We start from the raw sequence: 44,030 nt of genomic DNA, 5'->3' as shown, positions 1-44,030 counted from the left end.
TCGACCTCAATGCAAGCCAACGATAGGATGGCAAACTGTTCGCGATGTCCTCGCACAGCTGTTCGCGATGTCCCCGGTCCAAACAGGGGGGAGATTGGACCTCATTTCGGATTTCGCCAATTACTGACGTGGCAAGGCGCGTGCCCCGGTTGAAGCTGCCGATCTCCCCCCTTGAGGGGGAGATGTCCGGCAGGACAGAGGGGAGTGCGGCTTGATACCAGCCTCTGGTCCTTATCATCTTGCAAACGTTCGTGTTCATCAGTCGCTGACGCCAGGACTGGCCGCAGCATTCGATGCCGACGGCTTTGCGCTTACGGATATCGCCGTCGCCAACGGAAAAATCTCCAGCATTGCAGCACATCAGCGATCCAATGCACCGGCAGGCGCCATCGACCTCGGCGGCCGGATCGTCTTGCCCTGCTTCGTCGACTGCCACACCCATATCGACAAGGGCCATATTTGGCCTCGAACGCCCAACCCGGACGGCACCTTCATGGGCGCGCTGAACGCAACGGGCGCCGACCGGGCGGCGCGCTGGAGCGCCGACGACGTTGCCCGCCGCATGGATTTTTCGCTGCGCTCGGCCTATGCGCATGGTACCAGGGCGCTGCGCACGCATCTCGACAGCGTTGCGCCGCAGGAAGAGATCTCCTGGCCGGTGTTCGAGACGATGCGGGATAAATGGCGCGGCCGCATCGAGCTGCAGGCGGCCTGCCTGCTCGGCATCGAGGGCGTGCGCGACAGGAAATGGTTCGAGAGGCTGGCCAAGCGAGTGGCTGCGGCCAACGGCGTGCTCGGCGTCGTCACCTATATGGTGCCGGATCTCGAAGAACTACTTGACCAGGTATTTGCGCAGGCGATCGAGCACGGCCTCGATCTCGATTTCCATGCGGACGAGACCGACGATATCGCGGCGATCTCGCTGAAGAAAATCGCCGAAGCCGCCCTTTGGAACGGTTTCGAGGGGAACATCCTGGTCGGCCATTGCTGCTCGCTGGCGCGCCAGCCCGATCTTGACGTGCTCGACACGCTAGACAAGGTCGCCAAGGCCGGCCTGGCGGTGGTGTCGCTGCCGATGTGCAATCTCTATCTGCAGGACCGGCGCGGCGACAACACCACGCCGCGCTGGCGCGGGGTGACGTTGCTGCACGAGATGAAGGCGCGCGGCATTGCCGTGGCCGTCGCTTCCGACAATACGCGCGACCCGTTCTACGCCTATGGCGATCTCGACATGCTTGAGGTTTACCGGATGGCGACGCGCATCCTGCATCTCGACCATCCCGTCGCCGACTGGCCGCAAGCGGTGACTTCGACGCCGGCCAAGGTGATGCGGCTCGACGGTTTCGGCACGCTTGCCGCCGGAGCGCCGGCCGATTTCGTCGTCTTCAAGGGGCGGAGCTGGACGGAATTGCTGTCACGGCCCGAATCGGATCGCATCGTTGTACGCGACGGCCTGGCGATCGAGCGTCAGTTGCCCGATTATGCCGAACTCGATGATCTGATGGTGGAATGATGGATATTGCGGCGCTCAAGCGCGACCTGTACGGTTTGAAGATCGACGACCATCCGGCGATCGTCCAGCAGAAGAGCCGCGACTTCTACTGGTACAGCCCGGTGCTGAAGCAGCAGCTCGATCACGTCACCGGCGACCTGATCGTGACGCCGAAAACCGAAGACGAGGTCGTCCGCATTCTCGCCGCCTGTCACCGGCATGGCGTGCCGGTGACGCCGCGCGGCAGCGGCACTGGGAACTACGGCCAAGCGATGCCCTTGTCCGGCGGCGTCGTGCTCAATCTCGCCGAGATGAACGCGGTCAAGACGATCGCCCCCGGCCGTGTCGTCACCGACCCCGGCGCCGTGCTCGCCGACATGGACAGAGCGACGCGGGCGCATTCCGGCCAGGAGCTCCGCATGTCGCCGTCGACCTACAACACGGCGTCGATCGGCGGCTTCGTCGCCGGCGGCTCCGGCGGTATCGGCTCGATCCGCTGGGGCGGACTGCGCGACCTCGGCAATGTCATCCGGCTGAGGACCGTGACGATGGAGGCTGAGCCGCGTGTCATGGAGCTCACCGGCGAGGACGTGCTGAAGGTGATGCATGCCTACGGCACCAACGGCATCATCACCGAAGTCGAGATGCCGCTGACCGCCAGCTATGACTGGATCGACGTCATCGTCGGCTTCGACGATTTCATGGATGCGGCCGGGTTCGGCAACGACCTCGCCATCCAGGACGGCATACTGGCGAAACTGATCACGCCGATCGCAGCACCGATCCCCTACGATTATTTCAAGCGCCACCAGCGGTTTTTCCGGCGCGGCCAAAGCATCGTCGTCCTGATGATCGCACCGCATGCGATGGATGCCTTCCTTGCCTTCACGGCGCGCAGCAAGGGCGAGATTGTCTTCCGGGCCGACAAGGAGGCCGATCTCAAAGGGTTGCCGCCGGCCTATGAGCTGACCTGGAACCACACGACGCTGCGTGCCATCCGGGTCGATCCGACGATCACCTACCTGCAGACCCGCTACCCTTCGCCGGACCACCTCGGCCACGTCAAGGCGATGGTCGATCGCTTCGGCGACGAGGTGCCGGCGCATCTCGAATTCATCCGCTTCGACGGCGCCATCGGCATCGCAGGGCTGCCGCTGGTGCGTTTCACCACGGCGGAGCGGCTCGACGAGATCATCCGCATCCACGAGGACAATGGCTGCTGGATCTTCAACCCGCACCGCTACACGCTGGAAGAAGGCGGCATGAAGCGCACCGACGAGGTGCAGCTCGCCTTCAAGCGCGAAACCGACCCGCAAGGGCTGCTCAATCCGGGCAAGATGATCGCCTGGGAAAATCCGGACTATGATTATCGCTCGGGCAAGTCGTTTCTGTTCAAGGGGCTGGAGAACGCGGGTTGAACATCCTCGTCCTCTACGCTCATCCGGTGGAGACCAGCTTCAATGCCGGCCTGCACCGGACCATCGTCGAGCGCCTGAAGGCGGCCGGCCATGTGGTAGACGACTGTGACCTCTATGCCGAGAATTTCGATCCCAGGCTGACGCGCGCCGAACGGATGTCCTATCACGACGAACGCAGCGACGGCGATCCGGCGTCGCCTTATGTCGAGCGCTTGCTGCGGGCCGAGGCGCTGGTGCTGTCGTTTCCGGTGTGGAACTTCGGCTATCCGGCCATTCTGAAAGGCTTTTTCGATCGCGTCTTCCTGCCCGGTGTGTCGTTCAAGCTGGTCGCCGGCAAGGTGCAGCCGTCACTGCACAATATTCGCAAGGTGGTCGCCGTCACAACCTATGGCGGCAGCCGGTTCCGAGCCATGCTGATGGGTGACCCGCCGCGCAAGCTGGTCAATCGGGTGCTGCGCGCGACGATCCAGCCCGGCGGGTCGGTTTCCTACCTTGCGCATTACTCGATGAACCAGTCGACCGAGGGCAGTCGGACCAGGTTCGTGGCGAAGGTCGCGGCCAGGATGGACGCGCTCTGAGGTGCGCTACATCCGCACCCGTGCCGCCTTCGGATCGTACATCGGCTTAAGCGACGCCTCCGCCGCAAAGCGCTCGCCGGCGATCTCGATCTCGTAGGACGACGACAGGACATCCGCCTCGCTCTCGCCCTTGCAAGGCACGTAACCAAGCCCGATAGCGCCGCCGAGATGATGGCCGTAATTGCCCGAGGTGATCGGACCGACGATCCTGCCGTCGCGCAGGATCGCCTCGTTGTGGAAGAGCAGCGGCTCGGTGTCGTTCAGGCGGAACTGCACCAGCCGACGTGATAGGCCGGTTTCTTTCTTCTTCAGCACCGCATCGCGGCCGAGGAAGTCTCCCTTGGCCGTCTTCACGGCAAAGCCAAGGCCGGCCTCCAGCACATTGTCTTCGTCGGTGATGTCGTGGCCGAAATGCCTGAAGGCCTTTTCGATGCGGCAGGAATCCAGTGTGTGCAGGCCGCATAGCTTCAGGCCGACGTCGGCGCCGGCTTCTTCTATAGCCTCGAAGACGTGGGCGGCCTGATCGGTCGAGACATAAAGCTCCCAGCCGAGCTCGCCGACATAGGTGACGCGGTGGGCGCGGGCCAGCCCCATGCCGATTTCGATCTCCTGAAACGTCCCGAACGGGTTGTTTTCGTTTGAAAAATCGTTGGGGCTCACCCTTTGAATCAGCTTTCTCGCATCCGGGCCCATCAGGCAGAGCACGGCTTCGGCAGCGGTCACATCGGTGATGACGACGAACTCGTCGGCAAGGTGTTTTCGCAGCCAGGCTAAATCGCGCTGCAGCGTCGCACCGGGCACGACGAGGAAGAAGGCTGTTTCAGACAGCCGCGAGACGGTGAGGTCGCTCTCGATGCCACCGCGCTGGTTGAGCATCTGGGTATAGACGATCTTGCCCGGCGCCACATCCATGTCGTTGGCGCAGAGCCTTTGCAGGAAGGCGCAGGCGTCGCGGCCTTCGACGCGGATCTTGCCGAACGAGGTCATGTCGAACAGGCCGACGCCGTTCCTGACCGCCAGATGCTCCTCACGCTGGTTGTCGAACCAGTTCTGCCGTTTCCAGGAATAGCGGTATTCGCGCTCCTGGCCGGGCCTGGCGAACCAGTTGGCGCGCTCCCAGCCGGCGACCTCGCCGAACACCGCACCGCGCGCCTTCAGATGCTCATGCAGCGGCGAGCGCCTTATGTTCCGCGAAGTCGCCATCTGCCGGTAGGGGAAATGATCGGCGTAGAGCAGGCCGAGCGTTTCGGAAACGCGCTCCTTGAGATAACGGCGGTTCTTCTGGAACGGCTGAGCGCGGCGGATGTCGACCTCCCAGAGATCGAAAGGCGCCTCGCCGTCATTGATCCATTGCGCCAGCGCCATGCCGGCGCCACCGGAGGAGACGATGCCGATCGAATTGTAGCCGGTCGCCATCCAGTAGCCGGAAAGCTCCGGCGCCTCGCCGAGATAGTAGCGATCGTCGGGCGTGAAGCTTTCGGGGCCGTTGAAGAAGGTGTGGATGCCGGCGGTGCCCAGCATCGGCATGCGGTTGACGCCCATTTCGAGGATCGGCTCGAAGTGATCCATGTCCGCGGGCAACTGGTCGAAGCAGAAATCCTCGCTTATGCCGTTCATGCCCCACGGCTTGGCTACCGGTTCGAAAGCGCCGAGCATCATCTTGCCGGCATCTTCCTTGTAGTAGGCGCACTCGTCCGGGACGCGCAGCACCGGCAGGCGGGAAAGCCCGGCGATCGGTTCGGTGACGAGATAGAAATGTTCGCAGGCGTGCAACGGGATGGTGACGCCATTCTGGGCGCCAAGCTCGCGTGCCCACATGCCGGCGCAGTTGACGACGATGTCGGTATCGATCGTGCCTTGCTCGTCGCCCTGCGCCCAAGACACTCCGGTGACGCGGCCGGCCCTGGTATGGACCTTGGTCACCTTCACATTCTCGACGATCGTCGCACCACGCTGGCGCGCGCCCTTGGCCAAGGCCATGGCGATGTTGGCGGGGTCGCACTGGCCGTCGAGCGGCAGATGCACGGCGCCGACCACATCGGATACATTGAGATGCGGGTACATCTGCTTGACTTCACGTGGCGAAATCTCGCGCACGTCGACATCGAAGGCGCGGGCGAGAGACGCCTGCCGATAGATCTCGTGCTTGCGCTCCTCGGTCAGCGCCACGGTGATCGAGCCGACCTGGCGCATGCCGGTGCCGACATCGGTCTCGGCCTCGAGCTTGACGTAGAGGTCGGCCGAATATTTCGCCAGCCGCGTCATGTTCTGCGAGCCGCGCAATTGGCCGATCAGGCCGGCAGCGTGCCATGTTGTGCCTGACGTCAGCTGCTTGCGCTCGAGCAGCACGATATCGGTCCAGCCGAGTTTGGCCAGATGATAGGCGACCGAACAACCGGAGACGCCGCCGCCGATGATGACCGCCCTTGCTTTGGGAGGAATGGCCTTAGTCGGAATGGCTTTGGTGGGCGGGGCGCTCATGCGGCCTCGCGGCGATAGCTGGATGCGAAGCGGCGCAGGCGTGTGGCAGCCTCCATCAGCACCGGCTCAGGCTGGCAGAGGCTGAAGCGGATGTGGCCTGCTGCGGCCGCGCCGAAGCTCGAGCCGGGCATAACGCCGACCTTCTCCTGGTCGAGGAAAGCCCAGGCGAATTTTTCGTCGTCCGGCTCGATCGCCGATATGTCGAGCATCACATACATGCCGCCTTCGGAGCCGCGCACGGTGACGTTGTTCATACCGCGCATGGCATCGAGAACGACGGCGCGCCTCGCGGCATAGCGCTCGGCGATCTCCTCGACGCCGTAGCCGTTTTCGAGCGCCTCGGCGCAGGCGAGGCTGATGAAGGCCGGCAGGCCGTAGGTCATCACCAGATTGAGGTCGGTCAGCAGCGAGATCATCTCCTCGGGCCCGGTCAGCCAGCCCATGCGCCAGCCGGTCATGCCGTGGCTCTTGGACATCGAATTGATGACTAGCGTGCGTTCCGTCATGCCAGGCAGTGAGCGTGGTGAGACGTGCTCGCCGCGGCCCAGCGTCCAGTAGACCTCGTCCGACAGGAGCCAAAGGTCATGCTCGCGGGAGATCTGCGCCAGCTCTTCCAGGCGCTCGCGCGAATAGACGGCGCCCGTGGGATTGTTCGGCGTGTTGATCAGGATGGCGCGGGTGTTCGGCCGAAGGGCGGCGCGGATGTCGGCGGCGCGCGGCTGAAAGCTGTCTTCGGCGGGGGTCTCGACGACGCTGAACTCGGCGCCCGCCGCACTGAAGGTATTCGGATAGGTGGCGTAATAGGGCGCTACGACGATGGCATGGTCGCCCTGGTCGAGAACCGCTTGAATGGCCGCGTAAAGCGCGGCCTGCCCGCCCGGCGTGGCGATGACCTGGTCGGGGCTGGTCGCAACCCCGGTGCACCGCGTCGACGCCGCCGCCATCGCCTTGCGCAGGCGTGGAACGCCGGCAAGCGGCGTATAGTGGTGATTGCTGGCGCGGACGGCCGTCACGCAGGCTTCGATCGTCTCGCCCGGCGTGTCGAAATCATGGTCGCCGACCGACAGCATGATGATGTCCTCGCCAGCCTGCTTGCGCGCCCAGGCAGCGGAATGAACCTCCCAGCCATCCTTGCCCGAAGGCACGATGCCGGAAATGCGCGATGATGGTCTGGGCATTATGCTACTCCCGAAATTTCGTAGCCGGCTTGTTCGAGCCGGTCGCGCAGCGCGGCGATGTGGGCCGGTCCGACTTCGCAGCAGCCGCCGACGATGCCGGCGCCAGCCTCGACCCAGCCGATCGCCTGGCCGGCATAGGCATCCGGATCGAGGTCGTGGCGGGCGTGCAGCACTTCCACGGTGCCGCCATGCTTGAGTGCCTCGACCGAAGTGAAGCCGTTGGCATAGGCGCCGACCGGCCCGCCGAGGGCGATCAGTTCGGGGAGCGCTGCAGCGATCGCCTCGGGCCGGCAGCAATTGATCAGCCGGGCCGCGACGGGCAGGCCGTCGAGAGCGCTTGCCGCCGCCGCAATGGCTTCGCCGCTGCGCAGGCGCGGCGCGCCGCGGTCGGCGAGCGTCCACGACACCCATACAGGCTTGCCGCTTTCCGATGCCGCGGTGACGGCGGCGCGCGCCTCTTCGGCCGACGCCATGGTTTCGCACAGAAACAGATCGACGCCGTCCGCCTGCTCGGCAACGATACGGCGATAGACGTCGAGCGTATCCTGGAAGGATATCGTCAGCGCTGGCGCATAGCTGCCGAACAGCGGCGACAGGCAGCCGGCGATCGCCGCGTCGCCGGCCTGGTCGCGTGCTTGCCTTGCCAGTTCGATGCCGCGCTTCTGCAACGGCTTGAACAGCTCTTCCGCGCCTTCGCGCGCCAGCCGCTCCGGCGTTGCGGAATAAGTGTTGACGGTGATGACGCGGGCGCCGGCGCGGATAAATTCGGCATGCAGGTCGCGCACCAGATCCGGTTCGTCGATGAGCACCCTGGCCGACCACAGCGGCGTCGGCTCGGAGCTGCTGCGGCGGACCAGCTCTTGGCCCATGCCGCCATCGGTGAGGATCACTTTCTTCATGCTCTGAGCCTCTCGTTCTTTGGATCCCATAACGGCTCATCCTCCTGCACGACCGCCCGAAAACGTTCGCCGAAGATCTCGACCTCGACCGCCGTTCCCGGCTCGGTCAGGTCGGCGCGCAGCATGCCGAGCGCGATTGACTTGTCGATACGATGACCCCAGCCGCCGGACGTCGTCTCGCCGACGATCCGGCCGTCATGCCACAGCGTCGACATATAAGGCGCATCGCAGTCACCGGGGTTTTCGACGACAAGCGTGACGAAGCGTTTCTTGACGCCCTGCTGCTTCTCGTTCTGCAGCGCTGCCTTGCCGCGGAAGTCAGGCTTGTCCCATCTGACGAAGCGCTCCAGCCCGCCCTGCAGGATCGAATAGGCGGTCGACAGGTCGCCCTTCCAGGTGCGGTAACCTTTTTCGAGCCGCAGCGAATCCAGCGCGTACATGCCGAACGGTTTCAGGCCGTGCTTCTGGCCAGCTGCCCAGACGGTGTCGAAGATCGCTGCAGTATCATCGATCTTGCTGTGGATTTCCCAGCCGAGCTCGCCCGCGAAGGACACGCGCACCAGCTTTGCCCAACGTCCGGCGATACTGGTCTCCTGATGCGTCAGCCAGGGCAGGGTGAGGTCGGCCGCGCAGAGTTCGGCCAGGATTTTTCGCGAGTTGGGGCCGGCGAGGATCTGGGTAGAGTATTCCTCCGTCCTGTCGATCAGCTTGAATGTGGCGTCCTTCGGGATGCGCGATTTCAGCCATTCGAGATCATGCCACTGAGCCACAGCGGCGGTGATCAGCGTCATCAGGTTCTCGTCGTGGCGGACCACCGACATCTCGGTGACGATGCGGCCCTTGTCGTCGGCAAAATAGACGAGGCCGATGCGGCCGGGTTTCGGCACCAGGCCTGTGACCTGGAGGCTGAGCCATTCGGCCGCACCTGGACCATCGAGATTGAAACGGGAAAAGCCCGGCAGGTCCAGAATGCCGGCGGCATCGCGGACGGCGAGGCATTCTTGGCGCACACGATGCTGCCACGGCCCGTCGCGGCGGAAAGTCAGCGTGGCTTGTTCGGAGACGTCGTCACCGGGCTGCGCATACCAGGTGGCGCGTTCCCAGCCATTATAGGCATCGAACTGGGCGCCGAGTGCCTTGATGCGGCCGTGGAGCGGCGACAGCTTGCGGTCGCGTCCGGCCGGCCAGGCATGGCGCGGGAACTGGATGGCGTATTCGTTGCCGTAGATTTCCATGCCCTTGGCAACGCAATAATCCGGAGCCGAGGCGAAGGCGGTGAAACGGCGCGGATCGCAGGACCACATATCCCATTCGGCCTGGCCCTCGGTCACCCATTCGGCCAGCACCTTGCCGGCGCCGCCGCCCTGGGCGATGCCGAAGGTGAAGACGCAGGCCTCGAAGGCGCTGGGCACGCCGGGCATCGGCCCGATCAGCGGGTTGCCGTCCGGCGCATAGGGGATCGGCCCGTTGATGACCTTGGATAGGCCGGCGGTGCCGAGGATCGGCACGCGGGCGACAGCATCGGCCAGGTAATCTTCCAGCCGATCGAGATCGTCGGGAAACAGCTGGAACGAAAAGTCGTCGGGCATCGGGTCGTTGTGGCCGACCCAGTGGGCGCGGCAATTGCGCTCATAAGGGCCGAGATTCATGCCGTTCTTTTCCTGGCGCAGATAATAGGACGTATCGACGTCGCGCAGCAGCGGCAGCTTCTTGCCCTGTTCCTTCGACCAGGCCGCCAGTTCGGGGATTTCCTCGAACAGGATATATTGATGGCTCATCACCATCATCGGCACCTCGCGGCCGAACATCCTGCCGATCTCGGCGGCGCGGTATCCGGCGGCGTTGACGACGATCTCGCAGCGGATCTCGCCTTGCGCCGTCTCGACCACCCACTCGTCGTTTTCTCGGCGCACGCCGGTGACCGGGCAGAAGCGGATGATCTTCGCGCCCATGTCGCGGGCACCTTTAGCCAGCGCCTGGGTCAATTGCGCCGGGTCGATGTCGCCGTCATTCGGATCGTAGAGCGCGCCTTTCAGCTCATGCGTCTCGATGAAGGGGTAACGACGCTTGATCTCGTCGAGCCCGACGACATCGATGTCCATGCCCTGGTAGCGGCCCATGCCCTTGGCGCGCTGGAATTCCTGCATGCGCTCCGCGCTATGGGCTAGCCTGAGCGAGCCGGTGACGTGGTAGTTCATGGGATAGCCGACCTCGTCGCCCAGCCGGCGATAGAGTTCGGTCGAATATCGCTGCATGTTCATCAGCGACCATGACGACGAGAAAGTCGGCACGTTGCCGGCGGCATGCCAGGTCGAGCCGGAAGTCAGCTCGTTCTTCTCCAGAAGCACGCAGTCGATCCAGCCCGCTTTGGCGAGATGATAGAGCGAGGAGGCGCCGACGACACCGCCTCCGATGATCACAACGCGTGCCGTGGTCGGCAAACCGGCCATGTTCTTCTCCGACTATTTGTTTTGATGCATGTCATTGTCCCAAACCGCCACGCACTTTTGGGCGACATGCATTCGTTCAGTAGACAGGCGGCGAAACCACCCAGATGACGACAGCCGGCTCGGCTCCAGGATTGCGCCAGCGGAACGGCTTGCCGTCGAAGCGGAAGGAGTCGCCTTCGCCAAGCCGGTGCCAGACGCCAGCAATTTCGATGTCGAAGCTGCCGGAAGCGACGTAGCCGGCTTCCTCGGTCGGCCGGCGCGCCTCGGTCTTCAGCTCGGCACCCGGGGCGAAGGCCGAACGCAGCATCTCGAAGCTACCGCCGAGATCGGGCGACAGCAGCTCCTCCACCAGGCCAGAATCGCTTGTGCCAAGCACGCGTCGGCTGCCGGCGCGCACGACCACGCCGCGCTCGGTCTCGACAGGCACGTCATGGCTGAAGAACAGGCTGACCGGCACGCCGAACAATTCGGCGAAGGCTCTGAGGTCGCCGAGCGACGGGATCGACAGGCCGCGCTCGACCTGGCTGACCCAGCCGACGGAGCGGCCGAGCTTGAGGCCGGTCTCGGCAAGCGTCAGTCCGCGCGCCTTGCGCAAGGCGCGGATGTCGCCGGCCAGCAGCCGTTCGCCGCTGTCTTGTTCCGATCTGGCCGCGGTTGAGGGCAAAGCTGTCCCTGTTTCGGTGAAAAATTCCCAGCAAATTTCATGTGACGGCACGTTTGTGAAAAAATCAAGAGGATTTTCATGCGCCCACAAGATTTACTTGCGCCATTTTGACGGTTCGGGCAAAGGCTCGGCGCACGAGCGGCGAGTGGGGCGTCCGGTCGAGGCGGATAGGCTTATCGGGCGTTCAAAAAGACGCGCAAGGATGCTCCATCACTTCTAGTCGGCGCATGATCCTTCCGGAGAATCGGGTTCGGGATCATACGCAAAGGGACGGCCATGCTGGAAAACAACTCCCGGATTGCGGCGGCGATCGTCGATGACGCGATCACCTCGCGCCGATCGGTACGCGCCTTCTTGCCCGATATGATCGACGACGAGACCATCCGCGATATTCTCGCCGTTGCCGCGCGCGCGCCGTCAGGCACCAACATGCAGCCCTGGAAGGTCTATGTGACCAAGGGCGAGGTCAAGCAGCGCATCAGCGATGCCATCCTCAGCTCGGGCATCCGCGCCGAAAAGGCGGAATGGGACGAATATCGCTATTATCCCGACCAGTTCTTCGAACCCTATCTGACGCGGCGGCGGGCCAACGGCTTCGGTCTCTACGGCGTGCTCGGCATCGGCCGGCGCGAGGTCGACAGGATGCGCGCGCAGCACGACCGCAACTTCATCTTCTTCGATGCGCCGGTCGGCATGATCTTCACCGTCGACCGGCGGCTGAACAAAGGGTCGTGGATCGACTACGGCATGTTCCTGCAAAACATCATGGTCGCGGCGCGGGGCAGGGGCCTGCACACCTGTCCGCAAGCTGCCTTCGCGCCCTATCACCGGCAGATCAGGCCGGTGCTCAACATTCCCGACGAGGAGATCGTTGTCTGCGGCATGGCGCTCGGCCATGAGGACACGTCCAAGCCCGAAAACGCATTCCGCACCGACCGCGCGCCGCTGGAAGAGTGGGTGACGTTCGCCAGCTAACGTGGCGACGCGCCGGCTGAGTTATTGCACGTCGTAGCCGACTTCCTCGCTGGCGTGGCAGAGTGCCTTCCAGAACGAGCGTGCGAACGAGCGGAACACGTAGATGTCGAACTGATCGGCCGCGGTGCGCTGGATCTGCGCGAAGACGTCGTGATGCATGGTCGAGCGGCCGGCGCCGATCGGGAAGGCCGGGAGCGCGAAGTCGATGGCGAAGAATTTCGCCAGCACCCACTCGGCCTTCGGCCCGGCGATACGGATCGCGGTGCGGCCGTGCGAAAGGTCGGTGACCGTACCGATGGCCGGGGTGACGACATCGGCAAAGGCCGTCGCCAATCCCTCGGCTTCATCGACAACCGTAAATTTTCCCGGCGCAAAGCCGAACACCGACCTGGCGCCGTTCGTCACACCGCCGCCGGCGCCGTCGGGCAAAGTCAGGCCGGTGACCGTATGGATGCCGGCCATCAACGTCTTCTCCTCGCCGGGCCAGGCGGCGAGCTGCAGAATCGACCCCGGCCTAGTTTCGGAGAGGATGATTTCGACGCCGTGCTCGAAATCGCCATGCGAGCCCGGATGCAGCACCGGCTCAAGCGGTGATTGGCGTTCAACCATGCATGCGGCTCCCGTCCGGATCGAAGAAATGGTTGGAGACGATCTCGACCGGCCCGAACCGGTTGCGCAACGGGTCGGAAACGTAGGCACGCGAGCCGCGCCGCGCCTTGCCGCCCTTGACCAGGGCAAGCGCGATATATTTGCCGAGCGCCGGCGAATAGCAGCAGGCGGTGATGTGGCCAAGCGAGCCGTGGGGATTGGCTTCGTCAAGCTGCTCGACGATGTGTGCGCCCCCATTGAGCGGCTGGTTGTCGAGCGAAACAATACCGACGAGTTCCAGGCGGTCGGGTGCGATCAGCCCCTCGCGATCCATCATCGCCGAGCCGATGAACGGCTTCTTCTTCGACAGCATCCAGTCGAGATGCAGGTCGCGTGCCGTGGTACGGCCGTCGATCTCGGCACCGGTGACGTGGCCTTTCTCGATGCGCATGGTGCCCAGCGCCTCCAGCCCGTAGGTCACCAGCCCGAACGGCTTGCCGGCTTCGATGAGCGCCTCCCAGACATAGGTGCCGTAACCGGCGCCGGAATAGACCTCGAAGGCCATTTCGCCGGAGAAGGACAGCCGGCAGATCATCACCGGCACGCCGGCGATTTCGCCGTGGACGATGGCCATGAAGGGCAGTGCGGCATTGTCGACGGCGGTGCCGCTGACGCAAGCAGCCAATATCTGCCTTGCCTTCGGCCCGCCGATGGCGGCACCGGCCCATTGATCGGTTACCGAGGTGACGTGGACCTTCAGCTCCGGCCAGATCACGTCGAGGAAATACTCCAGATGCTGCATCACCTTGCCGGCATTGGCGGTGGTGGTGGTCATCAGGAAATCCTGCTCGCCGAGCCGCCATGTTGTGCCGTCGTCGAAGGCGAGACCGTCCTCGCGCAGCATCAGCCCGTAGCGCGCCTTGCCAACGGCCAGCGTCGAAAACATGTTGGTGTAGACGCGGTCAAGGAATTCCGCCGCGTCCGGGCCTTGCACGGCGATCTTGCCCAGTGTCGAGACGTCGACGATGCCGGCGCTCTCGCGCGTGGCTCTCGCTTCGCGCACATAGGCCTGCTCGATCGTCTCGCCGGGATGGCCATAGATCATCGGCCGGTACCAGAGGCCGGCCGAATACATGGTGGCGCCGTTGGCGACGTGCCAGTCATGCATCGGCGTCAGTCGCTCGGGTTTCAGATCGCCGAAGCGTTCGGCGGCAAGCGAGCCGATCGATACCGCCGAAAAGGGCGGGCGAAAGCGCGTCGTGCCGACCTGCGGGATCGGCTTGCCCAGCGCCTCGGCCATTATGGCCAGGCCTGGTATGTTGGAACTCTTGCCCTGGTCGGTCGCCATGCCGAGCGTGGTGTAGCGCTTCAGATGCTCGACCGAGACGAAGCCTTCCCGATGCGCCAGCCGCACGTCGTCGGCCGTCACATCATGCTGGAAATCGACGAAGCTCTTTCCACTGGCCCTGATCTCGAACACCGGCGCCGGATCGGGATCGCCGGGAGCGGCTTCGACAACCGGCAAGGCCGCCGGCGTGCCGGTTCCGCCCGTCGCGGAAAAACCGGCGGCGCGACCTTCGGCGATCGCCTCGGCGGTGGAGAAACTGCCGGTGAAGGCGCCGGCGCCGATCCATTGCCGTGTTGTAGGTTTCGGCGGCAGGAACGCTTGCAACGTTTCGTTCCATTCCGCCTTGGCGCCGGCCTGGCTGGCCAGATGGATGGTCGGCGACCAGCCGCCCGACATCAGCAGGCAATCGGCGTGGATGCTGCGCGCATCGCCGGAAAGCGCGCCACTCGCCATATCGAAGCGCTGCACCTTGAAGCCGGACAGCGCCTTGCCGCCCTCGGTGGCGATCACCGCGTGGCCAGAAAAGATCTCGGCCTCGGTTTCGCCGGCCAGCTTGCGCATCTCGCTCGAAAGCTCAGGGCGTACGTCGACGATGGCGACGACCACGGCGCCGGCCTTCTTCAGCGCCAGGGCTGCGCGATAGGCGCTGTCATTGTTGGTGAACAGCCCGATCCTGTCGCCGGGCAGCACCCCATATTCATTGGCAAAACGCTCGGCCGCATGCGCCAGGATCACGCCTGGTCGATCATTGCCCGGAAAGACCAGCGGACGCTCCAGCGAGCCGGTGGCCAGCACCACCGACTTGGCGCGGATTGTCCAGTAGCGATGGCGGGGTTCGCCCTTGCCGGGCGTTTCCTTGTGGTCGGTGACGCGTTCGAGCGCAGCGAGCGTGTTGCCGTCATAATAGCCCCAGACCGTGGTGCGCGGCAGCAGGCGGACATTGTCACGGCCTTCGAGCTGGCCAGCGGCGCGCGCCGCCCAGTCGGCGGCCGGCATGCCATCGATCGTCTCGCCCGACCAACTGGCCGAGCCGCCGAAATGCGGCTCGAGCTCGGCCAGGATGACGCGTGCACCCTGATCGGAAGCAGCCCTGGCGGCCATCAGCCCGGCCGGGCCGGAGCCGACTACCAACACATCGCAAAACGCATTCATGCGTTCGTAGCGCGCCGTATCGGGAGCCGTGCCTGCCTTGCCCAGGCCGGCGGCACGGCGGATGAAATGCTCACAGAACATCCAGAAGCGTGTGCCCTTCAGCGGACCGATCACCGGTCCCATGAAGGTCTTGTAGTAGAAGCCGGCCGACAAAAGCTTGCCGCCGAGCTGGTTCACGGCACTGACGTCCCAGGCAAGTGAGGGGAAACGGTTCTGGCTTATTGCGGTCAGCCCGTCATAGATCTCGACCATGGTGGCGGGAATGTTCGGCTCGCGAACCTCGCCCCGCAACACGGTGACCAGCGCGTTAGGCTCCTCGACGCCGGCGGTCAGCACGCCGCGGGGACGGTGATATTTGAACGAACGCCCGAACAGGGTGACGCCGTTGGCCAGCAGCGCCGAAGCCAGCGTGTCGCCGGCGTGGCCGGTATAGGGCGCGCCGTCGAAGGTGAAACGAATGGTCCGCAGCCGGTCTATGAGGCCGCCGGCCTCGGTACGGCGCGGGCTCATGGCTTGTCCTCGGCCCGGTGCCGCGCAACCGAATTGTGATCGCCGCGCGCGAACGCGGTGCTGGAGATCTCGTGCGTCAGCGTGTTGCGCACGACCCTGAGATGGGCGCGGCAGCCGCCGGAATGCTGCCAGATCTCATTGTGGTCACCGGCCGGGTTCAGCCGGTCGTAGACATAAGCGTTCCAGGCGTCGAGATTCTGCGAGGCCGGCTGTGGGCGCTGGCGATTGCCGTCGCCCTGATAGGTGAATTCGATCACGTCGCGCGGGCCGCAATAGGGGCAGGTGATGAGCATGGATCTCTTAAACTTCTCGTTTGACCATGATCTTGTCCGAAAACCGGTTTCCACTTTTCGCTGACGCGGACCTGCGGTTCGGGATCATGGCCTAATGCAGCCGGGGCGTGGCGCCCTGGCCCTTGTCGTCGATCACCAGGCCACGATAGAAGCGGTCGAGCGTGAAGGCCGCGTTGAGATCGTGTGGCTCGTCCTTGGCAATGGTCCAGGCAAAGCACCAGCCGGAAGCCGGCGTCGCCTTGAAGCCGCCATAGCACCAGCCGCAGTTGAGATACATGCCCGGAAGCGGACCGGTGGTGATGATTGGCGAACCGTCCATAGACATGTCGCAGACGCCGCCCCATGAGCGCAGCATGCGGACACGGGCCAGCCCAGGGAACAGCGCCAGCATCTCGCTCATCACCTCATCGACGATCGGCAGGCTGCCGCGTTGGGCGTAGCTGTTGTAGCCGTCGAGATCGCCGCCATAGACAAGGCCGCCCTTATCCGATTGCGACATATAAAAATGGCCCATGCCGAAGGTCAGGACCGTATCGATGAACGGCTTTAGCGATTCCGTGACGAAGGCCTGCAGCACGTGGCTCTCGATCGGCATCGTCTCGATGCCGGCGAGCCGCATGACTTGCCCGGTGCTGCCGGCCACTGCGACGGCTACCTTCTTGGCGCGGATTTCGCCGCGCGTCGTCGTGACGCCGGTGATACGGTCGCCGTCGCGCAGGAAGCCGGTGACCTCGCAGTTTTCGATGATGTCGACGCCGCGCCGATCTGCAGCGCGCGCATAGCCCCAGGCGACGGCGTCGTGGCGGGCGGTGCCGGCGCGCCGCTGCATCAGGCCGCCGACAATCGGGAAGCGCGCGGTGGCCGAGACGTCCAGTGCCGGCACCAGGCGGGCGATCTCCGCCGTAGTCATCAGTTCGGCGTCGACGCCGAGATGGCGCATGGCGTTGCCGCGCCGGGCATAGTCGTCGAGCTGGGCAGGTGTGTGGGCGAGGTTCAGGCAGCCGCGCTGCGAGAACATGACGTTGTAGTTGAGGTCGTGGGCCAGGTTCTCCCACAGTTTCATCGAATGCTCGTAAAAGCGCGTGTTGGCCGGCAGGAGATAATTGGAACGGACCGCTGTGGTGTTGCGGCCGACATTGCCGGAGCCGAGCCAGCCCTTCTCCAGCACCGCGACATTGGTGATGCCGTGCTCCTTGGCTAGGTAGTAAGCGGTTGACAGGCCATGGCCGCCACCGCCGATGACGATCACGTCATAGGACGCCTTCGGGTCGGGCTTGCGCCAGGCCGGCCTCCAGTCCTTGTTTCCGGTCAGTGCGTTTTTGAGAAGCGAAAAGGCCGAATATTCCGCCATTCTTATTGTCATCCATTTCAGGCTTGGCGGCAGACTATAGAGCAGGTGGCCAACGCAAAGCCAAGATTGCGCCATCGCTTTTCGACTCCCCGACTTCGATTGACCGACTCCGATTGGCCGAGTTCGATTGGCCGACTTCGAAAAACGAGACGCCTGGGGTGACTTGCCCCGTGATATGAGCCTCTTTATCAAGGACGTGCTTCAAAACTGCCGATGCCGCCCGCGAGTCACCAGAAAAAACATGTTCTTTCGTTTACTCCGCCTGGTCTTGATTCTTGCGCTTGTCGTCTCGGCGCCGCCGTCGTTCGTTGCAATGGCGCAGGCACTCGGGCAGGGCGCCGCCGGGTTGATCGCAGACCAGCAGAAGGTCATCCAGAGTCTGACGGCCAAAACCGACGGTCTCGAGAAGAAGATACAGCAGGACGGCCAAGACGATGCCACCCTGGTGGAAATCCGTCTGCAATTGGAGGATCTGTCGCGGGCGGCGCTCACCAGCGCGCTAGCGTTCCGCTCGCGTCTCGGCGATATCAACGATCGGATTGAGGTGCTGGGACCTCCGCCGGCCGCGGGCCAGCCGGCCGAGCCAGACATCGTAACCGGTGAACGCCAGGCCTTGGCTTCCGAAAAAGCCGAGATCAACGCCGTTATTGCCAGCGCGCAGAACCTGTCGATCCGCATCAGTGGGCTGATCGAGAAGATCGGCAACATGCGCAGCGAGCTGTTTCGCAATGTGCTTACCAAGCGCTACGTGCTGTCCGATGCGCTTAGCCCCGAAGTCTTTTCCGACGCCAACGCTGAGTTTTCCGGCTTCTGTAAGGCGGTCTCGTCCTGGCTGAGCTTCGCCTTCAAGTTCAAGTTCCAGGCCATTCTTGCCGCGACTTTGATGGCGCTCGCATTCGCTGCAGTGCTTTTTATCGGCGGCCGACGCCTGTTCGGCCGCGTCTTCGAAGCGGATCCTTCCGTCGAGGACCCCTCCTATCTCAGCCGCTTGTCGGTGGCGTTCTGGTCGACATTGCTGCCGACGCTGGCGGTCGGCGCCTTCCTTGTCTCGACGATCTTCTTCTTCAATTATTACAACGTTTTACGCGGTGACATAGGCATCTTCCTGAATTCGCTGGTTGCCGTCACCGCGGTGGTGTTCTGCGTCAACCGCCTGACCAACGCAGCGCTCGAGCCCCGATTGCCGAACTGGCGCCTGATCCCGGTCGAAACCGGCCCGGCGCGCTGGCTGGTGCGGCTGACGACCGCTATGGCCGTCGCCATCGGCATCAACTATTTCCTGTCGGTCGTGAACGACAAGATGGGCTCGCCACTGTCGCTGACCATCGCCAGAAGCTTCATCGCCACCATCATCGTCGGCATCATCCTGATCCTTATGGGCCTACTGAAGCCGTTCAAGGCTCCCGACGGAAGCTGGCGCCCCTGGCCGGCGTGGCTGCGCTACACCGCCATCGCACTAGGCCTATTCACCATCGCATCGGCACTGCTTGGCTATATCGGCCTTGCAATTTTCGTCTCGCTGCAGGTCGTGGTCACCGGCACGATCCTGGTCACCGCCTATATCGGTTTCCTGTCGGCGCGGGCGATCGGCGAGGAAGGCGGGTTCGCCAAAACTTCGATCGGGCGCTGGCTAGCGGCCAATTCAAGCTACGAAGAGACCGCCCTCGACCAGCTCGGGCTTGTCGTCAGCGCCGCCATCAACATCATGATTGTGCTGGTGTTCCTGCCGCTGATCCTGTTGATGTGGGGCTTCCAGCCCGGCGACATTCAGGCCTGGGCCTACAAGCTGGCGACCGGCCTCACCATCGGTTCGGTGACGATCTCGGTCACCGGCATTCTCACCGGCGTTGTGGTCTTCATTATCGGCTATTTCCTGACGCGCTGGTTCCAGGGCTGGCTCGACGGCTCGGTGATGGCGCGCGGCCGGGTCGACACCGGCGTGCGCAATTCGATCCGGCTGGCGGTCGGTTATGCCGGCGTCGCGGTCGCGGCACTGGTCGGCATCTCGGCGGCCGGTATCGACCTCTCCAATCTTGCGCTGGTCGCCGGCGCCCTGTCCCTCGGCATCGGTTTCGGCTTGCAGAATGTCGTCTCGAATTTCGTGTCGGGCCTGATCCTGCTGGCCGAGCGGCCGTTCAAGGTCGGCGACTGGATCGTCGCCGGCGACATCAGCGGCACTGTCAAGAAGATCAGCGTGCGCGCCACCGAGATCGAAACGTTTCAACGGCAATCGGTGATCCTGCCCAATTCAAACCTGATCAACAATGCGGTCGGCAACTGGACGCACCGCAACAAGCTCGGCCGCATCGACATCAAGGTCGGCGTTGCCTATGGCAGCGACGTCAAGCACGTGCATGGCGTCCTGTTGGAGATCGCACGCAGCCATCCGCTGGTGCTGAAGAACCCGGAACCCTTTGTGTTGTTTTCCAATTTCGGCCCGGCCGCGCTCGAATTCGAGATCCGCGTGTTCCTGGCAGACGTTCTTAGTGGCAATATCGTCCAGAACGACATCCGCTTTGCCATCTTCGATGTGTTCGCCGACCAGCATATCGAAATTCCGTCGACACCGCGCGCCGTCGTCGAGACCAAAAAGCACGAGGCCTGGCCGATCGACGACGACAAGATCGAAGTCGAATTCGCCGAGCGGGAACAAGCAAAAGCTCTAGCGGCAGTCGAGGCGAAACGTCTCGCCAAGTCGGGACGCAAGGTACGCAAGCCCGATCCTGACTAGCGTTTGGAGCTTGCCTTCAAGCTTCGGAAATCAATTGCGGCATGAATGCGGCATTCAGTTGCTGTTCAGCTTGCATTGCATATAAGCTCACCTGCAAACGGCGAGAATGCCTTGCGAAATGCAACAGAGGCGGTGGCAACACCGATACTGCAAAATGTGGAAGTCTCTCGTCGCCGCCATCGCTTTTCTGGCCGTGGGCGGTTCGGCCCATGCCGCCAGCGCGGTCAACAAGGACGCCGAGACCCGCACGCTGATCGTGACGGAAGGCGGCGGCAAGACCGAGCTGGCGCTGGCCGCCGGCGAAACCGTGGAATTTTGCCCGAGCGGCTGTTTTGTTACCTTGCCGAATGGCGACCTCGAGGCGCTGACGGGTTCGGAAACCGTCGAGATCTCGGGCGGCGTCGCGCGCATCAAGTAAAGTCGACGCCATGATTTTTGAAGGCCGGGCAAACGCCCGGCCTTTTATTTACTTCCAGTAATCGGCGATGAAGGTATTCACTTTTCTTCGAAGCTGCGCAGAACGGGCTCTAGCAGCGCTTTCGTACCGAGCAGGGTGAAGGCGTAGGTCCAACTGCATTCGACGAGCTGGTGGCGCGGGCTTTTTTGGCGATGTCGCAAACAGGCTGCAAGCGCGCCGCCGCGCCGACCTATAGTCTGCTCGCAATAGCATCTTGGAGTCGCGGGCAATGGCAGGGTTTCCGGAAAAGGCGAAGGTCGTCATCGTCGGGCTGGGCGGCATCGTCGGCGCATCGGTCGCCCATCACCTGATCGAGCGCGGATGGGACGATATTGTCGGCATCGACAAATCGGGCATCCCGACGGATATCGGCTCGACGGCGCACGCCTCCGACTTCTGCTACACGACCAGCCATGATTTCCTGTCGTGCTGGACGACGCTCTATTCCATCGATTTCTACGAAAAGATGGGTCATTACGCCCGCATCGGCGGCCTCGAGGTCGCACGCGTCGGAGACGACGCCCGCATGGCGGAAATCAAGCGCAAGATCGCCTCGGCGAAGGCCTTCGGCACACGCGCCCGCCTGATCGATCCCGCCGAAATCAAGGAAAAATTCCCGCTGATCGAAGAACAGATGGTACAGGGCGGCCTGTGGGATCCCGATGCCGGCCTCGTCATCCCGCGTTCGCAGACAGTCGCCGGCAAGCTGGTCGACCAGGCGGAAGCCTCGGGCAAACTCAAGGCGTTTGCCAACACCTCGGCCAGGTCGCTCGTCATCGACAACGGCCGCATCAAGGGCGTGGTGACCGACCGCGGCACCATCCAGGCCGACTACGTCGTGGTCTGCACGGGCATCTGGGGGCGGCTGATCGCGGAAATGGCGGGCGAGGACCTGCCGGTCATGCCGATCGACCACCCGCTCACCTTCTTCGGGCCGTACACCGAGTTCGCCGGCACCGGCAAGGAGATCGGCTGGCCGCTGCTGCGCGACCAGGGTAATTCGGCCTATATGCGCGATACCGGCGATCCCAAGACCGCCGAAGGCGGGCAGATCGAATGGGGTTATTACGAAGAGACCAATCCGCGCCTTTGCCATCCGCGCGATATTCTCGAGAAAAACGAGGCACGGCTTTCGCCGTCGCAGCGCGATCTCGACATGGAGCAGATCCTGGCGCCGCTCGAGCGGGCCATGGAACTGACGCCGATCCTGGGCGAGCTGGGCTACAATGAGAGCCATTCCTTCAACGGGCTGCTGCAGGTGACGGCGGACGGCGGTCCTTCGATGGGCGAAAGCCAGAAGGTGAGGGGCCTCTGGTATGCCGTGGCGATCTGGGTCAAGGACGGTCCCGGCATGGGCAAGCTCATCGCCGACTGGATGACAGACGGCCGCACGGCGATCGACCATCACGCCATCGACTATTCGCGCTTCTATCCGCACCAGACGAAAGAGCAGTTCATCTGGGACCGCTGCACTGAAACGGCGATGAAGGTCTACAATCCGGCGGTCCATCCGCGCGAGACCTTCTCCAAGGCTCGCAATGTCCGCCGCTCGCCGTTCTGGGAGCGCGAGAAGGAACTCGGCGGCTATTTCATGGAGCTCGGCGGCTGGGAGCGCGCCCATGGCTACGCCGCCAACGAGCATCTGCTCGAGAAATACGGCAACCGGGTGCCGGTGCGCCAAAACGAATGGGATAACCGCCACTTCTGGCGCGTCTCGAACGCCGAGCATCTCGCGATGAGCGAGGATTGCGGCATCGTCAACCTGTCGCATTTCGCCATGTACGACGTCGAAGGCCCGGACCATGTCGCGCTGATGGAATGGCTGTGCGCGGCAAAGATCGGCGGCGACGGCAATATCGGCAAGGGCATCTATACCCATTTCCTCGACGAGGCAGGCATGGTGCGCGCCGACCTGACCGTCATCCGCATGGTCGACCGCTGCCGCGTCATCGACGGCGCCGATGCGGGGCCGCGCGACTTCCAGTACATGCGCCGGACGGCAGAAGACAAAGGCTTCGACGTTACCGTCACCGACGTGACCGAGAAGTACGTGACCATCGGCATCTGGGGTCCGAACGCGCGGGCGACATTGAGCAAGTGCGTGGAAAACCCCGACGGGCTGACGCCGGAGAATTTTCCATTTGCCGCGATCAAGCCCGTCAGGATCGCCGGCAAGGACGTGACCGCCTTCCGCATCTCCTATGTCGGCGAGCAAGGCTGGGAACTGCACATGCGCTACGAGGACGGCCTCGCTGTCTGGGACGCGCTGCGGTCGACCGGCGTGATGGCCTTTGGCGTCGAGACCTATGCCAACAGCCGCCGTATGGAGAAGAGCCTGCGTCTGCAAAACGCGGATCTGTTGACCGAATATAATCTGCTGGAAGCCGACCTTGCCCGACCGAAGGTCAAGGAGGCCGATTTCTGCGGCAAGGCAAAGCATCTGGAATATCGCGCCCGGGTGCACCAGCCGGCCATGCTTTGCACGCTTATCATGACGGACAATACCGATTCCAACGGCGTTCCCCGCTATCCGGTCGGCACGATGCCGGTGATGGACCCGCAAACCGGTGAGACGCTCGTCGACGAGCTCGGCCGCCGCTCCTTCACGACCTCGGTGGCCTACGGTCCGACCCTCGGCAAGAACATCGCGCTCGCCTACCTGCCCTGGGCGTATTGCCAGGAGGGCCGCAAGCTGAACGTCGAATATTTCGGCGAGAAATACCCGGTCGAAGTGGCCGCCGTCGGCTACAGGCCGCTCTATGACCCGGAGAACCTCAATCCGCGCAGCTAACCATCGGGACGGTCGCAAAAATGTGACCGAATGAGCGGCTCTCCACCGGGCTTTCTCTTTGTCGATCGGCGATTTTCGCTTAACGTGCGGCATGTCTGGTTTTGCCAGTGCAAGACATTTCGTCTCGGGTGCCGCCGCGCTGGCGTCGGTGCTATGGCTGACTGCAAACTCCCGCGCCGCCGAGCCGGTCGACGTCGAACTGGTGCTGGCAGTCGACGTATCCTTGTCCATGTCGCCGGACGAGCTTGAAATCCAGCGTCATGGCTATGCGGCGGCGCTGACGCATGACGATGTCCTGCAGGCAATCGGCGAAGGCGCTCATGGCAAGATTGCCGTCACGTATGTCGAATGGGCTGGCGCGACCTGGCAGCAGGTCGTCGTGCCGTGGACGGTGATCGCCAATCGTGCCGACGCCGAGCGGCTGGCAGCGCAGCTTTCCGCTCATCCGCCGGCCAGTGCCAGGCGCACCTCGATCTCCGGCGCGCTGGAATTCGCCAGCGATCTCTTTGCCGAAAGCGGCTTCCAGGGCGTCAAGCGGGTGATCGACATTTCGGGTGACGGCCCCAACAACCAGGGCGCACCTGTCGATATCACCCGCGACGCCGTGATTAAGCAGGGCATCACCGTCAACGGCCTGCCGCTGATGACCAGGGGCGGGTTCACCAGCGCCTACGATGTCAACAATCTCGACCGCTACTACAGCGACTGCGTCATCGGCGGGCCGGGCTCCTTCATGATCCCGGTCAATGACTGGACGCAGTTTCCGGAGGCCATCCGCCGCAAGCTGGTGCTGGAGCTTGCCGGTCCGGCCTCGCCGCAGCGAGCGGCGGAAGAGGCGGCGCATCCGCCATTGGTGCTGGCGCAGGACATCCCCGTCACCGACTGCCTGGTTGGCGAAAAAATGTGGCGCGACCGCAGCTGGATGTACAACACCCGCTAATGGCGAAGTTTGCTGCCGGTGGTGACATACCGCAGTGCAGCATCTGCTTCATTGACAAGCCTGTGCGCGTCTGTGACACAATTCTCCATCCGAACAAAAAAGGGGAACCGACATGAACGGGATCGGAATTCTTGCAGCAAGCTTGACGCTTGCCGTCGGATTGTCCGCGCCGGCCACCGCCGCTACATCGGTCAGCATCGGCATCAGCGGATGGACTGGCTTTGCGCCGCTGACGCTCGCCAAGCAGGCCGGCATCTTCGAAAAGCACGGCCTCGACGTCACCTTGAAGAAGGTGCCGCAAGCCAGTCGGCCCCTCGCCATCGCCAGCGGCGACCTGCAATGCGCCGCCACTACGGTCGAGACCTGGCTGGTCTGGAACGCTAACGGCGTGACGACCAAGCAGATATTCCAGCTCGACAAGTCCTACGGCGCCGACGGCATCGTCGCCCGCAACGACATCAAGACCGTCGCCGATCTCAAGGGTAAGTCGGTCGCGTCCTCGGCGCCGGGCACGTCGCCCTATTTCATGCTGGCCTGGGTGCTCAACAAGAACGGCATGTCGACCAAGGACGTGACGGTCGTCAACCTGGAGCCGGACGCGGCGGCGCAGGCGTTTCTCGCCGGACAGAACGATGCGGCGGTCACCTATGAGCCGTTCATCTCGGCGGTGCGCGAAAAGTCCGACCAGGGCCATATCCTTGTGACCACTCTCGATTATCCGATGGTGCTCGACACGGTCGGCTGCACGCCGGAGTTCCTCAAGGCCAATCCGGATGCGGCCAAGGCGCTTGCCGACAGCTATTTCGAGGCACTTGACCTGATAAAGAGCGACCCGGCGAAATCCTATGAGGCGATGGGCGCCGACGTGAAGCAGTCGGCCAAGGAGTTCGAAGAGTCGGCAAAATACCTGAAATGGGCCGACAAGGCTGAAAACAAGCAGTTCTTCACCAAGGAATTCCAGGACTTTTCCAAGACCGCCGGCGAGCTTCTGCTGCAGATGGGCTTGATCAAGGAAGCGCCCGACGTATCGACATTGGCCGACACCAGCGCCGTCGCCGACTAACCGGCAGGATTGTCGCCCGGCGGCGGCGCGTGCGCCGCCGCTTTTTCATTCCGATCAGAGGACGGTCGAAGATGCCGCGCCCCTTGCATCCGGTCTCGCCGGGCATTCGAACCGTGCTCGGCATTTCGTTCTTCGTGCTGTTCGTGGCGTTCTGGGCGTGGATCACGCTTGGCGGCCACATCAATCGCATTTTCCTTGCCGATCCGCTGTCGATGGTGAGAGACGGTTGGCGGCTGCTGGTCGAGGACCGCTTCTGGCTCGACATCCTTATCACTATCTGGCGCGTCTTCGGCGGGTTCCTGATGGCGGCCATCGTTGCCGTGCCGCTCGGCATCGTGATGGGTGCCTGGAAGCCCGTGGAGGCGTTCCTGGAGCCGTTCGTCTCCTTCGCCCGCTATCTGCCGGCATCGGCCTTCATCCCGCTGCTCATTCTGTGGGCGGGCGTTGGCGAGCTCGAAAAACTGCTGGTGATCTTCGTCGGCTCGGTGTTCCAGATCATCCTGATCATCGCGGTCACAGTCGGCGGAACACGGCGCGACCTGGTCGAGGCGGCCTACACGCTTGGCTCGTCCGACAACGGCATCGTGCGGCGCGTGATCATGCCGGCCAATGCGCCGGAGATTGCCGAGACCCTGCGGCTGGTGCTCGGCTGGGCCTGGACCTATGTCATCGTCGCCGAGCTGATCGGCTCGTCGTCGGGCATCGGCTACATGATCATCAACAGCCAGTCGCGGCTGGCGACAGGGCAGATCATCTTCGGCATCATCGTCATCGGCCTGATCGGGCTGTTGTCCGATTTCGCCTTCAAGGCGCTCAACCGTTGGCTGTTTCCATGGAGCCTGGCGTGAGCAAGCTGGTCATCGAAGGCGTCTCGCGCACCTTCGCCGGTGTCGGCGGTGGGCAGCCGGTCAAGGCGCTGATGCCGACCGATCTGGCGGTCGCCGCCAACGACTTCATCACCATCCTGGGGCCATCCGGCTGTGGAAAGTCGACGCTGCTCAGGATCGTCGCCGGCCTCGAAGCGCCGAGTGGGGGACGTGTTATGCTCGACGGCAGGGTGGTGGACCGGCCCGGTCCAGACCGCGGCATGGTTTTCCAGTCCTATACGCTGTTTCCGTGGCTGACGGTCGCCGAGAACATCGGCTTCGGCCTGCGCGAACGTGGAATGGCCGAGCACGAGCGCAACGAAATCGTCGCTTCTTACGTCGATCTCGTCGGGCTGAGAGGTTTTGAAAACCATTGGCCGAAGCAGCTTTCCGGCGGCATGCAGCAGCGCACCGCGATTGCCAGGGCACTGGCCAACGATCCGGAGATCCTGCTGCTCGACGAGCCGTTCGGAGCACTCGACAACCAGACCCGAGGGCTGATGCAGGAGCTGCTTCTCGGCATATGGGAGCGCCGGCAAAAAACGGTGCTGTTCGTCACCCACGACATCGAGGAGGCGATCTTCATGGCGTCGCGCGTGGTGGTAATGACGGCGCGGCCCGGCCGCATCAAGTCGGACGTTGCCGTCGACCTGCCGCATCCGCGCCACTACACGCTGAAGACCAGCCCGGAGTTTTCGGCACTGAAGGCGCGGCTGACGGAAGATATCCGCGTCGAGGCGATGCGCACGGCCGAAGTGCATTGACTCGGCGGGCTTCGTCCAGCCGATGGCCCGATCAAGCCGCCAGAAGCTGCTTGCGGTCGACGCGTTCCTGTTGCGGCGAGCGGGCGTACAACTCGCGATAGCATTTGGAGAAATGCGAGGCGGAAACAAAGCCGCAGGCGACCGCCACTTCGACGACCGGCAACGACGACTGGATCAGCAGGTGCCGGGCGCGGTCGAGGCGGATCTCCAGATAGTAACGGGCAGGGGAGCGCCCCATCTCGGTGCGGAACAGGCGCTCAATCTGCCGGCGCGACAGGTCGACATGGTCAGCGATCTCGATCAGCGAGAGCGGCTCGGAGAGATTGGCTTCCATCAGCTCGATAATGGTCAGCACCTTGGAATTCTGCACGCCAAGGCGGGCGCGCAGCGGCAGGCGCTGGCGGTCGGTCGGGCTGCGCACGCGATCGGTCAGCACCTGCTCGCAGACGCGGTTGACGAGGCTCTCGTCGAAATCGTCGCCGATCAGCTTCAGCATCATATCGAGAGCGGCGGTGCCGCCGGCGCAGGTGTAGATGTTCTGGTCGATCTCGAAGAGGTCGGCGAAGACATTGGCCTTGGGGAACGCCTCGGAAAAGCCCGGCAGGTTCTCCCAATGGATGGCGCAGCGCTTGTTGGACAACAGGCCTGCTGCGGCCAGGATATGCGCGCCGGTGCACAGGCCGCCGACGGCAACGCCGCGATTGTACTCCTCGCGCAACCAGGCAAAGGCCGATTTGTTCTGGTAGCGCTCGACATTGATGCCGCTGCAGACGATGGCCATGTTCGGCCGGTCCGGTCCGGACATCTTCTTGCGCTCTTCCTCCAGCGAGGTGTTGACGGCGCATTCGACGCCGTTCGAGGCGCGCACCGGCTTGCCGTCGATGCTGGCGAGCCGCCAGCGATAGGCTTCATAGCCGAGCATGCGGTTGGCCGAACGCAACGGATCGAGCGCCGTTGCGAAGGCGATCATGGTGAAATCGGGGACCAGGAAGAATACGAACGATCGCCGGATCGGGTGCTTTACGACGTTCACGGGTAGATCCTCACGCTGCAATGGCGCGAACAGGATGTCGCGATCAGCATAGCGACATCAGGAAAAACGTTTCCTGTCAATTGGCTAGATGGCAACGGAGCGACTTTATTTGCGACATGGGTCGCAAATGGGCAATCGCTGTGCGGCGAAGGACGTGACAGGCCGCCGGATCGACCAACGAGCCTACGCAGTCTGCGCACACGAAAACGCCGCCTCGGCAAAACCGAGGCGGCGCTGGATCGACTTCGAAGCAGCGCTGGGCTGCTTCCGCCAGGATTGCTGTCTCAGGCGACGAAGCCGAGGCGCGCCGCAGCCATGGCCCCGGTCTGGCCGGGCATGGTGTTGGCCAGGCGCTGGCGCTCGAGCGCGGTCGTCAGGTTCATTTCGCGGCGGGCAAAGAGGCGGGCAAAAAGCTTCATGATCATCTCCATTCAGTTGCTCAGACGGGTCGCCTTCGCTTGATGGAGTGGGGCAGCTCGTTTGTTGATGATCATATAGGCTTACGTGAGGGGAAACTAAATCGCAAAAGCGAAGCACTTGATATGAAAAGCGACACGGAATGCGACAAATTTGGGCAACCTGCCCAGGATTTTCGATTATTTACAATGTGTTGATTGCCAGTGCGGGCTGCTATGCGACTTGCTCATATGCGGCATGCGACGGCGACATGGCTCGGGAAAATCATTTGAATACAAACAAAAAGGCCTGCCGGGCTGATCTGCGCGGCAGGCCTCAGCTGTTGATACACACGGTTTACTTTGCTCCAGCCCAAGATCCCACACCATGGCGAGTGCCGGTCTTGGCATCGGCAGCTTCGGGCCAGCCGATATCCTTCTGCAGTTCAATCGGCAGCGCGCGGATGGCTCGTTCCGTCTGGTAGCGGGCACGGGCCTCGCTGAACTCGGTCGCGATCCGACCGATGGATGACAGGATAGACATCTCATTCTCCTTCGCGTTGGGCCGGGATTGTCCCGGCGCTTGCAGCGTCAGGCGGTACACCGGGTTTGTTTCAGCTTCATTTCGTGTCGATTGCAGGTCCGTGTCATGGTTGTTTCGGGACCACGTCGATGCGTCCTGCCTTCGATGGAGTTGACTATCCTCCCAAACTGATGTTCAATCAAACGAAATGGAATGATGGTTTGCATCAGAAAAATTGAAGGTCGCTTGCCATGAACGCCCCACTCAATCATCCGCTGCCGCTGCTCGATCTCGACGTTCTGCGCACTTTCGTCGCAATCGCCGAGACCGGGAGCTTCACCACTGCGGCCAATGCGGTCTTCCGCACGCCGTCGGCCGTCTCCATGCAGATCAAGAAGCTGGAGGACATTCTCGGCCGCTCGGTGTTCGCGCGCGACGCCCGTTCGGTGACGCTGACCACCGATGGCGAGATGCTGCTCGGCTACGCGCGCCGGCTGCTGTCGATCAATCGCGAGGTGGTGTCGAAGTTCATCATTCCAGACATTGTCGGGGTGGTGCGGCTCGGCTCGCCGGACGATTATGGCGAACGTGTGCTGCCGCATGTGCTGAAGCGATTCGCACAGTCGCATCCTTCCATCGCGGTCGACGTCACCATCGACCAGAGCGTCAACCTGCGCCGTCGCATGGACGATCGGGCACTCGACATCACGCTGCTCACCAACTCATACAAGACCAGCGCGATCGGCGCCGAAGTACTGCTCACCGAGCCTATCGTCTGGGCCGGTGCCAAGGGGGGCTGTGCGCATCTGCGCGAGCCGCTGCCGGTCTCCTTGTGGGAAGAAGGCTGCGCCTGGCGGGCGGGTGCATTGGAGGCGCTTGGCCGCGAGGGCCGCAACTACCGTATCGCCTATATGAGCGCGCACACGGCCGGCCAGCGCGCCGCGATCATGGCGGATCTTGCAGTCGCGCCGCTGCCGAAATCGTTCCTCGGCAGCGACATGGTCGAGCTGTGCCCGAAGGACGGCATGCCTGACATCGGCACCTACAACCTCGCCATGGTGGTGACGCCGGACGCCAGCGCGCCGGTGAAGGCAGTCGCCGACCATATCCGAGCGACGTTTGAGATGTTCAGGGAAACTGGGAAGTTCTGAGCCAAACTACGACCTGAGCGGCGCAACCAGATCGCGAGGGGTTCCATCGCGGTCTGCCCTTTGCAGCGACAACTCTCCTGCCTTGGCATGATAACTGTCAGTTTCGTTGGTCAAGAAGGCCACTATGCTGTCCCGCGCGCGTCGCGCCTCCGGCATGTCGATCAATGGCCAGACATGGAACATGCCTTGCTCGTGGACGACCTCAATTTCGACGCCGGCCGCGCGTGCCTTTTCCGCGAAGATCAGATTGTCGGGTGTAAGCAGATCGCGTGAACCGGTCAGCAGCAGCGTTTTGGGCAGCACCGACAGGTCGCCGTAAACCGGGCTGATGCGCCAGTCGGTGGGATCTATGCCGGCGCTGTAAAGCCGGATCGCCTCGCGGCCGCCGGCAATGCCCAGCCATGGATCGTTGCGTTCAGCCTCATACATTTCTGGGTTGGCGAGCGATACGTCGAGGCCGGGCGAAATCAGCACGTGGCGTGATGGCAAGGGCAGGCCGTCTTGCGCAGCCATCATGGTCAGCACGACAGCCATGTTTCCGCCGGCGGAATCGCCCATGAAGATGATGTCATTTGCCCTGGTTTCGCCGAACATCTGGCGGTAGACGGCGCCGACCATACCGAACATCGCGTGGAAATCGTGTTCGGGAGCAATGGGATAGATCGGCACGGTGATACCGAACCCGAGGCGGTCGGCCATGTCGGCGATCAGCCGCCAATGATAGGGGGTGATTTCAAAGACGTAAGCGCCGCCGTGCAGGTAGAGAATCCGCCTCCGCTCGCCAGCCTTGGGCGCGATCTCGTAGACGGGAAAGCCGTTGATCGTGCGGGTTGTGATCTCCAGGCGCGACCGCAGCGACGCAGGCGGCCGATGGTTTTCCGTCTTGCGCGCATAGGCGATCCAGCGCTGCAGGTTCTCCGGGCTGGAAAACGCCTTCTTACGGCTGTACCTGAGCACGAACGAAACGACGTGGCTTTTGAGACTGGGCATGCAGATACACGGACTTCGGCTGAGCCGACTAAGAGAACCCCCGACTATTTTGAAGATTGTGTCGCCACCAAAAAAGTCAATATTTATGCAATCTCAACACGGTGGTTTGACTCCAGCTGGCGATAAAGCCTCAGGTCCATGAAGTCGCTAGCCCACCTGGGCAGCTCAGCGCCGCGGGCGGCAGTGCGGCGCGCAGCCGATTGCTGGGTGCAGCCGGAGCCGCATTGCGGCCCCGGCGAATACCAAGCAGCTTGCATTTGTCGATGAAGTTCATCCGCGCTGCATGCCCCAGCCGACCGAAAGCTGCCTTTCGCTTGAACGCGGCGACACCGGCCAGCCAATGTCCTTCTGGATCTCAGGCGGCAAGCTGTTGAGGATGCGCAGCGACTTGCGCGCTTCGCGTGTTTTCTTGAAGGCCGCACCATAGCGGCCGAGGCTTCCGAACATCGACATCTTGATCTCCTTTGGAGCGTTGCGGTGGCCGACAACTGTTTCTGCCTGCCGTTCGATGCCGGTTAAATGCTCCGCACATGTATCTGGCGGATTTCACGAAAACGCGATTTCGTTTCCAGATCGGCGCGATCTGGAAACATTTGCATACAAATGAAAATAGAAAGGCTGACAGCCGAGCGGAGGCGAGTCATCCCCGCCCGCGCCGCGCGGCGTGGCCTTCGCGCGAACGCCGTCGCGGGGCAGCGTCGCCGGCAATGCCGTCTTCGCTCACCGTCTTGCGCGGCGGCAGTTTCACCGCCGCCGACAGCTTGGGGAACGGGTCGATCTTATTTGGGAGCGCCATGGCATAAACGAAATGTTCCTGGAATTTCGGCTCCAGCGCCGTCTCGATCTTCTCGATCCTGCTGACGGTTTCCTCGATCTCGCGGCGATAGCCGCGGTTCAGGAGCGCCATGCGGGCGCCGGCGCCGGCCGCATTGCCGACGGCCGAGACCTTGTCGAGGTCGCAGTCCGGGATCAGGCCCAGCACCATTGCGTATTTCGGATCGATGAACGAGCCGAACGCGCCGGCAAAATGGATACGGTCGACATGTTCGGTGTGCTGCTTTTCCATCAAAAGCTTGGTTCCGGCATAAAGCGCCGCCTTGGCAAGCTGGATGGCGCGCACGTCGGTCTGGGTAATGGTGATCTTGGGCTCGCCTTCCTTCAGCACATAGGAGAAGGTGCGGCCATTGGCGACGACGCGAGGCGAGTGGCCGCTCAGCGATCCATCGACGACGCCGTCCTCGGAAATGATGCCGGCGAGGTACATCTCGGCTACCACCTCGATGATGCCGGAGCCGCAAATGCCGGTGACGCCGGTCGCCTGCACGCTGTCGAGGAAGCCCGGCTCGTCGGACCAGAGTTCCGAGCCGATAACGCGGTATTTCGGCTCCAGCGTTTCGGGATCGATACGGACGCGTTCGATTGCACCCGGTGCGGCGCGCTGGCCACCGGAGATTTCCGCACCCTCGAAGGCCGGGCCGGTTGGCGAGGAGGCCGCCACGACCCGCTGGCGATTGCCGAGCACGATCTCGGCATTGGTACCGACATCGACGATCAGCATCATCTCGTCCTGCCGATGCGGGCCTTCCGACAGCGTCACTGCAGCCGCATCAGCGCCGACATGGCCGGCAATGCAAGGCAGCATGTAAAGCCTGGCGCCCTGGTTGAGTTTCAAGCCGATATCCGATGCCTTGATGTGCACGGCGCCGGAGACGGCTAGCGCGAAGGGAGCGCCGCCGAGTTCGGTCGGATCGATGCCGAGGAACAGATGATGCATGATCGGATTACCGACGAAAACGGAATCCAGGATATCGTTACGCTGGACGTTGCCTTCGGCGCAGACCTTGTCGACGAGGCCCGAAATGGCCTCGCGCACGGCGACCGTCATGCCTTCGCGGCCGTCCGGGTTCATCATCACGTAAGAGACGCGGCTCATCAGATCCTCGCCGAAGCGGATCTGCGGATTGGAGGTGCCCGACGAGGCGGCGACCCGACCCGACAGCAACGACACCAGATGCATGGCGATCGTGGTCGAGCCGATATCGCAGGCAAGCCCGTATGCCTCGTTCTTCAGGCCAGGCCACAGAGCGATGACCCGCGCGGTCTCGCTGTCGGTGTCCTTGTGGATGGCGGCCGTCGCGGTCCAGTTGCCTTTGCGCAAAATGCCTTGCACCTGCGGCAACAGATGGAAATCGAAATCTAGGCTCTTGAGGCCCCAGTCCTTCATCAGCGCGATCTTCAGGCGGTCGAGGTCGCCGAGCGGCTTGTGCATGTCGGGTTCTTCGATCTCGACATAGCACATGCGGATAGCCGCATCGCGGGCGATGACCCTGGTATCGGCGTCCTTGCGGATAGTCTGCGCGTTAATAACGGTGTCCTGCGGCACGTCGACGACGAGATCGCCGAGGATCTGTGCCGAGCAGGACAAGCGGCGCCGCTCGGGGAGCCCGCGAACGCGCTCGTAGCGCTCTTCCTTGGCGCCCTTGGGCGAGAGGTGATCGTTGGAGGAGACGATCTTGTGCTTGGCGAAATTGCCTTCCTGCACCTCGATCTGGCAACGCCCGCAAGTGGCACGCCCGCCGCACACGCTCTCGACGTAGACACCAAGCTGGCGCGCGGCATCCAGAACCGGTGTGCCGACCGGAAACCGCCCGCGCTTGCCCGACGGCATGAACAGCACGAGCGGATCAGTGATGTTGACGGGAGAGTTCATTCGTTCCAGACTTTACTTTCTACGCTGCTCGGGTCTTGGCCACGGCAGCGATGCCGCTGTGTTTCGGTTCCTCCCAGTCGTAAACCCATATCGTGTCGGCCAAGCCATGGCTCAACCCCGGGCCATCCGCGCTTCGCGGCCGCCGCGCCTGCGTCCGCCATTGCCATTGCCATCGCCCGGCGCGTTGACCTGCGTCCGGGCGGCAACGGCCTGGCCGCCTTCAGCAGGCTTGTAGTCCTTGTATGTCCTGATCCAGTTGGTGCAGTTCTCGTCGGTGCCGTTCAGCACGTTGGCGCCGCGCACCGCTTCCATTTCCTGCGGCCGCACCGGGTTCATGATCGCCGAGGTCATGCCGGCGCCGATCACCATCGGGATGAAGGCGGCGTTGATGCCATGACGGTGCGGCAGGCCGAATGAGATGTTGGAGAGGCCACAGGTGGTGTTGACCTTGAGCTCCTCGCGCAGCCGGCGTAGCAGGGCAAATACCTGGCGGCCGGCATCGCCCAGCGCGCCGATCGGCATGACCAGCGGGTCGACGACCACGTCATGCGCCGGAATGCCGAAGTCGGCGCAGCGCTGAACGATCTTCTTGGCGACGGCAAAGCGCACATCGGGGTCCATCGAAATACCGGTCTCGTCGTTGGAAATGGCGACGACCGGAACGTTGTATTTCTTGATCAGCGGCAGGATGGCTTCGAGCTTTTCCTCCTCGCCGGTGACGGAATTGACCAGCGGCCGGCCCTTGGCGACCTTCAGCGCCGCTTCGATCGCGGCGGTCACCGAGGAGTCGATCGACAGCGGCAGATCGACCAGGCCCTGCACGATCTCCAGCGTCTGCACCAGCAGCGCCGGCTCGGTGGCGTTGGGGTCGACTGCGGTGACGCCGGCGTTGACGTCGAGCATGGTCGCGCCGCAGGCGGCCTGCTCCAGCGCATCCTTGATGACGGTCTCAAAATTGCCGGCGATCATTTCGGCGGCGAGCTTTTTGCGGCCGGTCGGATTAATGCGCTCGCCGATCACGCAGAAGGGCTGATCGAAGCCGATGATGATTTCTCGTGTCGCCGAGGCGACGATGGTGCGGGTCATGAAATCTCTCCATCGTGATATAAAGAGTTCTTTATATCGTTATCTGTTTGTGATCAAGCGAATGCTGACGATTCGCGCTGTCAATGCGCGGTTTTGACCATGTCGACCTGGGTTTCGGTGAGGTCGTCATGCAGTATGTGGTCGAGCCGGTCGGCAACGAGCTGGTCGTCGCGGCGGATTTCGCGCTTCCATGGCCGGCGACCCTTCAGCACGCCGGATTCGTCGACGATCTCGGCGACGTATTCTTCCTGGCGATAGGCCATCACATGAACGCCGGACACACCGGGAATTTCCTTCACCTCATTGATGATGTCGATGCAGAGCTGCTTACCTTCCTTCTTCTGATCCTGAGCGCCTTCCAGGCGCTTGACGATCTGATCGGGAATGTGAATGCCCGGCACGTTGGAGCGGATCCATTTGGCCGTCTTGGCCGAGGCCAGCGGCCCGACGCCGCACAGGATGAAGCATTTCTCGGTATAGCCGAGATCGCGGACCTTCTGCATGTAGGTACGGAACATCGGCACGTCGAAGCAATACTGGCTCTGCACGAACTGCGCGCCGGCAGCGATCTTCTTGCCAAGCCGATAGGGCCGGAAATCGATCGGCGGCGCGAACGGGTTGATGGCCGCGCCAAGGAAAAGCTGCGGCGGGGTCGTCAATTTGCGGCCGGACAGGAATTTTCCGTTGTCGCGCATGATACGGCAGGTTTCGAGCAGCGACATGCAGTCGAGATCGAACACCGGCTTGGCGCCGGGCTGGTCGCCGGCCTGCACGCCGTCGCCGGTCAGGCAGAGCATATTGGCGACGCCCATCGCAGCACCCCCAAGCACGTCGCCCTGGATGGCGATGCGGTTCCGGTCGCGGCAGGCGATCTGCATGATCGGGGCATAGCCCATGCGGGTCAGGAGGGCGCAGATGCCGACCGACGACATGTGGCAGTTGGCGCCGGAAGCGTCGACGGCATTGATGGCGTCGACCCAGCCGTCGAAAATCCTGGCGCGGTTGTAGACGTCTTCCGGATCGGCGCTGTCGGGCGGATTGAGCTCGGTCGTCACTGCGAATTCGCCGCGTCTCAATACGCGCTCCAGGCGACCACGCGAGGTGTGGCCGGGCAGGGGATCGAGCGGCAAATGGATGCCGGCCGGATTCTCGTCGGGCTGGCGGCCAATCATGCCGACGCTCCAGTGTTGGTAATGTTCCGGGCCGCATCGCGGGCGGCCGCCGCCTGCGCGGTGACGCGCAGCCACGCGGAGGTCTCGCGCAAGGATTGGTCGACCGGTTTCTGCACCTCCAAAATCCTGTCGCCATGCACCATGTTCCGCGAGCCTTCCCAGGCCTTAACCCAGACGCAGGGCATATCAGGCTCGACCTCGCAATTGCCGTTGGCGCGGACACCGCCACAAGGGCCGTTGCGCAATTGCTTAGGGCAGTTCATCGGGCACGACATGCCGGTCGAGGAAAGGATGCACTGGCCGCACATGCGGCAGTCGAACATGAAACCCTTGACGCGCTTTTCGACGAATTTCACCGGTCCTTCGACGCGGCTGTAGCCGATGCCCTTCCAAAGCGGGTGGAGGAGCAGAAACATGTCGGCGAATTTGGCGTAAAACCATTCGAGCAACCGCGAATGCCGGACCGACCAAAGCCGCACTGCAAACGAACGCTGCACGCGCCGCTGCGGCGACACGTCGGCCGGCTTGTAGTCGGATTTCGGCGCCGCCTTCCTGACGATGGTCGCCTGCGTCAGGCCGGTCTGAGCCGTCGTCGCCGGCATTGATTGGGGATCAGACATTTTCTTTGCCGCCCGCCTTGACCAGAGCTATCAGCCGCTCGCGGTCGTATTTCGCATCGATTTCCTGAAGAGCCTTCTCCGCCTCGGCTTCAAGATCGTCACCGACTAGGATGGGTTCTGCCTTGCGCCATTCGGCAAGATAGTCGTCGGTGCCGCCGGCGCCGGTGCGCATGGCGCACATGTCGATCGCCTCGGTGAAGCGCAGCGGCAGTTCGCGCTTGGCGTTCTGCCGGCCCTTTTTGACGATGACCTGGGCGGGGATGTCGCGCCAGTAGACGACGATCAGATCGGCCATGAATTCCTGCTCCTGCAGAGCGCCGCGCGTCCAATCGAACGCACAAACGATGCTCTACCATCTAACTCCGCTGCATCGTGCCCTCCAAAGATCGATTCCGATGTTTTGGGCCAATGCAGTGGTTTCGAGCATTGCCGGAAGCGCTGTTGGGCTGCTTGTTATGGGACGACGCGGGGGCCTTCAAAAGCGACGCAATCGACGGCCGCGGTTGAAAGCGGAGTCTTTCAGCACAGGTCAGCCGGCGCGGCCATCGAAGCTGCCGACCAGCTTCCTGTGGAAACGCACGTAACCTCGTTCGGTCGTGCCTAGATGCTCCGCGACGATCTCATGGAAGCGCGGCAGGCGGTGGAAGGGAACGGCCGGATAGGAATGGTGCTCCGAATGGTATGGCATGTTCCAGGCCACGAAGCGCACCAGCCTGTTGGTGAAGGTGGTGCGGGTGTTCTCGAGCATGTTGGCGACATGCGGGCACAACGCGTGCTCGGCCAGCAGGTAGGCCCGCAAAAACGGCTGTCCTACCAGCACCGGCACGATCCAGACCCACAACAGCAGCGCCGACTGTATGGTGAGAGATGCGGCCAGCAACACCGCATAACCGATAAGGAACAGCCGTGCTTCGGCAACCACCTTGCCGCGACTCTTTTCCGGTACGAAGCCGTCGCGATTGCGGCCAGCCGCATTGGTTGCGACCACGCGGCCCATGGCGATCCAATAGGGGCCGCCCGACAGATAGCGCAGATATTGGCTGACGGTCTCCGGCTTCGGCGCCCTCAGTTCGGGGTCGTTTTCGGGGTCGTGCGTATGGCGGTGATGGGCGAAATGGAAATAGCGGAACCATGCCGGCGGCAGCAGGATCAGGAAGCCGGCCACGGCGGCAACAGCGCGATTGAGCCACGCCGTCCTGAACGCCGTTTCATGGATGGTCTCGTGCAGCGGCGTGAAGAAGAAGACGATCAGGATTCCCTGCGGCAAGACGAGAAGCGGCCAGAACGGGATGCGGGCGGCGATCAACGCGCCCAGCAGGATAACCAGCCCGCCATGGGCGGCCAGCCGGAAAATGCCTGGCCGGTCAAGCCTGGCGGTGAGGTCGCGACGGTCCTCGACCGAAAGGCCGGCAATGATGGTGCGGTGATCGATGTCGCTCATGATGCAATGTTAGCGGCGGGTGGGCATCCGGTAAATCGGCGCGTCACCAGACGCCGTTCGTTATCCCGGTCCAGAGATAGGACCAGACCGTCGGGTGATACCATTGTTTCGAAGGCAGGCCGGGCTCGACCGTGCCGAGCTTGCCGGCCAGCGCATCTCTGACCGCCTCGACGCAGATGTCGCGCGAGAACGCCGCCTGCCGCAACGCGTAGCTTGAAATTGTGTCGCCCGGCTGCGGTTTTGCCGGGTCAGCATCATCGTGCCGAGTTGACCGATGGCCGAGGCCCAGCCTTGCCGTCGCGCCCGTCCGAGAAGCAATTGCTTTTTGGATTCAGGTGCTTCGAGGATAACACTGACCGGCCCGAGTTGATCGGCGACCGCGTTGACGATCGCCCAGATATGCGAGCCGCCTTCGGTGACGACGACGATCGGTCGTTGGTTTGGTTTCGACCGTGCCATGGTTCGCGACCTCCGCAAAGACCTGTTCTTTGCGCGCGAATGCTAGGCTGACCGGGTTAACCCTTGGTGATCGGGGCTCAGCGCTTGAGTTCGAGGATGTCGAGCTTCGATTCGTAATAGGGCGCCGGGAACTCGATGCGCCATTCGCTGGCGCTGTTGCGGAAGGCATAGCCGACCTGATCGCTTTCCGGGCCGCTGCCGTAGGGCTTTGCCGGATCGTCGTTGACGTAGAAGGAACCAACATAGATGGCGCGTTTCTCGCCATCGTCGAAGAAGCGGCCCTTGGTGCGCTGCGAGCCGGTGATCTTTTCCAGTCTCCAGCCGGAACCATCGTCGCTCACCTTGCATTTGAACCAGCCATAGATGACGAGCGGGCTCAATCCGCCGGCCTTGATGGTGCGGCATTGCCACTTGCCGGTCAGGTCGTTGTCGGAGAAGGAAACCAGCGGCTTTGCCAGCAAGGCGTCGAGCTGCTTGACCTCGGCCGGATCGCCGGCCTTCGCCTCGTCAAGCGCTGCCTTGCGCGTCTCGCCATATTTGTCGAGCCGCGCCTTGTCGGCAGCCGTTATCAACTTCTGCACCTCGCCGTCGGCGAACGCGGGCATGGTCAAGCAGAGGACAGTTGCTGCGGCAAACATGAGGCGAGCGATCATCGGTGGCGTTTCCCTGTTGATGGCTAGAGCAGCCCGTTTTCTTGTCTGGCGCATACCTTAATGTTTCGCCACGTTCTGTCATCCGTGCTTGGGCATCGACAGCGGAAACGAGGTGGAAAGAATGCGGATCTTGCTGACGGGATCGTCGGGCTGGCTGGGCAGCGCCTTGGCACCGCGCCTGCGGGCCCTCGGCCATGACGTCACCGGCCTCGATCCCGTTCCGTCTTCGGAAACTCCAATCGTCGGCTCAGTCGCCGATCGCGACCTGGTCATGCAGGCGGTCGAGGAGAACCGCATCGAGGCCATCATCCACAGCGGCGCGCTGCACAAGCCCGACATCGAACGTTATCGCAACGAGGATTTCGTCGAGACGAATGTGCGCGGCACGCTCAACCTGCTCGATGCGGCCGCTGCATTCGCGGTTCAGCGCTTCGTGTTTACGTCGACGACATCGCTGATGATTTCCGAGGCCATACGCGCCGGTTTCACGGGAGGCGCGCGCAAGGCGGCATGGCTGACGGAAGACATGTCGCCGGAGCCACGCAACATCTATGGCGTCACCAAGCTTGCCGCGGAACATCTTTGTCGCCTTTACCAGCTCCAGTTCGGCCTTCCGTCGATCGTACTGCGCACCGCTCGGTTCTTTCCCGAAGCAGACGATATGGCGCACGTGATCGAACAGTCGGACGCCAACACCAAAGCCAATGAGCTTTTGTTTCGCCGGCTGACGGTGGAGGATGCTGCCGATGCCCATATCGCTGCCTTGGAGAAAGCACCGCAATTGGGCTTCGACATCTTCATCATTTCGGCACCGACACCGTTCCAGCCCGAGGATTGCGCGGCATTGATCGCCGATGCACCCTCGGTCGTCGCACGCTATTTTCCGGATTATCCGGCACTCTACGCGAAGAAAGGCTGGACGATTTTTTCGTCGATCGACCGGGTCTACGATGCGTCGCGAGCGAGGGACCGGCTGGGTTTCGTCTGCAAGACGAGCTTTGCCGATGTGCTCGCCGGGCTCGAAGCTGAAGAAGGCCTTGCCTAGAAGTACCGTCAAGCCAGGATTGCAGCGCTGGCCAGTTCCTTCGTCAGGTCACCATAGCCGGTCGAGCGCCGCTCATAGGCGAGACCGAGCATTTTCGCCGCCTTTTCGGCGACCTTGTCGAGTTCCGGGTCGTCAGTCTGAGCGATATAGATCAGCTTCTCGTAGTTGCCGAAATAGTCCTTGATCAGCTCCGGGTGCTTGTCCAGGCCGAGCGGCTTCATGAAGAAGGCATCGAATTGCCGGCAGAGGAAATCGGTCATGTAGAACGACATCATGTCATCATCGGCGACCTTCGCATAGGTATCCATGCCCTGGTAGAAAGCAAAGCAATGCGGCCCGGCCATGCGCTCGACGCCATGCTTCTCGCAGATCCGATCGAGCAAGCCACCCGTGCCGCAATCGGCATAGCCGACGAAGATGTGTCTGTAGCCGTCGGTCTTGGCCTTCTCGATTGCCTTGTCCATGGCCGGCGCGATGCGGTCCGGATAGAAGTGGAACTCCGCTGGCAGGCAGGTCAGGTCGAGATGGTCGAGCCCAAGCTGCTCCTTGACCGCCAAAACCTCGCGCGCAATCATCCCGCAGGCGATGACGAGCAGCCTGTCGCCCTGATCGGATTGTTGTTTTCGCGCGGTAGTCATGGAACCAGTCTAATCCATCTTCGTTGCTGTCCAGCGAATTTATATGCTGAGGGAGACACCATTCATGAAATTGTTCCGCGTTGCGCCAATCGCTATTCTCGCCTGCGCCTTGGCTGTTTCGGCCTGCGCCAACACGGTGCGCGGCGTCGGTAAGGATATCAAATCCACTGCTAAAGCTGTTGACGATACCGTCAAGAAACCCTGATCCGCACGGCTCTAAACATTTGGGAATAAAAAAGCCGCACTGCAAGGCGCGGCTTTTCTCGTTGGTGCCGGACTTATTGACCTCAGGCCGAAGCGCGGACGTTGTGCTTGCGCTTCATGAAGTCCTTGGCGGTCTCGACCGCCACCGCGGCGTCGCGGCAATAGGCGTCGGCACCGACGGCTTTGCCGAATTCCTCGTTGAGCGGCGCACCGCCGACCAGCACAACATAGTCGTCGCGAATGCCCTTTTCCTTCATCGTATCGATGACGACCTTCATGTAAGGCATGGTCGTCGTCAGTAGCGCTGACATGCCGATAATGTCGGGCTGGTGCTTTTCGATGGCATCGAGATATTTTTCGACCGCATTGTTGATGCCGAGGTCAATGACATCGAAGCCGGCGCCTTCCATCATCATGCCGACCAGGTTCTTGCCGATATCGTGGATGTCGCCCTTGACGGTGCCGATCACCATCTTGCCCTGCTTTGGCGCGCCAGTGGCGACAAGCAGCGGACGCAGGATGAACATGCCGGCCTTCATCGCGTTGGCCGACAGCAGCACTTCGGGAACGAACAGGATGCCATCGCGGAAATCCTCACCGACGATGCGCATGCCTTCGACCAGAGCCTCGGTCAGCACCTTGTAAGGCGCCCAGCCGCGCTCGAGAAGGATATTGGTGCCTTCCTCGATTTCTTCCTTCAACCCGTCATAAAGATCGTCGTGCATCTGCTGCACCAACTCGTCGTCGGAGAGTTCCGAAAGGATGATCTCGTCGTCGGCCATTTTTTCTCAGGCTCCTTGCCGGCTACAACTATCGCGGCAGCTTAAAAAATATCGCGCCAATACCTAACCCGCATGGGCCGGTTGTCCATAGCTGATTTGCGACTTCCCGCAAAACGAAAGCGACCGTAAATCTCTTGGAATTCTTGTCGATTTTGCGACAGGCGTTGGCGCTGGCGGGCCGTTTCGAATAGGGTGCATGGCTACGATCCGGCCAGAGACCGCAATATGCGGCCGCAAACGGATTTCAGGCCGGTACAAGAGCCCGGCCGGAGTAAATCAAGGCCAGAACGAAAGCCAGGGAAGAACGATTATGAGTGAGAACGCGCCGGTCGATCAGGAAGCGTCAAACGCGCGGCGCGGACGCGCTGCCAGCGGTGGCGCCGCAGCCCGACGGGCTGCACGTTCGGGCGGCGGCCCCGGCACACAGCTCACCTATATCAAGCGCAAGATCAACGTCTATGAAGTGCTGGACGAGGAAGGGCTGGCGCTGATCGAAAAGAACACCGACACGGTGCTGGAGGAGATCGGCATCATCTTCCGCGACGACGCCGAGGCGCTAAAGCTTTGGAAAGAGGCGGGCGCCGACGTCAAGGGCGAGCGGGTGCATTTCCCCAAGGGCCTCTGCCGCTCGCTGTTGAAGACCGCTCCGTCCGTCTACACCCAGCACGCTCGCAACGGCGAGCGCTCGGTGCAGATCGGCGGCAACGCGACAGTGTTCGCGCCAGTCTATGGACCGCCCTTCGTGCGCGATCTCGACGGCGTCAGGCGCTATGCGACGATCGAGGATTTCCGGAATTTCGTGAAACTCGCCTATATGGCGCCGTCGATCCACCATTCGGGCGGCACGGTTTGCGAGCCGGTCGACGTGCCGGTCAACAAACGGCATCTCGACATGGTCTACAGCCATATCAAATATTCGGACAAGCCGTTCATGGGCTCGGTGACCGCGCCCGAGCGCGCCGAAGACACGGTGGCGATGGCCAAGATCGTGTTTGGTGACGATTTCGTCGAGAACAACACGGTGCTGACCAGCCTGATCAATGCCAACTCGCCGATGGTCTTCGACGAGACCATGCTGGGAGCGCTGAAGGTCTATTCGCGCCACAATCAGGCCTGTATCGTCACGCCGTTCATCCTTGCCGGTGCGATGAGCCCGGTGACGGTCGCCGGCACGCTGACACAGGTTTTGGCCGAGGTTCTGGCCGGGGCGTCGTTCACACAGCTGATCCGGCCGGGTGCGCCGGTGCTGTTCGGCACCTTCGCCTCGTCGATCTCGATGCAGTCGGGCGCGCCGACTTTCGGCACGCCGGAGCCGTCGCTGGTCTCGTATGGCGCCGCACAGCTTGCCCGCAGGCTCGGCCTGCCGTTCCGCACCGGCGGTTCGCTCTGTGCTTCAAAAATCCCCGATGCGCAGGCCGCCTACGAGAGCGCCAACACGCTGAACTCGACGATCCTCGCCGGCACCAATTTCGTGCTGCATTCGGCCGGCTGGCTCGAGGGCGGTCTCGCCTCCTGCTACGAAAAGTTCATGATGGATATCGACCAGCTCGGCATGACGCAGAAGTTCTCCGAAGGCGTCGACCTGTCGGAAAACGGCCAGGCGATGGACGCCATCCGCCAGGTTGGCCCGGGCAGCCATTATCTCGGCTGCGATCACACCCAGGCCAATTTCCAGACGGCATTCTATCGTTCCAACATTGCCGACAACAATTCTTACGAGCAATGGCTGGCCGAAGGCGAAAAAACCGCCCCGCAGCGCGCCAACGAGCTCGCCCGCCGCTGGCTGGAAAGCTACGAGGCGCCGCATCTCGATCCGGGTATCGACGACGGGCTGAAGGACTTCATTGCCAGGAAGAAGGCGTCGATGGCCGACGCCTTCACCTGAAAGGAGCCCGAATCAGGCGGGGCTAAAGTCGCCAACATCATCCACAAGGAAGTCTGGCGGAGCGCCTTCTCCGACCCGGACAAGAAGGGATGATCCTCGAGCGCAGCATGGTCGAAACCATCGCGGCGGCACTTTCCGCACACGGTCTCGTGCTTCGCGGCGGCTTCAATTTTGCAGGCGCTGAGAAGGCGCCTTCCGATCTCTCCGGCGCTACCGCCAAATCCGTCCTGCTGGTGGGGCAGGCGGGTGCCGCA

General features: G+C 62.7%; 39 protein-coding genes and 1 pseudogene (1 of these 40 only partly in view). 16 read left to right on the top strand and 24 right to left on the bottom strand.

The window, feature by feature from the left end; all coding sequences use genetic code 11:
- The first annotated feature begins 211 nt into the window (after positions 1–211).
- From NKH42_RS17500 to NKH42_RS17490, 3 genes are read left to right on the top strand one after another with little or no spacing between them, the layout of a single operon-like run.
- Entirely contained in the window at positions 212–1,513 is a 1,302-nt protein-coding gene (locus tag NKH42_RS17500; protein ID WP_352505728.1) for a cytosine deaminase, read from the top strand.
- Positions 1,510–2,910, top strand: a complete 1,401-nt coding sequence (locus tag NKH42_RS17495; protein ID WP_502896041.1) for an FAD-binding oxidoreductase — start codon at positions 1,510–1,512, stop codon at positions 2,908–2,910. The genes NKH42_RS17500 and NKH42_RS17495 overlap by 4 nt, the downstream gene beginning before the upstream one ends.
- Complete coding sequence (locus NKH42_RS17490; protein WP_352738707.1) at positions 2,907–3,488, top strand: NAD(P)H-dependent oxidoreductase; 582 nt, start codon at positions 2,907–2,909, stop codon at positions 3,486–3,488. The genes NKH42_RS17495 and NKH42_RS17490 overlap by 4 nt, the downstream gene beginning before the upstream one ends.
- Positions 3,489–3,494: 6 nt before the next feature.
- On the opposite strand, the gene NKH42_RS17485 is transcribed toward NKH42_RS17490, so the two are convergent.
- The 5 genes from NKH42_RS17485 to NKH42_RS17465 all read right to left on the bottom strand — a co-directional run bounded on the left by NKH42_RS17485 (position 3,495) and on the right by NKH42_RS17465 (position 11,160).
- Positions 3,495–5,969, bottom strand: coding sequence for a GcvT family protein (locus NKH42_RS17485; RefSeq protein WP_352505729.1), 2,475 nt, complete (start codon positions 5,967–5,969; stop codon positions 3,495–3,497).
- A complete protein-coding gene (locus tag NKH42_RS17480) occupies positions 5,966–7,147 on the bottom strand; it encodes a pyridoxal phosphate-dependent aminotransferase (protein ID WP_352753479.1) in 1,182 nt (393 codons plus the stop codon). Before NKH42_RS17480 ends, NKH42_RS17485 begins: the two co-directional genes overlap by 4 nt.
- Positions 7,147–8,046 carry a homocysteine S-methyltransferase family protein gene (locus NKH42_RS17475; protein ID WP_352505731.1) on the bottom strand — a complete coding sequence of 300 codons (900 nt, stop codon included), beginning with the start codon at positions 8,044–8,046 and terminating at the stop codon, positions 7,147–7,149. The genes NKH42_RS17480 and NKH42_RS17475 overlap by 1 nt, the downstream gene beginning before the upstream one ends.
- Complete coding sequence (locus tag NKH42_RS17470) at positions 8,043–10,496, bottom strand: GcvT family protein (protein ID WP_352505732.1); 2,454 nt, start codon at positions 10,494–10,496, stop codon at positions 8,043–8,045. Before NKH42_RS17470 ends, NKH42_RS17475 begins: the two co-directional genes overlap by 4 nt.
- Positions 10,497–10,572: 76 nt before the next feature.
- Positions 10,573–11,160, bottom strand: a complete 588-nt coding sequence (locus NKH42_RS17465) for a helix-turn-helix domain-containing protein (protein ID WP_352505733.1) — start codon at positions 11,158–11,160, stop codon at positions 10,573–10,575.
- A 276-nt stretch (positions 11,161–11,436) separates the two neighbouring features.
- On the opposite strand from NKH42_RS17465, the gene NKH42_RS17460 reads away from it, so the two are divergent.
- On the top strand, positions 11,437–12,135 hold the full coding sequence (locus tag NKH42_RS17460; protein WP_352505735.1) for a nitroreductase: 699 nt from the start codon (positions 11,437–11,439) through the stop codon (positions 12,133–12,135).
- A 21-nt stretch (positions 12,136–12,156) separates the two neighbouring features.
- Here the strand turns inward: NKH42_RS17460 and NKH42_RS17455 are convergent, their stop codons facing one another.
- From NKH42_RS17455 to NKH42_RS17440, 4 genes are all read right to left on the bottom strand, one after another.
- Positions 12,157–12,744, bottom strand: a complete 588-nt coding sequence (locus NKH42_RS17455) for a sarcosine oxidase subunit gamma (protein ID WP_352505736.1) — start codon at positions 12,742–12,744, stop codon at positions 12,157–12,159.
- Positions 12,737–15,733, bottom strand: a complete 2,997-nt coding sequence (locus NKH42_RS17450; RefSeq protein WP_352505737.1) for a sarcosine oxidase subunit alpha — start codon at positions 15,731–15,733, stop codon at positions 12,737–12,739. Before NKH42_RS17450 ends, NKH42_RS17455 begins: the two co-directional genes overlap by 8 nt.
- Entirely contained in the window at positions 15,730–16,026 is a 297-nt protein-coding gene (locus NKH42_RS17445; protein ID WP_023676536.1) for a sarcosine oxidase subunit delta, read from the bottom strand. Before NKH42_RS17445 ends, NKH42_RS17450 begins: the two co-directional genes overlap by 4 nt.
- A 91-nt stretch (positions 16,027–16,117) precedes the next feature.
- The gene (locus NKH42_RS17440; protein WP_352505738.1) at positions 16,118–17,377 is read right to left on the bottom strand and encodes a sarcosine oxidase subunit beta; all 1,260 of its coding nucleotides are present in this window, start codon (positions 17,375–17,377) and stop codon (positions 16,118–16,120) included.
- Positions 17,378–17,618: 241 nt separating this feature from the next.
- Between NKH42_RS17440 and NKH42_RS17435 the strand changes: the two genes are divergently transcribed.
- The 7 genes from NKH42_RS17435 to NKH42_RS17405 all read left to right on the top strand — a co-directional run bounded on the left by NKH42_RS17435 (position 17,619) and on the right by NKH42_RS17405 (position 26,989).
- A complete protein-coding gene (locus tag NKH42_RS17435) occupies positions 17,619–20,108 on the top strand; it encodes a mechanosensitive ion channel family protein (protein ID WP_352751364.1) in 2,490 nt (829 codons plus the stop codon).
- Between the two features lie 154 nt (positions 20,109–20,262).
- Positions 20,263–20,526 (top strand): hypothetical protein, encoded by a 264-nt coding sequence (locus NKH42_RS17430; protein WP_254818157.1) that lies wholly within the window; start codon positions 20,263–20,265, stop codon positions 20,524–20,526.
- A gap of 268 nt (positions 20,527–20,794) precedes the next feature.
- Positions 20,795–23,356 (top strand): GcvT family protein, encoded by a 2,562-nt coding sequence (locus tag NKH42_RS17425; RefSeq protein ID WP_352505740.1) that lies wholly within the window; start codon positions 20,795–20,797, stop codon positions 23,354–23,356.
- Between the two features lie 91 nt (positions 23,357–23,447).
- Positions 23,448–24,296 carry a DUF1194 domain-containing protein gene (locus NKH42_RS17420; RefSeq protein WP_352505741.1) on the top strand — a complete coding sequence of 283 codons (849 nt, stop codon included), beginning with the start codon at positions 23,448–23,450 and terminating at the stop codon, positions 24,294–24,296.
- A 112-nt stretch (positions 24,297–24,408) separates the two neighbouring features.
- Positions 24,409–25,359 (top strand): ABC transporter substrate-binding protein, encoded by a 951-nt coding sequence (locus NKH42_RS17415; RefSeq protein ID WP_352505742.1) that lies wholly within the window; start codon positions 24,409–24,411, stop codon positions 25,357–25,359.
- Between the two features lie 71 nt (positions 25,360–25,430).
- Positions 25,431–26,207: an ABC transporter permease gene (locus tag NKH42_RS17410; protein ID WP_352751362.1), complete on the top strand. Its 777-nt coding sequence runs from the start codon at positions 25,431–25,433 to the stop codon at positions 26,205–26,207.
- Entirely contained in the window at positions 26,204–26,989 is a 786-nt protein-coding gene (locus tag NKH42_RS17405; protein WP_352505744.1) for an ABC transporter ATP-binding protein, read from the top strand. Before NKH42_RS17410 ends, NKH42_RS17405 begins: the two co-directional genes overlap by 4 nt.
- Before the next feature lie 31 nt (positions 26,990–27,020).
- On the opposite strand, the gene NKH42_RS17400 is transcribed toward NKH42_RS17405, so the two are convergent.
- The 3 genes from NKH42_RS17400 to NKH42_RS17390 form a co-directional block, all read right to left on the bottom strand.
- Positions 27,021–27,959, bottom strand: coding sequence for a GlxA family transcriptional regulator (locus tag NKH42_RS17400; RefSeq protein WP_302895626.1), 939 nt, complete (start codon positions 27,957–27,959; stop codon positions 27,021–27,023).
- 347 nt (positions 27,960–28,306) lie between these two features.
- The gene (locus NKH42_RS17395) at positions 28,307–28,441 is read right to left on the bottom strand and encodes a hypothetical protein (protein ID WP_013894968.1); all 135 of its coding nucleotides are present in this window, start codon (positions 28,439–28,441) and stop codon (positions 28,307–28,309) included.
- 334 nt (positions 28,442–28,775) lie between these two features.
- On the bottom strand, positions 28,776–28,961 hold the full coding sequence (locus NKH42_RS17390) for a hypothetical protein (RefSeq protein ID WP_023719925.1): 186 nt from the start codon (positions 28,959–28,961) through the stop codon (positions 28,776–28,778).
- Positions 28,962–29,191: 230 nt separating this feature from the next.
- Between NKH42_RS17390 and NKH42_RS17385 the strand changes: the two genes are divergently transcribed.
- Positions 29,192–30,091, top strand: a complete 900-nt coding sequence (locus NKH42_RS17385; protein WP_023676521.1) for a LysR substrate-binding domain-containing protein — start codon at positions 29,192–29,194, stop codon at positions 30,089–30,091.
- A 6-nt stretch (positions 30,092–30,097) separates the two neighbouring features.
- Here NKH42_RS17385 and NKH42_RS17380 read toward each other — a convergent pair whose 3' ends face one another.
- The 10 genes and pseudogenes from NKH42_RS17380 to NKH42_RS17335 form a co-directional block, all read right to left on the bottom strand.
- Complete coding sequence (locus tag NKH42_RS17380; RefSeq protein ID WP_352505745.1) at positions 30,098–31,081, bottom strand: alpha/beta hydrolase; 984 nt, start codon at positions 31,079–31,081, stop codon at positions 30,098–30,100.
- A 270-nt stretch (positions 31,082–31,351) separates the two neighbouring features.
- On the bottom strand, positions 31,352–31,534 hold the full coding sequence (locus NKH42_RS17375; RefSeq protein WP_352477599.1) for a hypothetical protein: 183 nt from the start codon (positions 31,532–31,534) through the stop codon (positions 31,352–31,354).
- Positions 31,535–31,721: 187 nt separating this feature from the next.
- Positions 31,722–33,791: an ASKHA domain-containing protein gene (locus tag NKH42_RS17370; RefSeq protein WP_352688163.1), complete on the bottom strand. Its 2,070-nt coding sequence runs from the start codon at positions 33,789–33,791 to the stop codon at positions 31,722–31,724.
- A 111-nt stretch (positions 33,792–33,902) separates the two neighbouring features.
- Complete coding sequence (locus tag NKH42_RS17365) at positions 33,903–34,877, bottom strand: methyltetrahydrofolate cobalamin methyltransferase (protein ID WP_023676516.1); 975 nt, start codon at positions 34,875–34,877, stop codon at positions 33,903–33,905.
- Positions 34,878–34,957: 80 nt separating this feature from the next.
- A complete protein-coding gene (locus NKH42_RS17360; protein ID WP_352477600.1) occupies positions 34,958–36,049 on the bottom strand; it encodes a methylenetetrahydrofolate reductase in 1,092 nt (363 codons plus the stop codon).
- A complete protein-coding gene (locus tag NKH42_RS17355) occupies positions 36,046–36,669 on the bottom strand; it encodes a methylenetetrahydrofolate reductase C-terminal domain-containing protein (RefSeq protein WP_352505747.1) in 624 nt (207 codons plus the stop codon). The genes NKH42_RS17360 and NKH42_RS17355 overlap by 4 nt, the downstream gene beginning before the upstream one ends.
- Positions 36,662–36,964, bottom strand: a complete 303-nt coding sequence (locus NKH42_RS17350) for a virulence factor (RefSeq protein ID WP_352505748.1) — start codon at positions 36,962–36,964, stop codon at positions 36,662–36,664. The genes NKH42_RS17355 and NKH42_RS17350 overlap by 8 nt, the downstream gene beginning before the upstream one ends.
- A 234-nt stretch (positions 36,965–37,198) precedes the next feature.
- A complete protein-coding gene (locus NKH42_RS17345) occupies positions 37,199–38,110 on the bottom strand; it encodes a fatty acid desaturase (RefSeq protein ID WP_352505749.1) in 912 nt (303 codons plus the stop codon).
- 43 nt (positions 38,111–38,153) lie between these two features.
- Positions 38,154–38,569: pseudogene (locus NKH42_RS17340) on the bottom strand (hypothetical protein).
- A gap of 77 nt (positions 38,570–38,646) precedes the next feature.
- A complete protein-coding gene (locus tag NKH42_RS17335; RefSeq protein WP_352505750.1) occupies positions 38,647–39,222 on the bottom strand; it encodes a DUF4893 domain-containing protein in 576 nt (191 codons plus the stop codon).
- A 121-nt stretch (positions 39,223–39,343) separates the two neighbouring features.
- Here NKH42_RS17335 and NKH42_RS17330 point away from each other — a divergent pair, with 121 nt between their 5' ends.
- The gene (locus NKH42_RS17330; RefSeq protein ID WP_254818172.1) at positions 39,344–40,267 is read left to right on the top strand and encodes an NAD-dependent epimerase/dehydratase family protein; all 924 of its coding nucleotides are present in this window, start codon (positions 39,344–39,346) and stop codon (positions 40,265–40,267) included.
- A gap of 8 nt (positions 40,268–40,275) precedes the next feature.
- Here NKH42_RS17330 and NKH42_RS17325 read toward each other — a convergent pair whose 3' ends face one another.
- Positions 40,276–40,905: a DUF1638 domain-containing protein gene (locus NKH42_RS17325; RefSeq protein ID WP_254818173.1), complete on the bottom strand. Its 630-nt coding sequence runs from the start codon at positions 40,903–40,905 to the stop codon at positions 40,276–40,278.
- Positions 40,906–40,969: 64 nt separating this feature from the next.
- On the opposite strand from NKH42_RS17325, the gene NKH42_RS17320 reads away from it, so the two are divergent.
- Positions 40,970–41,110 carry an entericidin A/B family lipoprotein gene (locus tag NKH42_RS17320; protein ID WP_023676507.1) on the top strand — a complete coding sequence of 47 codons (141 nt, stop codon included), beginning with the start codon at positions 40,970–40,972 and terminating at the stop codon, positions 41,108–41,110.
- 82 nt (positions 41,111–41,192) lie between these two features.
- Here the strand turns inward: NKH42_RS17320 and NKH42_RS17315 are convergent, their stop codons facing one another.
- Entirely contained in the window at positions 41,193–41,891 is a 699-nt protein-coding gene (locus NKH42_RS17315; protein ID WP_023676506.1) for a cobalamin B12-binding domain-containing protein, read from the bottom strand.
- Positions 41,892–42,201: 310 nt separating this feature from the next.
- Here NKH42_RS17315 and NKH42_RS17310 point away from each other — a divergent pair, with 310 nt between their 5' ends.
- Together NKH42_RS17310 and NKH42_RS17305 are read left to right on the top strand one after the other, a co-directional pair.
- Entirely contained in the window at positions 42,202–43,776 is a 1,575-nt protein-coding gene (locus NKH42_RS17310; RefSeq protein WP_254818174.1) for a trimethylamine methyltransferase family protein, read from the top strand.
- Positions 43,777–43,865: 89 nt separating this feature from the next.
- Positions 43,866–44,030, top strand: the start of a protein-coding gene (locus NKH42_RS17305; RefSeq protein ID WP_352505751.1) for a hypothetical protein. It continues 525 nt past the right edge of the window; the window shows 165 of its 690 coding nt (coding positions 1–165); it begins with the start codon at positions 43,866–43,868; its stop codon lies off the right edge, out of view.

Source organism: Mesorhizobium sp. M1142 (assembly GCF_040318565.1).
Taxonomy (GTDB): Bacteria; Pseudomonadota; Alphaproteobacteria; order Rhizobiales; family Rhizobiaceae; genus Mesorhizobium.
Note: the sequence above shows the minus strand (reverse complement) of the source record. Positions and strands in the feature narration are given on the sequence as shown.

Bases quoted from the DNA above. Each gene is read 5' to 3' on its own strand.
- NKH42_RS17345 (WP_352505749.1), bottom strand. From the start codon at position 38,110: ATGAGCGACATCGATCACCGCACCATCATTGCCGGCCTTTCGGTCGAG.
- NKH42_RS17350 (WP_352505748.1), bottom strand. From the start codon at position 36,964: ATGGCCGATCTGATCGTCGTCTACTGGCGCGACATCCCCGCCCAGGTC.
- NKH42_RS17455 (WP_352505736.1), bottom strand. From the start codon at position 12,744: ATGGTTGAACGCCAATCACCGCTTGAGCCGGTGCTGCATCCGGGCTCG.
- NKH42_RS17360 (WP_352477600.1), bottom strand. From the start codon at position 36,049: ATGATTGGCCGCCAGCCCGACGAGAATCCGGCCGGCATCCATTTGCCG.
- NKH42_RS17315 (WP_023676506.1), bottom strand. From the start codon at position 41,891: ATGGCCGACGACGAGATCATCCTTTCGGAACTCTCCGACGACGAGTTG.
- NKH42_RS17400 (WP_302895626.1), bottom strand. From the start codon at position 27,959: ATGATCGCCTTCGCAACGGCGCTCGATCCGTTGCGTTCGGCCAACCGC.
- NKH42_RS17325 (WP_254818173.1), bottom strand. From the start codon at position 40,905: ATGACTACCGCGCGAAAACAACAATCCGATCAGGGCGACAGGCTGCTC.
- NKH42_RS17370 (WP_352688163.1), bottom strand. From the start codon at position 33,791: ATGAACTCTCCCGTCAACATCACTGATCCGCTCGTGCTGTTCATGCCG.
- NKH42_RS17445 (WP_023676536.1), bottom strand. From the start codon at position 16,026: ATGCTCATCACCTGCCCCTATTGCGGCCCGCGCGACGTGATCGAATTC.
- NKH42_RS17420 (WP_352505741.1), top strand. From the start codon at position 23,448: ATGTCTGGTTTTGCCAGTGCAAGACATTTCGTCTCGGGTGCCGCCGCG.
- NKH42_RS17480 (WP_352753479.1), bottom strand. From the start codon at position 7,147: ATGCCCAGACCATCATCGCGCATTTCCGGCATCGTGCCTTCGGGCAAG.
- NKH42_RS17460 (WP_352505735.1), top strand. From the start codon at position 11,437: ATGCTGGAAAACAACTCCCGGATTGCGGCGGCGATCGTCGATGACGCG.
- NKH42_RS17355 (WP_352505747.1), bottom strand. From the start codon at position 36,669: ATGTCTGATCCCCAATCAATGCCGGCGACGACGGCTCAGACCGGCCTG.
- NKH42_RS17415 (WP_352505742.1), top strand. From the start codon at position 24,409: ATGAACGGGATCGGAATTCTTGCAGCAAGCTTGACGCTTGCCGTCGGA.
- NKH42_RS17430 (WP_254818157.1), top strand. From the start codon at position 20,263: ATGTGGAAGTCTCTCGTCGCCGCCATCGCTTTTCTGGCCGTGGGCGGT.
- NKH42_RS17485 (WP_352505729.1), bottom strand. From the start codon at position 5,969: ATGAGCGCCCCGCCCACCAAAGCCATTCCGACTAAGGCCATTCCTCCC.
- NKH42_RS17385 (WP_023676521.1), top strand. From the start codon at position 29,192: ATGAACGCCCCACTCAATCATCCGCTGCCGCTGCTCGATCTCGACGTT.
- NKH42_RS17365 (WP_023676516.1), bottom strand. From the start codon at position 34,877: ATGACCCGCACCATCGTCGCCTCGGCGACACGAGAAATCATCATCGGC.
- NKH42_RS17310 (WP_254818174.1), top strand. From the start codon at position 42,202: ATGAGTGAGAACGCGCCGGTCGATCAGGAAGCGTCAAACGCGCGGCGC.
- NKH42_RS17440 (WP_352505738.1), bottom strand. From the start codon at position 17,377: ATGGCGGAATATTCGGCCTTTTCGCTTCTCAAAAACGCACTGACCGGA.
- NKH42_RS17470 (WP_352505732.1), bottom strand. From the start codon at position 10,496: ATGGCCGGTTTGCCGACCACGGCACGCGTTGTGATCATCGGAGGCGGT.
- NKH42_RS17390 (WP_023719925.1), bottom strand. From the start codon at position 28,961: ATGTCTATCCTGTCATCCATCGGTCGGATCGCGACCGAGTTCAGCGAG.
- NKH42_RS17450 (WP_352505737.1), bottom strand. From the start codon at position 15,733: ATGAGCCCGCGCCGTACCGAGGCCGGCGGCCTCATAGACCGGCTGCGG.
- NKH42_RS17495 (WP_502896041.1), top strand. From the start codon at position 1,510: ATGATGGATATTGCGGCGCTCAAGCGCGACCTGTACGGTTTGAAGATC.
- NKH42_RS17375 (WP_352477599.1), bottom strand. From the start codon at position 31,534: ATGTCGATGTTCGGAAGCCTCGGCCGCTATGGTGCGGCCTTCAAGAAA.
- NKH42_RS17380 (WP_352505745.1), bottom strand. From the start codon at position 31,081: ATGCCCAGTCTCAAAAGCCACGTCGTTTCGTTCGTGCTCAGGTACAGC.
- NKH42_RS17475 (WP_352505731.1), bottom strand. From the start codon at position 8,046: ATGAAGAAAGTGATCCTCACCGATGGCGGCATGGGCCAAGAGCTGGTC.
- NKH42_RS17435 (WP_352751364.1), top strand. From the start codon at position 17,619: ATGTTCTTTCGTTTACTCCGCCTGGTCTTGATTCTTGCGCTTGTCGTC.
- NKH42_RS17395 (WP_013894968.1), bottom strand. From the start codon at position 28,441: ATGAAGCTTTTTGCCCGCCTCTTTGCCCGCCGCGAAATGAACCTGACG.
- NKH42_RS17410 (WP_352751362.1), top strand. From the start codon at position 25,431: ATGCCGCGCCCCTTGCATCCGGTCTCGCCGGGCATTCGAACCGTGCTC.
- NKH42_RS17335 (WP_352505750.1), bottom strand. From the start codon at position 39,222: ATGATCGCTCGCCTCATGTTTGCCGCAGCAACTGTCCTCTGCTTGACC.
- NKH42_RS17330 (WP_254818172.1), top strand. From the start codon at position 39,344: ATGCGGATCTTGCTGACGGGATCGTCGGGCTGGCTGGGCAGCGCCTTG.
- NKH42_RS17320 (WP_023676507.1), top strand. From the start codon at position 40,970: ATGAAATTGTTCCGCGTTGCGCCAATCGCTATTCTCGCCTGCGCCTTG.
- NKH42_RS17425 (WP_352505740.1), top strand. From the start codon at position 20,795: ATGGCAGGGTTTCCGGAAAAGGCGAAGGTCGTCATCGTCGGGCTGGGC.